The 57,671-nt window shown below is 32.4% G+C and carries 49 protein-coding genes and 5 tRNA genes (1 of these 54 running past the window's edge); 18 read left to right on the forward strand and 36 right to left on the reverse strand.

The window, feature by feature from the left end:
- The 4 genes from N5D90_RS08565 to dprA form a co-directional block, all read right to left on the reverse strand.
- Positions 1-230 (reverse strand): hypothetical protein (locus N5D90_RS08565; protein ID WP_280062178.1); only part of this gene is annotated, 230 nt, incomplete at its 3' end.
- Positions 230-949: a DNA repair protein RecO gene (recO, locus tag N5D90_RS08570; RefSeq protein ID WP_280062179.1), complete on the reverse strand. Its 720-nt coding sequence runs from the start codon at positions 947-949 to the stop codon at positions 230-232. The genes N5D90_RS08565 and recO, both read right to left, overlap by 1 nt.
- The gene (locus N5D90_RS08575) at positions 949-3,177 is read right to left on the reverse strand and encodes a two-component regulator propeller domain-containing protein (RefSeq protein ID WP_280062180.1); all 2,229 of its coding nucleotides are present in this window, start codon (positions 3,175-3,177) and stop codon (positions 949-951) included. The genes recO and N5D90_RS08575 overlap by 1 nt, the downstream gene beginning before the upstream one ends.
- A 58-nt stretch (positions 3,178-3,235) precedes the next feature.
- Positions 3,236-4,333 (reverse strand): DNA-processing protein DprA, encoded by a 1,098-nt coding sequence (gene dprA, locus N5D90_RS08580; RefSeq protein ID WP_280062181.1) that lies wholly within the window; start codon positions 4,331-4,333, stop codon positions 3,236-3,238.
- Between the two features lie 89 nt (positions 4,334-4,422).
- Here dprA and N5D90_RS08585 point away from each other — a divergent pair, with 89 nt between their 5' ends.
- Complete coding sequence (locus tag N5D90_RS08585) at positions 4,423-5,577, forward strand: SPOR domain-containing protein (protein WP_280062182.1); 1,155 nt, start codon at positions 4,423-4,425, stop codon at positions 5,575-5,577.
- 79 nt (positions 5,578-5,656) lie between these two features.
- On the opposite strand, the gene N5D90_RS08590 is transcribed toward N5D90_RS08585, so the two are convergent.
- The 4 genes from N5D90_RS08590 to N5D90_RS08605 all read right to left on the reverse strand — a co-directional run bounded on the left by N5D90_RS08590 (position 5,657) and on the right by N5D90_RS08605 (position 11,925).
- Positions 5,657-7,105, reverse strand: coding sequence for a TolC family protein (locus N5D90_RS08590; protein WP_280062183.1), 1,449 nt, complete (start codon positions 7,103-7,105; stop codon positions 5,657-5,659).
- On the reverse strand, positions 7,098-10,265 hold the full coding sequence (locus N5D90_RS08595) for an efflux RND transporter permease subunit (protein ID WP_280062184.1): 3,168 nt from the start codon (positions 10,263-10,265) through the stop codon (positions 7,098-7,100). The genes N5D90_RS08590 and N5D90_RS08595 overlap by 8 nt, the downstream gene beginning before the upstream one ends.
- An 18-nt stretch (positions 10,266-10,283) precedes the next feature.
- Entirely contained in the window at positions 10,284-11,366 is a 1,083-nt protein-coding gene (locus tag N5D90_RS08600) for an efflux RND transporter periplasmic adaptor subunit (protein ID WP_280062185.1), read from the reverse strand.
- A 157-nt stretch (positions 11,367-11,523) separates the two neighbouring features.
- On the reverse strand, positions 11,524-11,925 hold the full coding sequence (locus N5D90_RS08605; protein WP_280062186.1) for a hypothetical protein: 402 nt from the start codon (positions 11,923-11,925) through the stop codon (positions 11,524-11,526).
- 174 nt (positions 11,926-12,099) lie between these two features.
- On the opposite strand from N5D90_RS08605, the gene N5D90_RS08610 reads away from it, so the two are divergent.
- The 3 genes from N5D90_RS08610 to N5D90_RS08620 all read left to right on the forward strand — a co-directional run bounded on the left by N5D90_RS08610 (position 12,100) and on the right by N5D90_RS08620 (position 13,246).
- A complete protein-coding gene (locus N5D90_RS08610) occupies positions 12,100-12,621 on the forward strand; it encodes an acyl-CoA thioesterase (protein WP_280062187.1) in 522 nt (173 codons plus the stop codon).
- Positions 12,622-12,731: 110 nt separating this feature from the next.
- A complete protein-coding gene (locus tag N5D90_RS08615) occupies positions 12,732-12,965 on the forward strand; it encodes a hypothetical protein (RefSeq protein ID WP_280062188.1) in 234 nt (77 codons plus the stop codon).
- Complete coding sequence (locus N5D90_RS08620; RefSeq protein ID WP_038336753.1) at positions 12,950-13,246, forward strand: type II toxin-antitoxin system RelE/ParE family toxin; 297 nt, start codon at positions 12,950-12,952, stop codon at positions 13,244-13,246. Before N5D90_RS08615 ends, N5D90_RS08620 begins: the two co-directional genes overlap by 16 nt.
- A 43-nt stretch (positions 13,247-13,289) precedes the next feature.
- Here the strand turns inward: N5D90_RS08620 and N5D90_RS08625 are convergent, their stop codons facing one another.
- Genes N5D90_RS08625 through N5D90_RS08640 form a run of 4 tightly spaced genes read right to left on the reverse strand, consistent with a single transcriptional unit; the run spans position 13,290 to position 16,926 of the window.
- Positions 13,290-13,685, reverse strand: a complete 396-nt coding sequence (locus N5D90_RS08625) for an acyl-CoA thioesterase (RefSeq protein ID WP_038336752.1) — start codon at positions 13,683-13,685, stop codon at positions 13,290-13,292.
- Positions 13,666-14,670, reverse strand: coding sequence for a Gfo/Idh/MocA family oxidoreductase (locus tag N5D90_RS08630; RefSeq protein ID WP_280062189.1), 1,005 nt, complete (start codon positions 14,668-14,670; stop codon positions 13,666-13,668). The genes N5D90_RS08625 and N5D90_RS08630 overlap by 20 nt, the downstream gene beginning before the upstream one ends.
- 5 nt (positions 14,671-14,675) lie before the next feature.
- Positions 14,676-16,337: a DUF6909 family protein gene (locus tag N5D90_RS08635; protein ID WP_038336750.1), complete on the reverse strand. Its 1,662-nt coding sequence runs from the start codon at positions 16,335-16,337 to the stop codon at positions 14,676-14,678.
- Positions 16,338-16,347: 10 nt separating this feature from the next.
- Positions 16,348-16,926 (reverse strand): DUF3109 family protein, encoded by a 579-nt coding sequence (locus N5D90_RS08640; RefSeq protein ID WP_038336749.1) that lies wholly within the window; start codon positions 16,924-16,926, stop codon positions 16,348-16,350.
- A gap of 71 nt (positions 16,927-16,997) precedes the next feature.
- Between N5D90_RS08640 and N5D90_RS08645 the strand changes: the two genes are divergently transcribed.
- A complete protein-coding gene (locus tag N5D90_RS08645; protein ID WP_114998182.1) occupies positions 16,998-18,749 on the forward strand; it encodes a 1-deoxy-D-xylulose-5-phosphate synthase in 1,752 nt (583 codons plus the stop codon).
- Between the two features lie 63 nt (positions 18,750-18,812).
- Complete coding sequence (locus N5D90_RS08650; protein WP_114998185.1) at positions 18,813-19,307, forward strand: DUF4252 domain-containing protein; 495 nt, start codon at positions 18,813-18,815, stop codon at positions 19,305-19,307.
- A gap of 13 nt (positions 19,308-19,320) precedes the next feature.
- Here the strand turns inward: N5D90_RS08650 and N5D90_RS08655 are convergent, their stop codons facing one another.
- Positions 19,321-19,650, reverse strand: coding sequence for a hypothetical protein (locus tag N5D90_RS08655; RefSeq protein ID WP_125349981.1), 330 nt, complete (start codon positions 19,648-19,650; stop codon positions 19,321-19,323).
- A gap of 115 nt (positions 19,651-19,765) precedes the next feature.
- On the opposite strand from N5D90_RS08655, the gene rsmI reads away from it, so the two are divergent.
- Complete coding sequence (rsmI, locus tag N5D90_RS08660) at positions 19,766-20,440, forward strand: 16S rRNA (cytidine(1402)-2'-O)-methyltransferase (RefSeq protein ID WP_114998191.1); 675 nt, start codon at positions 19,766-19,768, stop codon at positions 20,438-20,440.
- Here rsmI and recJ read toward each other — a convergent pair.
- Genes recJ through N5D90_RS08675 form a run of 3 tightly spaced genes read right to left on the reverse strand, consistent with a single transcriptional unit; the run spans position 20,437 to position 23,617 of the window.
- Positions 20,437-22,137: a single-stranded-DNA-specific exonuclease RecJ gene (gene recJ / locus N5D90_RS08665; protein WP_280062190.1), complete on the reverse strand. Its 1,701-nt coding sequence runs from the start codon at positions 22,135-22,137 to the stop codon at positions 20,437-20,439. The two genes, rsmI and recJ, sit on opposite strands and share 4 nt — an antisense overlap.
- Positions 22,138-22,185: 48 nt before the next feature.
- Positions 22,186-22,935, reverse strand: coding sequence for a uroporphyrinogen-III synthase (locus N5D90_RS08670; RefSeq protein WP_019974792.1), 750 nt, complete (start codon positions 22,933-22,935; stop codon positions 22,186-22,188).
- Positions 22,936-22,942: 7 nt separating this feature from the next.
- The gene (locus tag N5D90_RS08675; RefSeq protein ID WP_038336743.1) at positions 22,943-23,617 is read right to left on the reverse strand and encodes a DUF4271 domain-containing protein; all 675 of its coding nucleotides are present in this window, start codon (positions 23,615-23,617) and stop codon (positions 22,943-22,945) included.
- Positions 23,618-23,683: 66 nt separating this feature from the next.
- On the opposite strand from N5D90_RS08675, the gene N5D90_RS08680 reads away from it, so the two are divergent.
- Positions 23,684-24,406, forward strand: coding sequence for a polyprenol monophosphomannose synthase (locus tag N5D90_RS08680; RefSeq protein WP_114998203.1), 723 nt, complete (start codon positions 23,684-23,686; stop codon positions 24,404-24,406).
- Positions 24,403-24,801, forward strand: coding sequence for a DUF4296 domain-containing protein (locus N5D90_RS08685; RefSeq protein ID WP_280062191.1), 399 nt, complete (start codon positions 24,403-24,405; stop codon positions 24,799-24,801). The genes N5D90_RS08680 and N5D90_RS08685 overlap by 4 nt, the downstream gene beginning before the upstream one ends.
- Before the next feature lie 151 nt (positions 24,802-24,952).
- Here the strand turns inward: N5D90_RS08685 and N5D90_RS08690 are convergent, their stop codons facing one another.
- From N5D90_RS08690 to N5D90_RS08705, 4 genes are all read right to left on the reverse strand, one after another.
- Positions 24,953-26,437, reverse strand: coding sequence for a RagB/SusD family nutrient uptake outer membrane protein (locus N5D90_RS08690; protein WP_280062192.1), 1,485 nt, complete (start codon positions 26,435-26,437; stop codon positions 24,953-24,955).
- Between the two features lie 13 nt (positions 26,438-26,450).
- Entirely contained in the window at positions 26,451-26,732 is a 282-nt protein-coding gene (locus N5D90_RS08695; RefSeq protein ID WP_280062193.1) for a hypothetical protein, read from the reverse strand.
- Entirely contained in the window at positions 26,677-29,577 is a 2,901-nt protein-coding gene (locus tag N5D90_RS08700) for a SusC/RagA family TonB-linked outer membrane protein (RefSeq protein WP_280062194.1), read from the reverse strand. Before N5D90_RS08700 ends, N5D90_RS08695 begins: the two co-directional genes overlap by 56 nt.
- 696 nt (positions 29,578-30,273) lie before the next feature.
- Entirely contained in the window at positions 30,274-31,284 is a 1,011-nt protein-coding gene (locus N5D90_RS08705) for a hypothetical protein (protein ID WP_280062195.1), read from the reverse strand.
- 970 nt (positions 31,285-32,254) lie between these two features.
- Here N5D90_RS08705 and N5D90_RS08710 point away from each other — a divergent pair.
- Both N5D90_RS08710 and N5D90_RS08715 read left to right on the forward strand, forming a co-directional pair.
- Positions 32,255-32,962, forward strand: a complete 708-nt coding sequence (locus tag N5D90_RS08710; protein WP_280062196.1) for a sensor histidine kinase — start codon at positions 32,255-32,257, stop codon at positions 32,960-32,962.
- On the forward strand, positions 32,959-33,684 hold the full coding sequence (locus N5D90_RS08715; protein ID WP_280062197.1) for a LytTR family DNA-binding domain-containing protein: 726 nt from the start codon (positions 32,959-32,961) through the stop codon (positions 33,682-33,684). The genes N5D90_RS08710 and N5D90_RS08715 overlap by 4 nt, the downstream gene beginning before the upstream one ends.
- A gap of 456 nt (positions 33,685-34,140) precedes the next feature.
- Here the strand turns inward: N5D90_RS08715 and N5D90_RS08725 are convergent.
- The 3 genes from N5D90_RS08725 to N5D90_RS08735 all read right to left on the reverse strand — a co-directional run bounded on the left by N5D90_RS08725 (position 34,141) and on the right by N5D90_RS08735 (position 35,293).
- Positions 34,141-34,211, reverse strand: a tRNA-Cys gene (locus tag N5D90_RS08725).
- Between the two features lie 52 nt (positions 34,212-34,263).
- Positions 34,264-34,620, reverse strand: a complete 357-nt coding sequence (gene folB, locus N5D90_RS08730; protein WP_038334989.1) for a dihydroneopterin aldolase — start codon at positions 34,618-34,620, stop codon at positions 34,264-34,266.
- Between the two features lie 70 nt (positions 34,621-34,690).
- A complete protein-coding gene (locus N5D90_RS08735) occupies positions 34,691-35,293 on the reverse strand; it encodes a superoxide dismutase (protein WP_038334988.1) in 603 nt (200 codons plus the stop codon).
- A 135-nt stretch (positions 35,294-35,428) separates the two neighbouring features.
- Between N5D90_RS08735 and N5D90_RS08740 the strand changes: the two genes are divergently transcribed.
- A complete protein-coding gene (locus N5D90_RS08740) occupies positions 35,429-36,634 on the forward strand; it encodes a serine hydrolase (protein WP_280062198.1) in 1,206 nt (401 codons plus the stop codon).
- Positions 36,609-37,316: a 3'-5' exonuclease gene (locus N5D90_RS08745; RefSeq protein WP_219034027.1), complete on the forward strand. Its 708-nt coding sequence runs from the start codon at positions 36,609-36,611 to the stop codon at positions 37,314-37,316. The genes N5D90_RS08740 and N5D90_RS08745 overlap by 26 nt, the downstream gene beginning before the upstream one ends.
- A gap of 53 nt (positions 37,317-37,369) precedes the next feature.
- Here the strand turns inward: N5D90_RS08745 and N5D90_RS08750 are convergent, their stop codons facing one another.
- Positions 37,370-38,791, reverse strand: a complete 1,422-nt coding sequence (locus N5D90_RS08750) for a hemolysin family protein (RefSeq protein ID WP_280062199.1) — start codon at positions 38,789-38,791, stop codon at positions 37,370-37,372.
- Positions 38,792-38,969: 178 nt separating this feature from the next.
- Between N5D90_RS08750 and N5D90_RS08755 the strand changes: the two genes are divergently transcribed.
- Complete coding sequence (locus N5D90_RS08755; RefSeq protein ID WP_262487867.1) at positions 38,970-40,706, forward strand: ABC transporter ATP-binding protein; 1,737 nt, start codon at positions 38,970-38,972, stop codon at positions 40,704-40,706.
- 130 nt (positions 40,707-40,836) lie between these two features.
- Here N5D90_RS08755 and N5D90_RS08760 read toward each other — a convergent pair.
- From N5D90_RS08760 to N5D90_RS08780, 5 genes are all read right to left on the reverse strand, one after another.
- Positions 40,837-40,908 (reverse strand) — tRNA-Glu (locus N5D90_RS08760).
- 97 nt (positions 40,909-41,005) lie between these two features.
- Positions 41,006-41,077, reverse strand: a tRNA-Glu gene (locus N5D90_RS08765).
- Positions 41,078-41,363: 286 nt separating this feature from the next.
- A tRNA-Glu gene (locus N5D90_RS08770) sits at positions 41,364-41,435 on the reverse strand.
- 11 nt (positions 41,436-41,446) lie between these two features.
- The gene (gene rpsT, locus N5D90_RS08775; protein ID WP_038334974.1) at positions 41,447-41,701 is read right to left on the reverse strand and encodes a 30S ribosomal protein S20; all 255 of its coding nucleotides are present in this window, start codon (positions 41,699-41,701) and stop codon (positions 41,447-41,449) included.
- Positions 41,702-41,795: 94 nt separating this feature from the next.
- Positions 41,796-41,867 (reverse strand) — tRNA-Glu (locus tag N5D90_RS08780).
- A 218-nt stretch (positions 41,868-42,085) separates the two neighbouring features.
- Here N5D90_RS08780 and N5D90_RS08785 point away from each other — a divergent pair.
- Complete coding sequence (locus tag N5D90_RS08785; protein ID WP_038334971.1) at positions 42,086-42,718, forward strand: C40 family peptidase; 633 nt, start codon at positions 42,086-42,088, stop codon at positions 42,716-42,718.
- A 70-nt stretch (positions 42,719-42,788) separates the two neighbouring features.
- Here N5D90_RS08785 and N5D90_RS08790 read toward each other — a convergent pair whose 3' ends face one another.
- Genes N5D90_RS08790 through N5D90_RS08805 form a run of 4 tightly spaced genes read right to left on the reverse strand, consistent with a single transcriptional unit; the run spans position 42,789 to position 48,467 of the window.
- On the reverse strand, positions 42,789-43,496 hold the full coding sequence (locus N5D90_RS08790; RefSeq protein WP_114998285.1) for a rhomboid family intramembrane serine protease: 708 nt from the start codon (positions 43,494-43,496) through the stop codon (positions 42,789-42,791).
- The gene (locus N5D90_RS08795; protein ID WP_038335009.1) at positions 43,496-46,063 is read right to left on the reverse strand and encodes a DNA gyrase/topoisomerase IV subunit A; all 2,568 of its coding nucleotides are present in this window, start codon (positions 46,061-46,063) and stop codon (positions 43,496-43,498) included. The genes N5D90_RS08790 and N5D90_RS08795 overlap by 1 nt, the downstream gene beginning before the upstream one ends.
- Positions 46,064-46,067: 4 nt before the next feature.
- Positions 46,068-46,574 carry a hypothetical protein gene (locus N5D90_RS08800; protein ID WP_147279950.1) on the reverse strand — a complete coding sequence of 169 codons (507 nt, stop codon included), beginning with the start codon at positions 46,572-46,574 and terminating at the stop codon, positions 46,068-46,070.
- Positions 46,575-46,616: 42 nt separating this feature from the next.
- Positions 46,617-48,467: a DNA topoisomerase IV subunit B gene (locus N5D90_RS08805; RefSeq protein WP_038334963.1), complete on the reverse strand. Its 1,851-nt coding sequence runs from the start codon at positions 48,465-48,467 to the stop codon at positions 46,617-46,619.
- A gap of 107 nt (positions 48,468-48,574) precedes the next feature.
- Here N5D90_RS08805 and N5D90_RS08810 point away from each other — a divergent pair, with 107 nt between their 5' ends.
- Positions 48,575-49,714, forward strand: coding sequence for a methionine aminotransferase (locus tag N5D90_RS08810; RefSeq protein WP_280062200.1), 1,140 nt, complete (start codon positions 48,575-48,577; stop codon positions 49,712-49,714).
- A 46-nt stretch (positions 49,715-49,760) separates the two neighbouring features.
- Here the strand turns inward: N5D90_RS08810 and N5D90_RS08815 are convergent, their stop codons facing one another.
- On the reverse strand, positions 49,761-50,555 hold the full coding sequence (locus N5D90_RS08815) for a T9SS-dependent choice-of-anchor J family protein (RefSeq protein WP_114998291.1): 795 nt from the start codon (positions 50,553-50,555) through the stop codon (positions 49,761-49,763).
- Between the two features lie 173 nt (positions 50,556-50,728).
- Positions 50,729-52,993, reverse strand: coding sequence for an aconitate hydratase (locus N5D90_RS08820; RefSeq protein ID WP_280062201.1), 2,265 nt, complete (start codon positions 52,991-52,993; stop codon positions 50,729-50,731).
- A gap of 325 nt (positions 52,994-53,318) precedes the next feature.
- On the opposite strand from N5D90_RS08820, the gene N5D90_RS08825 reads away from it, so the two are divergent.
- Complete coding sequence (locus N5D90_RS08825; protein ID WP_280062202.1) at positions 53,319-53,666, forward strand: hypothetical protein; 348 nt, start codon at positions 53,319-53,321, stop codon at positions 53,664-53,666.
- A gap of 85 nt (positions 53,667-53,751) precedes the next feature.
- On the opposite strand, the gene N5D90_RS08830 is transcribed toward N5D90_RS08825, so the two are convergent.
- Positions 53,752-56,514, reverse strand: a complete 2,763-nt coding sequence (locus tag N5D90_RS08830) for a bifunctional aconitate hydratase 2/2-methylisocitrate dehydratase (RefSeq protein ID WP_280062203.1) — start codon at positions 56,512-56,514, stop codon at positions 53,752-53,754.
- 718 nt (positions 56,515-57,232) lie between these two features.
- On the opposite strand from N5D90_RS08830, the gene argH reads away from it, so the two are divergent.
- Positions 57,233-57,671 carry the start of an argininosuccinate lyase gene (gene argH, locus N5D90_RS08835; RefSeq protein ID WP_280037676.1) on the forward strand. It continues 863 nt past the right edge of the window, so only the first 439 of its 1,302 coding nucleotides appear in the window; it begins with the start codon at positions 57,233-57,235; its stop codon lies off the right edge, out of view.

Below are 57,671 nucleotides of genomic sequence, written 5' to 3' on the forward strand. Positions count from 1 at the left end.
ATTGGTATATTTAATATTAAAAAAACGAAAATCAGTGAAAATATAAATAATACAATATAATACCACCATCCTACATTAAATAATATTAGTTCATCTTTCTTATAGAAGACAAATGCAATAACAAATAATACAATTGAAATGAAATTTGATGTCTTGGTAGAAACAAACTCTTTTCTTATAGTATTTTTTGCTATATCTTCCTTTTTTGATTTTTTACTCTTTCTTCCCATTAACTAAACATTTCATGTAAAACTTGAAGTGATTTTGGCTTTTTGAAATTATTGGTGTGAATTTGATAATACTTTACTAAAATTTCTAATAAGAGAGATCGTTGTGATTGATTGAATATATTTTTTGAATCTTCGGAAAAATGTAATTCTAACAATTTTTTGAACAAAAAAGTTTCATCTGCTTTCAACATATTGATGGATGAATTTGAATTGGTAAAAAATCCATTTTCTAAATCGAATAGATTTCCGTCAATTTCTAAATTTGGATAAAATCCAAGAAAATGAGATAATTGAATCAAGAATATCAAATGAAAATCTGCAAAATCGTCTTTCTTTTGATCAAATTCTTTTAGCGAATGTTCGATGTAAAAATATAATTCAGGATTTTCTGACTCTTCTTTCAGAACTAAATTTAAGATCTCAGCCAAGAAAAAAACAATCGCAGATTTTATAGGATGAAAATGCAACGATTCATAATAATGTGATGTTTGTGCTGATTTTAAGAAAACCAATTGTTGTTCATTTGATTTCGGTTGAAAGCTCAAATCTATTTCTGCTAGCGGAAAATACAACGAAGTATTTCGCTTTTTTTTGGAGAAAACTCCTTTTGCTATAAATGATTTTAAGCCAAAATCTTGTGTATAACAACGAATAATTAAACTCGTGTCACCATATTTTAAGCTCGAAAGTACAATGGCTTTGGTTTCTAAAATTTTCATTAACGGACAACTGCAATTTTCAATGTTTTGGTTTCTGTACCATCTGCATTTGTCATCAAAACTAAGTAAATTCCAGAAGCTACTGGCTTTCCTTTTGCATTATTTGTATTCCATTCAACAATTCCTCCTTCGGCTTTTTTCTCAAAAAGTAAATTTCCAACAATATCTGTAATCTTAACCAACGCACGATTTGGAAGATTTTTTATCGTAACATTCCCTTTATATTCTGGTCGATAAGGATTTGGATACGCAATTGCATTGTTAAAATTATTCGCTTCTGTCGACACATCTCCATTATACGAAACCACACCTTTTTCTGTTGCAAAAAATACTTTTCCTGTCGATTCGTCTATGGAAACATCGTACACAATATCCGAAGGTAAAGGTGAGTTCTTAGAAGTAAAATGCAATTTCGTCGACTCTCCACTATCCGAAACATAATAAACGCCCGCTCCATTAGTAGCAATCCATTTATTGTTTGCATTATCCACTTTTATCGCATAAATCCCAACATCTGTTAACAACGCCTCTGGAATTCCATCTTGAATAATCACAATTGGTTCTGCGACAATATTATTAGAACTTACAGCATTATCAGCTCCGTACAAAACGACTAAACCTTGTTCTGTCCCAATCCATAAATTATTTGATTTGTCATTTGCAACAGTCAGAACATTATTAATTGGTAGCTTATTTGAAGTTGTCATTGTTGTTACAATTTCATATTTTTTGTCTAAAACTGTAACCCCACCTCCTTGTCTACCGCTTGCATAATAGGTATAAACATCAGAAAAATCAGGAGAAAGTGCTACTATTGGAGAAGTTTTATCAACATCATAACTTTTCCAAGTACCATTTGCATTTCTCTCTACATAATACACAGACTGATAATCAGGCGATTTACCATCAGGATATGAAGCTCCAATATGTAAATTTCCTAACTTATCATAAGCCAAGCCCGAAATTCTAGAACTTGGAAACTGATCGTTAATAATTTTCTTAGGTATTAAATCTACATCAAATTCTAATAAATCAGTTCTTCCATTTTTATCACGTCCATATTTATTAAATGATGAAACTATAAATGTATTTTTATCTTTATCTGGATGAGGAGCGATTCTTAAAACATCTCGAATATCAAAAATATCTTTTGAAAGAAAGTTATTCCATTTTTTAGTGTCATAATAAAAGAATCCATCATTATTTTCTAATACGTTTGAATAACTTTCTGTTCCTCCAGGTGCAATCCATACTTTCCCACTTTTTGTCGTTACAGACCAAGCTTTATTGGTAAAAGGTCCATCAGGATAATATTCTTTATGATTAGATAAATTAATAATTCCATGATTTACAGATCCTCCAAAATAAATATTGTTAATAAAAATTCCAGAATTGAAATTTATTTCATTTCCATCTTCATCAATTATAGAATAATCTAGTCCATTCAAAATAGAAACTTGATTGTTTTGAGTAACAATTAATTGTCCATTAGATAATTTTAAATTAAGAATTGTATTATAAGAACCCACTGAAGAGCCATTTAAAGTTTTCAATTCATTGTTTATCGAATAATAAATCTGATTTTCAAACAATTCTATATTGGTAACATTTTGATTAAATGTTGGCTGTGTCCACGAATTAATATTTGGATTATTTAATTTCTTTGAAGTTAATTCGCTTGAATAAATTCCGTTTGAGGTTGCGATATATAGTTTGTTATCCAAAATTGCTGCATCATTTACTACAGCTGTATTTGTGCGCGTTGTTTCTTTAAATTCTTCCTCTTTTAGATCATAAGAAACAATTCCAAAAGCTCCAGAAATAAACGCAATTCCATCGTTTATAAAAATATGATTGACTTTTTTATCTCCCGAAAAACCATTCCATTTGATATCCAAAACCATTGTCGATTCTCCAGATTTCAGCAAATCTAAACCTCCATTTTCATAACCAACTAAAAACGAATCAGAATCTTTGTCATAAGCCATTGCAGAAACCCCAACATTGTTCAAGAAATTGGTTTTATTTAGCTTAATCCAATCACTTGTTGGATTTTGAGGATTGAACAAGAAAATTCCGTTTTCAGTTCCACAATAAATCACACCATTTACTTCTTCCAACAATTTCACATTATTGTAAGAAAAAAGATCAGTCCAACGCACTTTATCATTTTGAGCGTTTAAACTTGTGAAAATCATGGTGATGAAAATGAACAATTTTGTCTTCATAATGCACAAAAATACTGTAATTTATAACAAAATAACTTGCTAAAAATTGTATTGCTTGTTACAATAAATCATAAAATTTACCTGGAAGAGTCGAAATTATTTGCTTTAATTCCAAATCTAATAAGGTTGGCATCAATTCGTAGGATTTCAAATTTAAGTCAAAAGACATTTTATCAATATGTTGTTTTCCGTTGGTTTTGAGATAATTTACAATTAAATTTTCATCATCAGAAAACTCAATAAACAAATCTATTTGCTTTGGTTTCTTCTTCGAATTGAAGTTAAAATAATCAATAATATCTTCCGAGTTTTCGACCAAATAAGCCTGATGAGATTTTATCAAATAATTGCACCCAATACTCAACACATCTGTTGATTTTCCTGGTAAAGCAAATACTTCTCGATTATATTCATTTGCAAATTTTGCAGTCACCAAACTTCCACCTTTAAAAGCAGATTCTACCACAATTGTGATATCCGACAAGCCTGCAATAATCCGATTTCGTTGCAAAAAAGCTTCGGGAACGACCGCTTTAAAACTTGGTTGTTCTGTAATCCAACCGCCTTTTTGTAACATCTCAACCGCAACTTTTTTATGAGATGCAGGATAAATTCGTTCAAAATTTGTTCCCATTACCGACCATGTTGCAACATTATTTTTGAGCGCATTTGTATGCGCTTCGATATCGCAACCATACGCTAATCCACTTACAATTGTAACATCAAAATCTGCTAAACCTTCGATTAATTCAGTAATAAAATTCCGTCCATAATTGGTCATTTTTCGTGTACCAACAATCGAAATCTTTTTGTTATTGAATTGATTAAATTCTAAATTTCCTTTACAAAAAATCACCAAAGGTGCATCAATACATTCTTTTAACAATTGTGGATAAACCTCATCATAAAAAGTTAAAATATTGATTTGATTATTTTTACAATATTCTATTTCGTTAAAAGCTAAATCTAACCATTTTTTATTTCCAAAATCTTTGCTTATTTGCTGTCCAATTCCCGAAATTTGCATCAGATCTTTTGGTTTACAATTCCAAGCAGCCTCTGCCGAACCAAAAAATTGAATAATTTTTCGAGCTGTTATATCGCCAATTCCTTTCTGAAAAGAAAGTGCTAGAATATATGGTAAATCGGTTTGCATTTTGTTAAATTATTAATATTAAACCAACTAAGAATAATTTTAAGTATTTATTTTTTTGCTAAATCTAAAAAAAATGTTAATTTCGTAGTATGAGGTTAGAAGAGCATATTAGTCAATTATTATTTCAGCACGATTGTGTAATCGTTCCAAATTTTGGTGCGTTTATCTCAAACACTGCAAATGTGGCGTTTGACGAGCAAACAAACACATTTATTCCACCAAGAAAAGAGCTTTCTTTCAATACAACTTTAACAAAAAGTGATGGTGTTTTGGTGAATAAAATTGTAGAAGATGAGCCAATGTCTTTTGAAAATGCGCAAACATTTTTGAATGAACAAGTTTATTTTTGGCAAGAACATTTGAAAAATGGAAAAGTTTTAACCTTACAAAATATTGGATCATTACAATTTAATGACGCTGGAAAAATTGACTTCAAACCAGAAAATGCTCAAAATTATTTCATCGCCGCTTACGGTCTTTCAAATTTACAAGCCAATTACATTTTAGATTCGTCTAAAACTAAAACCTCTAACAAACACATGTCAAAATTTTTAGCCGCAGCCTCATTAATTCCCATTATTGTTGGTGGCTTCCTATATTTTAATACGCCGCAACCCGTACAAGAATTCGTAACGGAGCAATGGAGCGGTTTGGTTTTGCCAATGATTGGTAAAGATGACGCAACCAAAACTGAAAAACCTACAGTGCAATACGATGTGTATAATATGCCACAAACGATTGCTGAACCTTCTTTGGTTGAATATCAAATTGCCGAAACCGTAACGAAAACAGATACAATTGAAACGCCTAAAAAAGTTGAAATTACAGTTGTAAAGGAAACGAAACTGAATGAAACTGAAAAGGAAATTACGGCAATTGTAAAGGAAAAACCTTCGACAAAAGAAGTTGTAAAAACAGAAACGAAAAAATTAACGAAAGTTGAAGCTCCTAAAACAGCTGAAAAGAAAGTTGAGGACAAAAAAGAAATTGCAACTAAAACAACTGCAAAATCTAGCAATAAAAAATATCAAGTAATTGCGGCTTCGTTAAAACGTCAAGAAGATGCTGATCGTTTGGTTGGAGAATTGAAAAAACAAGGTTACAAAGATGCTGGAATTTCTTATGTAAAAGGTCGCTATTATTATGTTACATATAGCAGCTTCAATAACATAGAAGACGCGCAAAAATATATGAATGATGTAAATAAAAAGTCTCCTGGAACTTGGGTTAGAACTGAAAATTAATTCATCATTTTAATACAATATAAATCGAAATAAGCTGCCCAAAAGGCAGCTTATTTCTTTGTTAGAATGAATATGAAAACTACTTCCAGCCTCCGCCTAAACTTTTGTAAATAGCGACAACTGTACTTAATTGTTTTTCTTTTGTTTCGATTAATTCCATTTTTGCATCCAATAAATCACGTTGAGTTGTTAACACTTCTAAATAATCTGCACGATTATTTTTGAACAACTGATTCGCAATATCAATAGATTCTACAAGCGCTTTCGCCTGTTTGTCTTTGTACGAATAACTTTGTTCTAAGTTATTTATCTTCGACATTTGATTTGACACTTCTAAATAAGCATTCAAAATTGTTTTATCATATTCGTACAATGCTTGTATTTGATGAGCATTTGCGGTATTAAACTCCGCTTTTATCGCACTTTTATTAATTAAAGGCGCAGCTAATTCTCCTGCCAATGAGTATAGAATTGACTCTGGCATTTTTACCAAATAAGAAGGTTTGAAAGCATTTAGTCCTAAAGCCGCAGAAATATTAAGTGACGGATAAAATTCTGCACGAGCTACTTTTACATCCAATGCAGAAGCTTTCAATTCTAACTCTGCTTGTTTGATATCAGGACGATTTGATAATAATTCAGACGGAATTCCTGCATGCATTGTTTGCGGAATCAAATCCATAAAAGACGAACCATCACGTTTTATCGTCTGCGGATATCTTCCCAATAATGCATTAATTCTATTCTCAGTTTCTGTAATATCTTGTTTAATATTAAACTCTTCACTTTCAGATTTTAATAATTCTGCTTCAAATTTTTTCACCGCTAATTCAGTTTCACGAGCAGCTTCTTTCTGAATTTTCACCACACGTAGTGATTCTTTTTGCAACTCAATATTTCGATGAATTAAATCTAATTGACTATCTAAAGACAATAATTCATAATAAGACGAAGCGATTTCAGAAATTAAATTTGTCAAAACAAAATTCTTTCCTTCCACCGTTGATAAATAGCGCGCAATCGAAGCATCTTTCGAATTACGTAATTTTTTCCAAATATCAACTTCCCAATCAGCGCTCAACCCAATCGCATAATCCATCAAAGGATCAGGCATTTCTTTCCCAGGTTTTATCTCAGTCGAAGCGTCACCAGCACCTTGACTTGTGTAACGACCAACTTTCTCCACGCCAACTCCAGCAGTTGCAGCTACCGTAGGAGATAATTTTCCGTTTTTGTACAACACTTCATTTTTAGAAATCTCAATTTCTTGAAGTGTAATCATCAATTCTTGGTTATTTTTCAACGCTTCTTCTATCAAAACAACCAAATTTGGATCAGTAAAAAATTGTTTCCAAGGCGTTAATCCAGAACTTGGTGCATCATCATTTTGCACATTTTCATAAGCTTCTGGAATTTTTGGTGCTTGATGATTTTCGATTTCTTTGCTTACCGCAGGAGCTTTACAGCTCCAAATCATTGTTCCAAAAAGACTTATTGCAATTATATTTTTTAAACTATTTTTATTCATCTTCCGTGATTTCTTCTGTTAAAGGATTCTCATCTTCGTATTTCACCAATTGCATTTTATCCGCCAAGGCGCCAAACGCAACATATAAACCGGGCACAATAAACAACCCGAAAATAGTTCCGAACAACATTCCACCCGCAGCAGCAGTACCAATTGTTCTATTTCCTACTGCTCCCGGACCAGAAGCAATAACCAACGGAATAAGACCTGCAATAAACGCAAATGATGTCATCAAAATTGGACGGAAACGAACTCCTGCACCTTCAATCGCTGATTTTACAATTGATAAACCTTCGTTATGTTTCTGCACAGCAAACTCAATAATCAACACCGCATTTTTACCGAGAAGTCCAATCAACATCACCATTGCAACTTGTGCATAAATGTTGTTTTCTAATCCTAATAATTTCAAGAAGAAAAATGCTCCGAAAATTCCTGTTGGTAATGAAATGATAACTGGTAAAGGCAAAATGAAACTTTCGTATTGTGCTGATAAAATCATGTAAACGAAAATTAAACAAATGGCAAAAATAATCACCGCTTCATTTCCACGAGAAACCTCATCCTTAGAAATTCCAGCCCAATCAATTCCAAAACCACGAGGCAATGTATTTTTAGCAACTTCATTAATCGCTGCAATCGCTTGTCCACTACTATAACCAGGAGCTGGCGTACCACTAATTTCTGCTGCATTATACATATTGTGACGCGTAATTTCTGATAATCCATACACTTTTTCAATTTTCATGAAAGCTGAATACGGAACCATTTCACCTTGATCATTTTTTACATATAATTTCAATAAATCCTCTGGTAATGCACGATATTCTGGAGAAGCTTGTACCATCACTTTATAAGGTCGGTCAAATTTGATGAAACTTGTTTCATAATTAGAACCAACTAATGTTGATAAATTATCCATCGCATTTTCGATCGAAACTCCTTTTTGTTCGGCAATATCATTGTCAATTTTCAAGACATATTGAGGAAACGAAGCACTATAAAATGTAAATACAGAACTCAATTCTGGACGACGAGTTAATTCTTTTACAAAATCACGACTCACTTCTTCCATTTTATGATAATCTCCACTACCCGCTTTATCTAACAATCTCAACTCGAAACCTCCTGCAGCACCATATCCAGGAACAGATGGTGGTTGAAAATATTCGATATTCGCACCATTTATATTCCCAGCTTTTTCTTCTAATTCTTTGATGATTTCTTCCGCAGATTTAGAACGTTCGTCCCAACTTTTCAAGTTAATCAAACAAGTTCCAGAGTTTGCTCCGGTTCCTTCTGTCAAAATCTCATAACCTGCCAATGACGAAACTGATGAAACGCCATCAATTCCTTCCGCAATTTTTTGTAATTTTTGAGAAACTTCATTCGTTCTTTCTAACGTAGAACCTGGAGGTGTTTGAATAATCGCATAAAACATTCCTTGATCTTCGTTTGGAATAAATCCAGAAGGCAAACTATTATTCAAAAAGAAAACTCCAGCACAAAATGCTAATAAAATTCCGAATGTAACAGTGCGTTTGTTAACTGTTTTGGTTAAAACTTTTTCATATTTAAAAGAACCTTTGTTGAACAAATTATTAAACTTCAACAAAAATTTATTTAACATCGTTTTCTTTCTTGGTTGATCATGATTATTTTTCAAAATCATTGCACACAAAGCTGGTGTAAGCGTTAATGCAACAATTCCTGATAAAATAATTGATGTCGCCATCGTAATCGAAAATTGACGATAAAAAATACCGACTGGACCAGACATAAATGCAACTGGAATAAACACGGCTGCCATTACAAATGTGATTGCGATAATTGCTCCACTGATTTCGCGCATCGCTTCTTCCGTCGCTCGTAAAGGCGAGAGATTTTTCTCTTCCATCTTCGCGTGAACAGCCTCTATCACCACAATCGCATCATCGACGACGACTCCAATCGCCATAACTAAGGCAAAAAGGGAAATCAAGTTTAATGTAATTCCAAAGAAACTCATCAACGCAAAAGTTCCGACCAAAGAAACAGGAACCGCCAACGCAGGAATCAATGTAGAACGCCAATCTCCTAAGAATAAAAACACCACAATACCAACTAAAACGAAAGCTTCAAAAAGTGTGTGTACCACTTTTTCCATCGAAGCATCTAAGAATTTCGAAACGTCATATGAAATCTCGTAATCCATTCCTTTTGGCAAATTATTTTCTTTCAAATCTGCCATCAATTCTTTGATGTTTTTGATGACTTCACTCGCATTACTTCCGTACGATTGTTTTATCACAATTGCGGCAGAAGGTTTTCCGTTCAATGTTGAATAAATATCATACATCGAACTTCCAAATTCTATATTAGCAACATCTTTTAAACGTAAGATTTCTCCATCAGGATTTGCTCTTAAAATGATATTTCCATATTGCTCTTTTGTGTTATATCGACCTGAATATTTTAACACATACTCGAATGTTTCTGAACGTTTTCCAGAACTTTCTCCAGTTTTCCCAGGCGAAGCTTCAATACTTTGTTCATCCAATGCTTTCATCACATCATCAGCAGAAATATTATACGCTTGCATACGATCTGGTTTCAACCATACACGCATCGCATATTCTCTGTTTCCTAAAATATCTGCATCTCCAACTCCATTAATACGTTTTAACTCAGATAAAATATTGATATCCGCATAATTATATAAAAATTGCTGATCAGCTTTTGGATCATTACTATACAAGTTAATGTACATCAACATATTTGATTCTTCGCGTGTAATTTTCACACCTTCGCGCACAACCAAAGGCGGAAGTTTATTGACAACCGAAGAAACGCGGTTTTGCACATTTACAGCTGCAATATTGGGATCAGTTCCTAAATCAAAAATCACTTGAATAGACGCTTCACCATCATTCCCAGCATCAGATGTAATATATTTCATTCCTGGAACACCATTTAGCGCACGTTCTAATGGAATTACAACCGACTTGATCAATAATTCATTATTCGCACCGGGATATTCCGCTGTAATATTCACCTTTGGAGGTGAAATTGATGGGAATTGCGTTACAGGTAATTTGACTAATGATAGAATTCCTAAGAAAACTATAATCAACGAAATGACAATCGAAAGAACGGGTCTTCGAATAAATTTATCAAACATAACTTTGAATTTTTTAGATTAGTTTGATTTTAATTTTAACGATGATAGGACTTTTCTTGGTGCAATAAATTTCGTTTTGATTTTATCATCATCTTTCACTTTCTGAACACCCTCTAACAAAATATTATCTTTCTCCGAAAGTCCGCTTTCTACCACATAAACATCAGGCATTTCTAAACCAATCGTGATATTTCTTGATTTCACAACACCATTTTTATCTACTACAAAAACATAGGTTTTATCTTGAATTTCGTAAGTTGCTTTTTGTGGAATTAATAAAGCATCATGTAACGGAACTGTCATTTTTACTTTTCCTGTTTCACCATTTCTCAACAAATGATTTGGATTTGCAAAACGCGCACGAAACGCAATATTTCCTGTTTCGTTGTTAAATTCTCCTTCTATCGTTTCTACCAAACCTTTTTCTGGTAAAGGTTTATTATTTGCCATAATCAACGAAACTTGTTTACTCGCTCTATCTTGAATATTTGTTTGATAATCTAAATATTCTGGCTCAGAAACGTTGAAATAAGCAAACATTGATGAGTTATCAGACAAATTTGTTAATAACATTCCTTCATCAATCAAGCTTCCCAATTTCATAGGAATTCTATCAATAACTCCAGAAAATGGCGCACGAATATCTGTAAATGATAAATGTAATTGAGCCAATTGCATTTCTGCTTTCGATTTTTCTAATCGTGCTTGCGCAATGGCTTTTTCGTTCTTAGAAACGACATTGTTATCAGCCAAAGTTGCTGAATTTTGCAACTCAATTTGCGCCTCTTTTACCTCCGCTTTCGATTTTAAATATTCGGCTTGATACATCGAAGGCATAATGCGAAACAACAATTGACCAGCTTGTACATGTTGACCTTCATCCACAAAAACTTTTTGCAAATATCCTTTTTCTTGCGCACGAATTTCGATGTTTCGTACCGACTGAATTTGGGCAACATAATCCTTATCTACAATCGTATCCATTTTGATTGGCGTTGTGATTGGATAATCTTTCACTTCTTCTTTTTCCTGTTTTTTTGACGAACAACTTGTTGCCAACAATACAGTACTCAGAGCAACAAATAATGCAACTCTTTTCATAATTCTTCTAACTATTAAATGTAAAATTTGATTAAATGGATTTCTTGGCAGAAGTAGTTTTACCAAAAAATATTACATACAAAAATTGGCTAACATTCAGCTATTCATGGACTGAACACTAATTTTTGGTGTAATTTTTAAAAATTTAAGAAATCAATCAAATTCTGATTGTACGCAACAAAATGTACTTACAACTCGAAAATTTGATGGTTTTATTGTAGAAGATGTGTTTCTTTCTTAAACCTTGAATAATAAAGTTTAAAACCAGAACAACACTTAATAGTTTGATACAAGTTTCTAAATCGATTTTGTTTGATGTCTGAAAATCGTCATCAATCGACTCGATACTTGGATTAAATTCTTGAAATTGATTTGAATTTGAAGTTTTAGAAAATTTAGTTTCAACAATTTTACTTGCGTGATAAATATGCGTATTATCGTTGACAACTGTCTGTGAAGTTAAATTTCCTTGAAAATGTTGTGTACCTGCAAGCACTTTAGTTTCCGCAAAAAATAGCAGAAATAAAGCAGATAGCAAGTATGTGATAAACATTTTCATAATTCTGTTCAAATGTAAGACTTGAAATAATACAATAATCTATATTAACATTTTTTAACTATAAAATTTTATTGATTTAATAAAAAACTCAATTACAAATACTTAACACAACGATAATAACTGTTTCAAAACTCAAATATTTTGTTGAAATTTGCACCCAACAAACAAAAGTTTATGGCGAAAGCAAAAACAGCAAAAGAGTCGTTAGCAGTAATGACAAACTTGGTTTTACCGAATGAAACCAACAATTTAGGAAACATGTTCGGAGGCGAATTATTGGCTTCTATGGACAGAATTTCTTCTATTTCTGCGAAAATGCATGGTGGAAGTTTTTTGGTTGTAACAGCAAGTGTTAATCACGTTGCGTTTAACATTCCGATTCCAATGGGAAGTACGATAAAGTTAGAATCTAAGGTGACTCGCGCATTCAAATCATCGATGGAAGTTTATGTTGATGTTTACGTTTACGATTACGAAAATTGTGTTTATAACCAAACAAACAGTGGTATTTACACATTTGTAGCCGTTGATAATGATAATAAACCTGTTCAAGTTCCTGAATTAATTCCAGAATCTGAACAAGAAATCGAACGTTATGAAGCTGCTTTGCGTCGTAAACAATTAAGTTTGATTTTAGCCGGAAGAATGAATCCTGCTGATGCACACGAATTGAAATCGTTATTTATAGCAGAATAAATTCTTTTTTATAATATCATCTAAATCGTTGAATTTATTTAATTAAAATTCTGCGATTTTTTATGTTTTAAATTTTTCATTAACTTTATCTTATTCTAAAACAAAACAATATGAGTATTTCTGATTTAAAATTGGAACTAATTTTACAAATTTCAAATCTGAATGATAAAATGAAATTAGAAGAAATTTTAGAATTATTGAAATTTCAAACCGAAAGTTCTATTTATGAAGTTTCTGAAGAAGAAGAACTTGCTATAAAAGAAGCTAAAAATCAGATTTCGAGTAACAATGTTTTGTCAAATTCTGTTGTTAACGAAGAAATGAATGAATGGTTGAAAAAATAATTTGGACAACTCAAGCAAAAAATGAATTATTCGACATTCTTGATTATTGGAAAAATCGAAATAAATCAACTATTTATAGTCAAAAACTTTTTCAATTAATTCAAAATCAAATCAATCTAATTATCTTATTTCCTGAAATTGGAAGAAAAACAAATTTTGAAGATGTTAGAGTCAAAATTATTAAAGAATATCTTCTATTTTATGAAGTAAAAGATTCAAATCTCTATATTTTAACGATAAAAAGTTCAAAACAAAATCCGAATAAATTCAGAATAAAATAAAAAAGTCGAAACAATGTTTCGACTTTTTTATTGATATATTTTTTTAACCTTTTCCAGCTAAACGATCCACCACATATTCTATTTGTGTTTTCCCGTGCGGTTTAGGTTTTCCTTCTGCATCTAAATTTACCATTGTAATTCGATCGACTGTAATAATGGTTTCATGCGTCATTTTGTTACGTACTTCACATTGTAAAACCAATGAAGTTGTTCCAAATTTCACCACCTCAATTCCAATTTCTACAATATCACCTTCACGAGCTGAAGCCATAAAGTTGATTTCAGACATATATTTAGTTACAACATGAGAATTTTCTAATTGCACAATACTATACAACGCCGCTTCTTCATCAATCCAAGCCAAAAGTTTTCCTCCAAAAAGTGTTTTATTTGGGTTAAGATCTTCCGGTTTTACCCATTTACGAGTGTGAAATTTCATAGTTTTCTGTTTTAAGTTCTTGCTTATTTTCTGTTGCCAAATGATTCGCATCCGAAATAAACTTGACTAAATTTACAGCATATTTTCCATCTAACAAAGATTCATTGTGACGGATTAACGCATCAGAAATCTCGGCAATAGCGTTAGGATGAAAATTCTTTTGTTCAGTAGAAATTTTGTTTGAACAACACACATTTTTTAAATCAGAATAAATCATTTGATTAAGATATTGATCTCCAACCTTAATTGTTCCTTTTTCAGCAATAAGCGTGATATTACTTTCGAAATTTTTATTGAAAACTGATGTTGTATAAATCATATGTCCGATTGCTCCATCAGCCGTAAAATCAACACAACCCGAATCATCAAATTCTGTCACTTCTTGATGTGTAAAATTGAAACTTTTTGAATTTGTACAAATTACCTCATCAAACCAAAAATTCATGATATCAACAAAATGTGAAAATTGAGTAAATAAAACACCTCCGTCCATTTCTTGGTTTCCGTGCCATTCGCGCAACTTGTAATAATTCTTATTACGATTCCAATAGCAATTAATATTCACCATGAAAACTTTTCCTAACGAATTATTGTCAATCAAATTCTTTACATATTGCACAACTGGAGAAAAACGAAGTTGCATTGACGTAAAAACTCTAAGATTTTTCTCTTCCGCAACTTTCAATATTTCCTTTGCATCTTCTACTGTTAATGCAATTGGTTTTTCAATCAAAACATTTTTCCCAGCTTTTAAGCAACGAATCGCATGTTCGCGGTGTAAACCATTTGGCGTAGCAATCACAACAACATCCGTTTCTTGATCTTCGTTCAGAAAACTTTCAAGTGTTGAATAACCTTTGAAAGGTAAATCTTCTGGTAAATTGAAATCAATCACCGAAATTAATTGTGCGTTTTCCGTTTCCTCTATCGCTTGTTGATGTACACGTCCAATATGACCGTAGCCTAAAATGGAAAAATTCTTCATTGAATTTATTTAATAATTTTTTCTAATATCTTTTGTGTGATTAGATATGTTGGTTTTACACCTGTTAATCCTAAACCTCCAGAAGCCAATGTACTTCCTGTTTCTAATGGATTATCTGAAGCGTAATATGCATACATTACTTTGACATCTCTATCAATATGATGTCTAATTTTTGATGCAACCTGAATCGCTTTTTGGTAATGCGCACCTTCCATTTCTAATCCAATCGCTTGGAAAGACGAATTTTTGAAATATTCTAAAACGTCTTTATTTTGTAACGATGTTCCTAAAACCGAAATCATTGGTCCTTCGTAAACACCTAAACCTTGACCTTCGAAATCAGCAGCAGTTAATTCGTTATCAAAAACATAATTATCTGTAGTTCCTTCGAAAACATGCGCCGTCGCAATCATAATATCACCTTTATTTCCTTCCAAAATTCCGGCTTTACCCATAATTGCAACAGATTTTACATTCATTTTGAATTTTACATCTCCAACTTTGTATGGTTTTAACAACTCATCCATCGCTTCAAATGCTTGCTCACCAAAAGCATAATCCATCACAATAATCACCTCATTGTTCTTATCTTTTGCATAAGAAAACGCAGAATTGGCAATGTTTACTTTAGATAAATCAATAATTTGAACATCGATATTTGTTCCTGATTGATCTTTGATGTAAACTAAACCGTTTTGTTGAGTGTATTCATTTAACGAATCGCGCAACATTTTGTTGTTTGCCGCACTCAAATCTTCGTAAATTTCTACTCCATCATTTTTATATTTTCTTTTCAATCCATCATACGCATACAACATGTTAGACACACTGTGCATATTAGCAGAAATGATGTGAATGTTTTTATCTTGAAGATTATTTTCGAATAATACACGTTTGATTTCATTCGCCCATTTTTCTCCAATCATATGATGACCAATCGATTCACGTAAAGTTGATGTAAATGTAATTTCACGTTTCTTAGTTCCGATACGATCTTGTTGACTTGTATATCCCATCCAATAAACTACACGGAAAAAATAATCTTTATCGTCTGCTTTACTGAAATAATGATGAATTTCTTGTGTTTCTTCAAACGTTCTTCCTAAAATAGTCGATAAATGCATCAAAGCAACTTCGCGTTCTTTTCGAGAAATTTCAACTTCATTGAATACAACATTTTCGATAAATTCCCACGCTCTACTTTTAGAAAGTGTTTCGTTACTGAATGCTCTATTTCTGATTTTATCTGCCTCGTTATATAAAAACGTTAAGTGCGTCAACACATCATAGATATCAGAACGACCGCGAGAAATTTCGATATTCATTTGATCATCATCAATTCTATAGCAAAAACGACGACGTTTTGCAGGAATAATTGGTGTGAAAATAGAACGATCATAGCCTTCGTCAGATGTAAAAGACACATAAGGTGTTTCTACAATTCCTTCTGGTAAACGATCTAAAACGTACATTAATCCGCTTAATTCTACTTTGTTTGGATCTGTCATTGATCCGTAGATTTCAGGATTGATTTCGAATAATAAATTTCTTAATATTTTTCCAGGCGCACCAGATGGACGGTACACTCCTCTATGAAATAAATGACGCATAGAGATATATAATCTTTCAATAGCGTCAGTAGATCTTCTTGCTCTTGTTATTGACATAATAATTTTTTTACTTTTTTTGGTTGTTTAATTCTTGTTGAATGGCCATTAATTCATCGTACCATTCTTGTCCAAATTTTCGGACCAACGAATCTTTTGCAAATGTTGCAACATTCACTTTCAATTCTTTTCCTAAGGTACAAGCATCCGAGCAGATATCCCATACATCATAGTTAACAGAAGTGAAATTTGAATATTCCTTAACACGAACTGGATACAAATGACAAGAAATTGGTTTTTTGTAATCGACCTTTCCATCTTCGTATGCTTTTTCAATACCGCATTTTGAAAAACCATTTTCTTCGAAAACTAAATAGGCACATTCGCGATTATTGACTAATGGAGTTACCCAATCGCCGTCAGTATCCATTGTGTACTTACCTTCTTGCTCAATCACCGCAATTCCTTCGGGACGCAAATAAGGTTTTACATCTTCATAAATATCGTCTAATACAGTTAGTTCGTCATCATTCAAAGGCGCTCCTGCGTCACCTTCTACACAACAAATCCCTTTACATTTGTTCAGATTACAAACAAAATCTTCATTTAGTAGTTCTTCAGATACAAGGGTTTTTCCTATTTGGAACATGTTACATTAAATTTTGTAACATGCAAAGGTACGGAAAATTCCTCAGAAAAATGTAATTTTGTAAAAGAATAATGGATAATCTACTTTCAAAAATCAATCATCCTAAGGAACTTAGGACTTTTGAAGCGTCTCAATTAACTGCTTTAGCTCACGAGATGCGCGAGTTTATTTTGGATACTTTGAGTGTAAAACCAGGACATTTAGGTGCTAGTTTGGGTGTGATTGAATTAACGATTGCATTACATTATCACTACAATACACCAAAAGATTTGTTGATTTGGGATGTTGGCCATCAATGTTATCCGCATAAAATTTTAACTGGTCGTCAACAAATTTTTGATTCATTACGTCAAAAAGACGGTATTTCTGGTTTCCCAACGCGTATAGAAAGTGAGTTTGATACATTTGGAACGGGACATTCTTCTACTTCTATTTCAGCAATTGTTGGAATGGCAACTGCAGATAAAATCAATCAAATCAATAGAAAACACATTGCAATTATTGGTGATGCATCGATTACTTCTGGAATGAGTTTAGAAGCATTGAATCATCTTGGATCTACAGATTTGGATGTTTTAGTGATTTTGAATGATAATGATATCGGAATTGATCCTTCGGTTGGAGGATTGAAAAAACATTTTAAATCATTAGAAAATCAATCCGAAAATATTTTCTCCAATTTCGGTTTAAATTTTATTGGAACAATTGATGGACACAATTTTGATGATTTACTAAATGCTTTCAATAAAGCTGATTATATAAAAGGTCCGAAAGTTTTACACATCAAAACAATAAAAGGAAAAGGTTACGAACAAGCCGAAATCGATCAAGTAAAATGGCATGCTCCAGGTTTGTTTGATAAAGAAACGGGCGAAATAAAATCAAAGAAAAAAGAAAAATCGTATCAAGATGTTTTTGGTAAAACCATGCATCAATTACTTAAAAATAACTCACAAATCGTTGCGATAACGCCTGCAATGTTAACAGGAAGTAATTTGGTGAAATGTCATCAAGATTTTCCTGAACGTGTTTTTGATGTCGGGATTGCAGAACAACATGCGGTGACGTTTGCAGCTGGTCTGGCGACGCAAAATACCATTCCGTATTGTGTGATTTATTCGACATTTTTACAACGTGCGTACGACCAAGTCATTCACGATGTAGCGTTACAGAATCTACCTGTTGTATTTTGTATTGATCGTGCAGGATTCGTTGGTACAGATGGCGCGACGCATCATGGTTATTTTGATATTGCATATTTGCGCGAAATTCCGAATATGATTGTTTCTTCGCCTCGAAACGAAAAAGATTTCAAAAATCTATTGTACACAGCGCAGTTTACAACTCAACCATTTGCTATTCGTTATCCAAAAAATAATATCCAAACAAGCAATTCTAAAGTCAAAAAAATAGAAATCGGTCAATCTGAAATTATTTTTGAAGGAAATCAATTAGCGATTATTTCGACTGGATTAATTAGTTCTCGAATCGAAGAAATTATCATCCAAAATCATCTTCAAGATAAAGTTGCTTTGATTGATTTTCCATTTATCAAACCTTTGGATGAATCTCGCTTAAAAGCTATTTCATTAAAATATTCTACCATTCTAACTTTTGAAGATGGAATAAAAAAAGGTGGTTTCGGAAGTGGAATTTTAGAGTTTTTAAACTCTATTCATTACAAAGGAAATATCACAATTAATGGATATCCGGACGAATTTATCGAACATGCTTCGATTTCTGAATTAGAAAAAATGGTTGGTTTAGATGATTCATCAATATTAGAAATGCTTTTTTCTTACCTAAAAATTCAACAATCCTAAAAATTAATAATTTTCGGTACGAGAGTTGTTATAGCTTTCTCTAATTTATAAAACACAACAACAATGAAAAAAATAATCGGTTTATCTTTTATAGCAGTATTGTTAACGTTGCAATCTTGCGGAACAACAAGCAACATGCAAGAATTCTACACAAAATATGATAATCAATCTACTGTAATTCCTTTACCTTCTTTTGCGTTGAAATTAGCTGGAAAAGCTGGTGGTACAGATTTATTTAATTATTTAAAATCGGCTAAAGTTTTTGTTGTTTCAGATGCAGGGCAAGGAAAACAAAAAAGAATTATGAATGATTTGCAATCTTCTATGCGTGGTGAAAAATATGAGAACTTGGTAAAATTCAAAGCGAAAGATAGCCGTTTGAACATTTCATTACAAGAAGATGGCGGACGAGTTAAGAAAATGATTTTTGGAATTAACGGTTTGCGAAATGTATTGGTTATCGATTCTAAATTAGATATTCCAAGAACAGATTTAGACAAAATTTTGGACAAAGTTTCGGCTGAAGATATTGCAGATTTAGCAGATATTTTGAAATAATATAAGAAGCCAGCTAAATAGCTGGCTTTATTTTATACACGACTTTTATCGGTTTTCCTTTAAAATTATATTCTCTAAAGTAAACTATTGCTTGATGATTTATAAATAATTTTTGATTATCATAAAACGATCTAAAATCAAATTTACTATCATCTAAAACGTATAAATCTTTACAGCCTTTTTCTGTATAAAGAGAAGTCGTGAAATTCTTTTTTGACTTTCGAGTTTTTTCAGCTAAATAATCTTCTTCATCATAATTTAAACAAGATTTACCAAAGTCTTTCACAACTATTATTTCTGTCTTAGTTTCAGGCAATTTCACCATCAAACAGCTATTTAACATAAAAAGGAGAATTATAAATCCAAGAAATCGGTAGTTTTTCATCATAATGAAATTAGAGTTATACATTAAAGATAGATAAATTTTATCTCAAAACAATTCTTCTTAACTTTGTCGCATGAGTGGAAAATTATATTTGGTTCCGACGCCAATCGGAAATTTGGGAGATATGACATTTAGAGCGGTTGATGTGCTAAAAGAATCAGATGTGATTTTGGCAGAAGACACGCGAAATAGTGGTATTTTACTGAAACATTTCGAAATTTCTACTCCAATGCGTAGCTATCATATGCACAATGAGCATCAAGCAACTGAGGATATCATTCGTCAGTTAAAAGATGGTCAAATCATTTCAATTATTACAGATGCTGGAACTCCAGGTATTTCTGACCCAGGTTATTTGTTAGCAAAAGAATGTGTGGTAAATAATATTGTAATAGAATGTTTACCAGGTGCAACAGCTTTTGTTCCTGCATTAGTTGTTTCTGGATTACCAAATAACGAATTTACTTTTGTTGGATTTTTACCTGTAAAAAAAGGTCGAAAATCGAAATTAGATTCATTATTAGAAGAAAAGAAAACGATGATTTTCTACGAATCTCCACATAAAATTGGACGCACTTTAAAAGATTTAGCCGAAGCTTTTGGAGCTGAACGCAAAGCAAGTTTATCTCGTGAAATCTCGAAAAAATTTGAGGAAACTTTACGCGGAACATTAACTGAATTAGCCGAAATAGCCGAAAAAAGAAATTTGAAAGGTGAAATGGTTTTAGTTGTAGAAGGAAATCATTAATCGTTGAAACGAATATCTTTGATATTCAATTGCCAAGTTCCTTTTCCTTGCCAATAATTCATTCCGATTGTGTATACCATATCAAACGATTGTCCTTTCTCTAATTTTGGTCCAAATTTCCCTAATTTGAAACCAATTGCAGGAAACGTAATACGTGTATCTCGCTGATGTACGTACAAACGCGCGTGTTCTTTACCAACTAATCGGAAATCGGTTGCTAATAAATCCTTCGAAATAAAAACTGGATTCATATTATCTGGTCCAAAAGGCGCCATTCGCATCACCGATTCCAAGAAAGAACGCGTCATATCATTAAAAGAAATTTCTTTATCGATCAAAATTGATGGCGTAAAATGTTTTCCATTCGACATTTCTTTCACTGTTTGATCAAATCTAATCTTGAATTCTTCGAAATTTTCTTCTTTCATTGCTAAACCAGCAGCAGCCATATGTCCACCAAACTGTGTTAACAAATCTTTGTTTTTCTCGATTGCCGAATGTATGTCAAACTCTTGAATAGAACGGGCTGAACCTACAATTTCACCTTCATTATTCTTCGTGCAAACAATGGTTGGTTTATAATACAAATCGACCAAACGAGAAGCTACAATTCCGATTACACCTTTATTCCAAGACGCATCGTAAACAATGGTCGAATATTTTTCTTTGGTATTGATTTGATCCAATTGAAAGAGTGCATCATGCGTCATATCAAGATCCAAGGTTTTGCGTTCGTTATTTAATGAATTAATATCATTCAAATATTTACGGCAATCCTCTTCATCTGTACTCAACATAAAACGAACCGCTTCCGAACCATGTTTTATACGACCTGCAGCATTAATTTTTGGTGCAATAGAAAAAACAACATTAGAAATATTGACATTATTTTTAATATTAGTCGGAATTAATTGCTGAAAAGCCAAACGAGGTTCTGAATTTAATCGTTTCAAGCCGGCATAAGCCAGCACACGATTTTCTCCTGTAATCGGAACAATATCAGCCGCAATACTTACAGCAACTAAGTCTAAAAGTGGTAAAAGATTTTCTTTCGGAAGATTGAATTTCTCTGTATAAGCTTGCACCAATTTAAACCCAACACCACAACCGCTCAAATCTTTGTAAGGATAACGACAACCTTTTTGTTTCGGATCTAAAACCGCGTACGCTTTTGGCACAGAACGATCTGGTAAATGGTGATCACAAATAATATAATCGATGCCTTTTGATTGGGCATATTTTATTTCTTCGTGCGCTTTTATTCCACAATCTAAAGCAATTACAAGTGAAATATTGTTTTGTACAGCGAATTCTATACTTTGTTGAGAGATTCCATAACCTTCGTTATTTCGGTCTGGAATATAAAAAAAGACTTTCGAGTAGATAGAAGTCAGAAATTCGTAAAACAAAGTTACGGCTGTCGTTCCATCTACATCGTAGTCTCCAAATATTAAGATATTTTCTTCGTCATCAATTGCATTTTTGATACGTGAAACCGCATCAGACATTCCTTTCATCAAAAAAGGATCATGCAATTCGTCTAAGGATGGATTAAAATACGATTTGGCTTGCGCAAAATTCGTAATTCCACGTTGGACTAATAAAATAGCAAGCACCTCAGAAATGTTAAGCGATTCTCTTAAATCCTTAACTACTTCAGTATTGGGTTGTTCTTTTATTTCCCATCTTTTTTCCATCTCTTTAATTTACATATTTTTTAATTAGAGAGAAGGGTAAAGCGAATATTATTTTGATTTATTTGCTTCTTTCACGTATTTATCTAACGCCATTGTCATTGAAGGCGTTTGTGGTGTTGGCACCTCAATGTCTACACGTAATCCCATCTCTTTTGCTTGATCTACTGTCGATTTTCCGAAAACGGCAATTCTTGTATTTTCTTGCACGAAATCTGGGAAATTTTCGAATAATGATTTGATTCCTGAAGGAGTAAAAAATACTAAAATATCGTATTTTACATCAGACAAATCAGATAAATCACTCGAAACAGTTCTAAACAAAGTTGCTTTTTGCCAAGTTAATCCTAAACTATCTAGTAAAGTAGGAACATTTGGTTTTAAAACATCAGATGCTGGTAATAAAAAGTTTTCGTCTTTGTGCTTTTTAAATAAAGGCACCATATCCGCAAAAACTTTTTCTCCAATATAAATTTTACGTTTTCTGTAAACAATGTATTTCTGTAAATAGAATGCTATTGCTTCTGATTCGCAAAAATATTTCATAGAGTCAGGAACAGTAAAACGCATTTCTTCTGCTAAACGGAAAAAATGATCAATAGCGTTTCTACTTGTAAAAATTACAGCAGTCACTTTGCTAAAGTCAATTTTTTGTTGTCTTACTTCTTTAGCGTCTATTCCGACAACTTGGATAAATGGTCTAAAATCAATTTTGATTTTATTTCTTTTTTCAATCTCGTAGTATGGCGAGTTTTCTGCCTGAGGCTTAGGTTGAGATACTAATATTGATTTAACTTTCATAGTAATTTTAGATTACTTTACCTACAATTAGTAGTTTTGCTAATACCATTATAGGTAAAATTTCTAGGGTGCAAAGGTACAAAATATTATAATACCAAACTGATTTATTGTCACTTATTTGTTTTGCGTATATATGATAAATTTCGAATATTCTATTCAAAAACAACAAAATAAAGCCAATCACCATCAAGTAATCTTTGTTAATTTGTGTGTAAAAAAACAAAAAACAAATAATAAGTAAGAGTAAAACATTTTTTGCATTGACAAAACTCGAACTTTTCATAAAATATGAAACAGAACTAGATTCGTAGAAAACACGATAAAAAACGACCTCAATCATCAACCTAAAAAGCATAATCAAACTGATTACACCAAAGGTAATTCCGACACGAGAAAGATAATAAAACTTAAAATTTGGAATATGATTATACGTGATATCAAAATAAGAAACCAACAACAAACTTATCAACAAAACCGTCACACCATTGACAATAAAACTAAATAATGTCGTATTATCATCCGTAAAACTCATGTATTCGGTTTTATTATCAAGCGTTTTGAAATTTTTCGCAAACAAGTATTTTGCTGCACAAACCAATAACAAACACACCGTCAAAGCAATAAGAACAGTATCATTGCCAAGTGTATTTTTTCCTATCGAGATTAAATCGTTTGTTTTCATAATTTTTTCAAAAATACAAAAGACTAACAATCTTATAACTATCTTTATGCCCACAAAATAATATTTATGTCGGACAAATTAGTTATTATCCCGACCTACAACGAAAAAGAAAACATAGAAGCCATTATTCGTGCAGCTTTGGCTGTTGACGGAGCATTTGATGTGCTTATTGTTGACGACAGTTCTCCAGACGGAACAAATGATATTGTAAAACGCTTGATTCCTGAATTTAATGGACGTTTGCATTTAGAAATTCGTACCACAAAAGATGGTTTAGGACGCGCTTATGTACATGGATTTAAGTGGGCTTTGGCAAATAATTACGAATATATTTTCGAAATGGATGCCGATTTTTCACACAATCCAAATGATTTACCTCGCTTATACCAAGCCTTAGCAGATGGTGCCGATTTAGCAATTGGCTCACGCTATTCTAACGGTGTAAATGTTGTGAATTGGCCAATGAACAGAGTTTTATTGTCATATTTTGCGTCGAAATATGTGAGCATCATCACGCGACTACCTGTTCATGATGCTACAGCAGGGTTTGTTGGTTATAGAGCAAACGTGTTGAAATCTTTGGATTTGGATAAAATACAATTCAAAGGTTATGGTTTTCAGATTGAAATGAAGTATAAAACGTGGATTAAGAAATTTAAGCTAAAAGAAGTTCCTATTATTTTTACAGACAGAACTTTAGGCGAATCAAAAATTAGTTCTGATATTATTGGAGAAGCCGTTTTTGGTGTAATTTCGTTACGATTAAGAAAAATATTTGGCAAATTATGAAAAACTTGATCTTCTTATCACTGATTTTTTTGAGTATTTTTAGTTGTGCACCAAAAAATTACGACAAACCAAAAGATCTTATCAGTAAATCTGAAATGATTGATATTCTTACTGATTTATATATTAGTCAGCAAGGAATACAAATGTTTCCTACTCAACACCAAGATCAAAGTATAGATTTAGCAAAAGATGCGGTAGATATTATGAAAAGTTATGATATCACATTTCATCAGTTTTCGGAGAGCTACAAATATTATATGATGCAGCCCGAAAAATTCAAAGAAATGCTGAATGATGTGAAAAAAAATCTTGAAGATAAATTATCGGACGAAGAAAAAGAGCGTCAAAAAAATCAAAAGAATAGCTTAAATAATACTATAGAAGCAGAAAAATAAACAAAAAACCTCAAGTGAATCGCTTGAGGTTTTTTGTTTATTATATTTTAGTATACATATTTTAAAAAAATAAAATCGAGGTTTTCCGTTTGGAAAACCTCTAAAAATGTTATACTTCTCTATGAGGAGAAGATATATAAAAAAAATGTTATCACGATGGATTCTGCTCACACAATGGATTCGAATTGATTTCAGCGACTGGAATTATCCATTGCCATTTTAAATCTGTTGGCTCTATTGTATAAACATTATTAATAACAGTTGCGTTGTGATTTGCTCCTGTACGATCTAATTTTTGACCTAATCGTTTTAAATCGAAGAATCTAAATCCTTCTCCCCATAATTCGATTCGTCTATTCAATAAAATCTGTTGATAGTATGCATCTCCAGAAGTTGTAAATCCTGTGAAAGCTGTATCCCTTGCTTTTTCTAAAGTTGTTAAAACTGCTTTGGATTCGGTTTCTTTTCCTAATTTATATAACGCTTCTGCTTCGATCAAATACATCTCAGCGACACGCATAAACGGAACGTCTCCTAAAGAACTTGATGTACTTTGTGCTAGGAATTTTTGAGAGGTATATGCAAATAGCGAATAATTAGACGGTAAACCTAAACTTGTATGTTTTCCAGTCGGATCCACAACTTGCGTACGAACATCTGTCGTTGGAAAAGCATTGTACAAATTGGTATTCATTACTTTAGGAGCAGTACGAATTTGTGACGAATTATAATTTCGTGACATATAAGCATGGAAATTTCCGAAATAGTCGGATTGATCTTCTTGAATTGTTACACCCCACATCCATTCTGGATTTGAATAATCGTTAAACCCAGCTTTATATTGCGTTTGTGACATTAACGAAAATTCTGATTTTACTTCATTTGCATATTGAGCTGCTTTTGTATAATCTTGCTGAACCAAAGCAACTCTTGCCATAATACCTTTTACATTTTCGAGAGAAAAATGCGAAGCATTAGAAGCTGTTTTTCCTGTTAAATAAGTTTCTGCTTTGGCTAAATCATTCCAAATTTCAGTATAAACTTCTTGTACAGTTGCACGTGCTTTTGGATCAACATCTTTTGGATCATCTCTCAAAACAACTCCTAAATCAGAATTCGCTGCACCTGCAACGTATCTTTTACCATATAACTGAACTAATTGAAAATATCCAAATGCACGATAAGCATAAGCTTCTCCAATTGCTTGATCTTTTAAATTCTGATCTCCAGAAGCTTCTTCTCCATAAGTAATAATATTATTGGCATTTTTGATCATTTCGTACCAAAACGTCCAAGGATAGGATGAAGTTGTTGAAGAATTGTTGCTTTGAGAAATCCATCTTAATTCACTTACAAACCATCCATTTCCGGTAGAAGGAAACACAACATCTTCTCCCATTACATCTGTAATAATCAATTGTGCTGTATATCCATTATTTCCTTGAGATTCATTTTGTCTAACATACATATTTCTATGCATCCCATTTATTGCAGCCATTAAGTTATCTGCTGTTGAATAAATAGTTTGGTCACTTACTGAGGATGTCGGAACAACATCTAAATAATCATCATTACACGATGATAGCGAAAGCGACGATATTGCAATAACTGCTAGTAATAATTTTATCTTTTTCATTATAAATTCAATTTTAGAAAGAAACATTTAGTCCTAAACTTACTGTTCGAGACGGTGTGTAACGATAAGTTGTTGTACCATTGAATGATTGAGCTGGCTCTAAACCTTGTCTTGCAGTCCAAGAATATAAATTCTCACCAGAAACATACACTCTCAAATTGCTTAAACCAATTCCTTCAATTGCTCTTTTATCGAAATTGTAACCTAATTGCACTGTTTTGATTGTTAAATAATCTGAACTAACCAACCATCTCGTAGAAGCAGCAGAAGCATTTGTTGTATTTGCCGTACTCATAATTGGCACATTTGTAACATCTCCTGGATTTTTCCAAGCTGATAACATATCTACTAATTGCTTGCCCTTGCGGATAAGAACTCATCAATAAAGCGTAATTACTATCGTATGTTTTTCCTCCTAATTGATAATTCAACATGATTGAAGCATCAAAATTCCCTACTTTGAAATTATTTGTAATGCTACCATAAACATCTGGTAATGATGACCCTGAATAATCGTACAATGCATTTGCATAATTAGTCGTTACTTTAGTTCCGTTAACTGTACGCGTGTTAGAATCGTCTGCTTTTGTTGGATCTTGAACATACAATGCAGCTCCATCCGAAGAATCTACTCCATACCATTGACGTAACCAGAAATCATACAAAGAATGACCTTCTGCAATACGTTTTGTTCCATTAATAATTGCATCATCCGCTCCATTTGCCATTTTCAACATTTCGTTTTCATTATGAGCAGCAATCAGGCCTAAATCCCATGAGAATTTTTCGTTTCTGACAATCCCAAAATTTAATGAAAGCTCGACTCCTTGATTCCTCATTTTACCAATATTTTGATAAATAGAGTTTCCTGGAACTCCAGCAGAATTTGGCACAGGAACAGCGAAAATCATATCTTTTACATCTTGTAAATAATATTCTAACGATCCTGAAATTCTATTTCTGAACAAAGCAAAATCTAACCCTACATCAAACGAATTTTTAGACTCCCATGTTAAGTTAGAATTACCAACTTGACCAAGTAAAACTCCTGATTCCGTTCCATTGTTATATCCCAAAGAATATAAATCTAAATCGACTTGATAACCTGGTTCTTCATCAATTCCACCATCATTCCCTACTTGTCCATAAGAAGCACGTAATTTTAATTCATTAATCACTGATGAATCTTTTAAGAAATCCTCTTTATGAATATTCCATCCTGCACCTACAGACCAGAAAATACCTTGATTATTTTCGTCCGAAAAACGAGAAGATTTGTCTAAACGAGCAGAAGCAGACAACAAATATTTACTTGCATAATCATAGTTAACACGTGCAAAATATCCTTCTTTTCTAATGATATAATTGTAACCCGTTGCACTTGTTGTATTCAAAAAATTGATTAATTCATAAATACCAGAAACCGTTTCACCTGTTTTACGCACATTAGAATAATCAGTTTTTCTTTCAAAACTTTCGTGACCTAATATTGCATCAAAATTGTGTAAACCAAATGATTTTCTATAATTTAAGATTTGATTGAATGTTGTTCCTGTATACTTATAATCCGTAATTTCTAAAGCAGCAGTACCAGACGCATCTCCAATTTCTTTATTTCCGTATTCTTTGTATTTGTAATTTCTTACATCATACGATAAGTTTGTCGTAAATGTTAAACCTTTTGCAAGTTTAATTTCAGCATTGAATCTCGAATTAATCGAATTTGTATCTTGATACTGATTGTTCAACAAGGTTTCTTGCAACACATTTCGTCCAGAACTCGCGCTAGAACCTCTACCACGAGATTCGTTTCCATCATAAACAGGATTTCCTTCGGTATCATAAACGCGTTGTCCATTTGCATCATACAAATAAGGCGAATAAATTGGCCCCATTGCTCGTGTAAAATAAAATGGATTGATGTAAGAAGATCCTCCACTCGAATCTGCTTGATTCGATTTTATTAAACTTCCCGTTAAATTAGTTCCTAATTTTAACCAATCTGTAACTTGAGAATCCACATTTACACGTGCATTATAACGCTCAAAATCAGACTTGATCACATAACCAGTTTCTTTATTATAACCAAACCCTGCAAAATAGGTCGTCTTCTCATCACCACCCGAATAATCTATATCATACTTTTGAAAAGATCCAGTTCGAGAAATATAATCTTGCCAATCAAAATCATTGTACAAAGCATCTGACGAAGTTAAAACTCCATCAACCACAACCTGATCATTGGCAACTCCGTAAATATTATTTTTAAGATTATTTGTAATTAAATTAGTTGAAGCATAAGCATTCGCTTGTGCCAATGTTGCAGAAGAATTCGAAGCTAAATAGCCATTTCGCATAGATTCCCAAGTTGCAACATAATAATCTCCAGCTCCCACTCTCGAATATTCTGGCGTAGCTCTTGTTACAACTCCTGTATTAGAAGATAATCTAAACGATCCTTTACCTTTTTTACCCTTTTTTGTTGTAATCATCACCACTCCATTTGCTGCAGATGCACCATATAAAGAAGTTGAAGCAGCATCTTTCAAGACTGTTAAAGATTGAATATCATTCGGATTCAAATCTTGCAAACTTCCTGTGTAAATTACACCATCTACAACATACAAAGGCGAACTCGATAAATTGTAAGAACCTACTCCACGAACTTGCACCGATAATCCAGAACCTGGTTGTCCAGAACCAGTAGAAACTTGCACACCAGCTACAGCGCCATCTAATGCTTTTGCCACATTAGACAAAGGTCTATTTTCTATATCTTCTGCACTAATAGTTCCAACAGAACCAACCACAGTTTCCTTTTTTTGTACACCAAATGCGGTCACAACCGTTTCAGCAAGATCTACAGTTGAGTTAGACTGTAATTTTATAACACCCAAATGATTGCTCGAAACCACATACTCTTTTCCATTAATGATTAAAATATCACCAATTTTAGCATCAATATCAAATTCTCCATTTTCATCTGTGTAAGCTACCTTGTCAGATCCTTTGATCGTAATTTGCACATCTGCTTCTGGAAAACCATTGCCATCATTTATAATTCCTTTCGTTTGCCCATACGAAAATGCAGCAAAACCAAGAAAAGCGAATAAGCTTAATGAAGTTAATTTTTTTCTCATGTTTAATATAAATTGATGCTACAATGATATTTGACATCTTTAACTTCGAGATTATTTTAACTTTCATTCAATTTTAATTAAAATTACCTTAACATAAATAATCAATGATTTTGTTTATTATTTAATGGAATATTTAGGAGAAATTTCAAATATGGTGTTTTAACTGTTTTTAACATAATAATTGTACTAAACCGTACAAATTGATTTTTGAGAAAAATGAAAAAGTATTGTGAGAAAACATAATTTTTCACGTTTCACACAAAAATGATTTTGTATAAAAATCAAATAGATTTCAAAACAATAAAAATCATCCTTATATATTATATTGATATTTTTACAATTATTTAATTACAAATAAGTTATTCAATTAAATTTATAATCTATATTTGTATTAACTAAAAAATCCTTCTGATGCAATCTAAAAAGATAAGTAAATCAAAGAAAGTTGGATTTGGTTCGAAAACAATCAATTATAAAGACATCGTTATTGTTTCTATTTTAATTATAGTAGTCGCTTTAACCATCTTAAAATTTTTGAATTCTTGACGAACAAATCCCTGTATTTATCTTAAAGGAAATCGTCTTATTTCACAATATTGCAAAAGGTAATAACTACCCAAGTAGTTAATAGTTGATAGATTTAAAAAGCCTTTCGATACTTATTGTAAGGCTTTTTTTGGGGAGACAATAACTGATTTATTTTCGCTTTTTTACAAAAGGATTATAAGAAAGTCCTAGATTAAAATAAAACGAAGGATCTTGTGTCGAAGAGAAAATCTTGTCATCAAACGTGTCTTTTTTATTAAATAAACCATTTGTAATTAGCGTTTTTACTCCTGTTTTAGCGGTGATAATAAAATTGTGTTTTAACAAATATTCATACTTCAATCCATTGTTTAAGTCAACTTGTCTATATTCGTATTTTTCAGATAAATTATTAGGATTCAAAAGATATAAATAAAACGTGTTTGCTTCCAATTCAGTTCCTATTGATAATCGAGAATTTTTGAAAGGATGCATTCTGAAAAGAATTTGTTTTGGTAAAATAATATCTGCAAAAAAGTCATTATTAAATCTATGTTGTAAGGTAAACATTGGAATTACAGGTGTTTTAGTACCTTCATCAATGTTCAATCCTAATCCTACTAATATTTTAGTTCGATCTGTAGATTTTAATAAAATATTTCCTGTTACAAGTCCTTTTACTCGACCAAAATATTTGTCGCTACCATCAAAAATAAGACTAGAACTTAGAAAAGTAGGCTTGTTAAAAAGTTTTGTACTATAAGCCAAATTCAAGGATTCATAGAGATAATGTGCATTAATATCTACATTTTTTGTTTCTTGAAACGTTGGTTCAGCAAATTCTATATCCATATTGGTATTCTTATAACCAAGAGTCGTACTAAGAATCCAATTCTTTTTTTTCAAAATATTGATATTTGTACTGATATTCAGTTGTGAATAATGATTAATTCGATTACCATCAGTTTTGTTCCCATCCGTTTTCGAAGTAAATTTTGTTGGCGTGGCATAAGTGTATTCTACATTCAATGGACTTGCAACAGAAAATTGTTGCGTCAAATATATATAGGATTTTTTGGAAATACTATCTTGTTCTTTTATTTCCTTATTGTCTTGCCCATATACATTGGTAACATTTGTTAGAAGACAAAATAATATTGTTGACGTTTTAATTAATTTCATGGCTATTATCTGGCTTGTAAAATTGTTTGTTTATAAAAATTGAAATTAAAAATCTTGTCAAAAAGATTGAGTTTACGATTATTGCTAATACTTTCAATATTAATTGATTGTTGATAATCTTTAACAAAAACAATCCATAATTCATTTAGAAATTCTTTTTCCTTTATCATCAAAAGTTTTTGTGTGGCGAGAAGCGATTCAATTTCTTCGAGTTGCTCACAAAATACAATTCCGATTGATTTATTTTCATGGGAAATAATGCTACAATTGTATTTCAAAAAATCTTTGATCAAAATTGAATCATTGTAAATTTCTATAAATCGAATAAGATCAACTAATTTGAATAATTTTACACTCAAGTTGTTCTTCAGATAACGAAGTTTCGTCTATAAGATTATATAATTCTAACACTTTTGCTTGCGACATATTACTAATTTTTCGACGTAAATAAAAAGCAAAAAATTAGTCCCAAATTCAAATTTATACGAACCAATGCATATTTTATACAAAACCGAAGGATTGCGGGTTTTTGTATAAAAACAGAATCATTTTGTATAAAAAAATATAATGTCTTTTATAAAGAAGTAATTTAGTAATCTAAATATTTTGAGTAATTACTATCTCTAAATAAATCGAAATGGAGGAGAAAATTATAGCTTTTTTATTGAACAAGAAATTGAAATTGGTTAGGCAAATCATTTTTCTACTATTTTTCTTCATTTTCTTGTATTGCTCAGGATTTTACATCAGATTTCCCAAAGAAGACCGTATTTATTGGTTTGTTAGCGTGTACACTTTTTTTGTCATCATGTTTTACATCAACACCTATTATTTGGTTCCTAAATTTTTGGACAGAAAATACCTGACCAATTTCTCGCTTTTAATCTGTTTAGTTATTGTAACCCTAAGTATTGTACTTTTAACCAATCGATATATCCTACATTTAAATACTCCAAAAGGTGAATTCTTTATGCTACAGCCAATCTATGGAATTTTTACTTCGATTAGTTTTATCATGATTACAACAACAACAAGATTAGCGCAGAATTGGATTATTGATAAAGAGAAGATTATCGAACTAGAAAAACTAACGCATAAAATGGAATTAGCGGAATTAAAAAACCAAATTAATCCTCATTTTTTATTTAATAATTTGAATAGTGTAAAAGCTCTAATCAGAAAAAATCCCGAAGAAGCTGTGAATACAGTTGTGAAGTTGTCAGAATTTCTGCGTTTTCAATTGTATGAAAATCGAAACAATAAAAACAATTTGTGTCAAGAGATTTTATTTCTTACCAATTATTTGGAATTAGAGCAAAAAAGACGGGACGATTTCACAGTAAAAATCAACAATACAATTAATTCGGAATCACTTAACCGACGTTTAATTCCTTCAAACTTATTTACCGTTTTTATCGAAAATGCAGTTAAACATAGTGTCGATGTTAATGATAATGCGTCTTATATCAATATTAATTTTAGCATAACAAATCTTATGTTGCATTTTGAATGTAGCAATTCTATCTGTCCAGATTTTAAAATTTCTGATACAAAAAATAAAGGAATCGGGCTTACGAATATCAAAAGAAGATTAGAACTTTTATATGGTGATAACTACGAATTGAAGCTAAATAAGAAAGAAAAAGAATTTGTTGTCACTTTAAATCTGCCTTTATGAAATGTATTATAATTGATGATGAACCTCTTGCTCGCGAGCAATTATCGGAGGAACTAAATGGTTTTGAATCTATTGAGATCATTGGGAGTTTTGGTAACGCAACCAAAGCACTTGATTTCACTAAAAACAATCACGTCGATTTAGTTTTTTTGGATATTGAAATGCCAAGCATAAATGGTCTCGAACTCGCAAAACAATTGCCTGCGAATACATTATTTATTTTTACGACAGCTTATCCTCAGTTTGCGATTGATGGCTACGAGCTGGATGCGATAGATTATTTATTGAAACCTATTTCGCAAGAACGACTAAAAAAAGCAATTAATAAGGCAGAATTATTGCATCAATTATTATCAGAAAACACCATAAAATCAACAATTGAATCTAATTCAGAACAGTTTATGTTTATCAAGGCAGATCGAAGATTTCATAAACTAAACTTTGAGGATATTACACATATCGAGGCTTTGAAAGATTATGTCATCATTTATACGGACAAGCAAAAGTTGATAACCGCGATGAATCTAAAAACAATGCATACAAAGCTTCCAAACACAAGCTTTTACAGAGTGAGCAAATCCTATATTGTCAACAAAAATCATATCACTTCTTTTGATTATAACACTTTGTACATCGATGATGTTGCCATTGCAATAGGTTCTACTTATCGTAAATTATTTTTTGATAATTATGGCGAAGGTTATATAAAAATGGAGGATTAAAAAATGTCTTTCTTTATTCAATATGAGTTTTGAATATTCTGTATTTTAATTATTAAATCATTGTTGTTAGATATACTCCCCTATATCAAAATCATCAAGACTTTTCTTTAAAATAAAAGAATTGCATTCTGATTTATCAGAAGCCATGCTGCAAGGCTAACTTCAAGTACATTTAGGTTATTCCAAAAAATGAGAAAAGTGATAATCCAAATGCACGTAATGGTACAACTTCAAAACGTTTAAAAGCTAATATGGAGAATCTACGATAGATGTTCCACGAGATCATAAAAAGAGCTATGAGCCAATTATTGTTCCTAAACATCAATCCAAATATGATTCATATTACTATTCATCAAATATAATAAATTATGAAAATAAAACTGAAGCATAAAAAAAGACGTTATGCAAAAAATATGCATAAACGTCTTTTAACTTGTTGATCATCAATTAATCTTGAGGTTCCTAGCGGATTCGAACCGCTGTGGACGGTTTTGCAGACCGCTACCTAGCCTCTCGGTCAAGGAACCATTCCCGTTGTTTTGGATTGCAAATATAGCAATAATTTCAGAAAAAAAAAGTTTAATACGATTTTTCTAAAATAACACTCACTTTTTCTACATGCCCACCAATAGGAGGATTCAGCTTAGATAATTTTACTTTTGCATATGTGACATTCGTAAGTTCCTGACCTATACGATCTAACACTCTTTTGCAAACATGTTCCAAAAGTTTTGAACGAATACCTACTTCTTCCTTCACAATTTTATTTAACGAAACATAATCCAAAGCATCAACCAATTCATCCGATTCTGTTGCTTTCGTAAAGTCTGCATGCGCTTCCAAATCAACCAAATAATCAGAACCAATGCGCGCTTCTTCATCTAAACATCCATGATTCGAATATATTTTTATATTTTCTAAAATAATTACTCCCATAGTCCAAAGATAAAAAAAGACTTGCGTATTTCTACACAAGTCTTGTATTGTTTAATTTTTTTAAACCTTATTATTTTGCAGATGCAAATCTTTCCGCAACTTTATCCCAGTTAATTACAGAGAAGAAAGCCTCGATATAATCAGGACGACGGTTTTGGTAATTTAAGTAATAAGCATGTTCCCAAACATCTAATCCTAAAACTGGAAATCCTTGTACATCAGCAACAGGCATCAAAGTAGAATCTTGATTTGGAGTTGATGTTACAACTAATTTTCCATCTTTTACGATTAACCAAGCCCATCCAGATCCAAAGCGTGTTGCAGCAGCTTTAGAAAACTCATCTTTGAAAGCTTCAAAAGATCCAAAAGCAGCGTTAATTGCATCAGCAACTTCTGCAGTTGGTTGATTAGCACCACCTGGAGTTAAAATTTCCCAGAATAAATTGTGATTGTAGAAACCACCACCATTGTTACGAACAGCTGGTTTGTCAGTTCCTTTTGCTAAAATTTCTTCGATTGTAGCATTTGCTAAATCAGTTCCTTCAATAGCAGCATTCAAGTTATTTGTGTACGCAGCATGGTGTTTGTCATGGTGAATTTCCATTGTTTTTGCGTCAATATGAGGTTCTAATGCATCAAATGCATAAGGTAATTTTGCTAATTCAAAAGCCATAATATTTATTTTTTAGATTTAATTTTCTTGTATAAAGATACACAATAACTCAACAAATATGATTCCGAAATGATAGAATTTTAACATTATTTAATAGTAAAAGCTTATTTTAGTAAAAGATTCTAAATTTTTGAAATGAAAATACTTTGGAAAATAATAAAATGGTTCATCATAATCATTTGTGTATTAATCCTAATTCTTTATGCAACAGGGAATGACTACATTTTTCGTGGCGTAAAATTAACCTATATGAAAGGTGAAAGCACTGCAAATATCAACGATTACAAAGATTTTGATAACAATGTAATTTTGGCAGGTGCACCGCGAGTTTGGCATCAACATTTAGATTATAATCAATTTCCGTTGTCAGCTAACTTCGAAAAGGAGATGAACGATTTCGGAACTGCTGGATTGGTTATTATAAAAGATAATCAAATTTTGAGCGAATATTATTTTAATGGATATGCGCAAAATGATATTACCAATTCTTTTTCGATGGCGAAAACATTCACAACAATGATGTTGGGAAAAGCGATTGAACAAGGTTATATCAAAGGTTTAGATCAAAAAATAACAGATTTCATTCCTGAATTTAAAGATGATAAATTTGGAGCTGAATGTACCGTTGGCGATTTATCTGCGATGACATCTGGTTATGATTGGGACGAAGATTATTATTTCCCACTCAATCCTACTGCTAAAGCGTATTATGGTGATGATATCGTTAAACAAATGTTAGATCGAAAATTTGTTTCTCAACCTGGCGGACATTTCAAATATCAATCGAGTGACACGCAATTATTAGGAATTGTGATTGAACGCGCAGTGAAAAATAAATCGTTATCGCAATATTTTCAAGAAGAATTTTGGCAACCAATGGGTATGGAATTAGATGCTCAATGGTCGAAAGATAATCCGAAAGGAATGGAGAAAACCTATTGTTGCTTCAATGCGACAGCGCGAGATTTTGCCAAACTTGGGCAATTATTATTGAATGATGGAAATTGGTACGGAAAACAAATTTTGGATTCAGCATTTGTTCAGAAAATGGTTTTACCAAACAAAAAAGCATTCGGACCAAATGAGCCACAAATTTATGGTTATTCAGTTTGGATGGATTACAATTACAAAACGCCTTTTTATGCAATGTTAGGACATTTGGGACAACGTATCATTGTAATTCCTTCAGAAAAATTAGTTATTGTTCGAACTGGAAAAACGCATAATGATCAACCAAACAATCATCCAATTGCAGATGGCGATGTTTACCGATTGGTAGACGAAGCAATGCGAATTAATCAAAAAGTGAAAGAAAATGATCCAACGAATTCCTTACAGTAAAATATTATTTTTAGATATCGAAACGGTTCCACAAACCGATGATTGGAATCTTTTGTCTGAAAGAACACAAGCTCTTTGGGAAAAGAAAACAGCTTATCAACGCAATAATAATGAAATTTCTCCTGAAGAATTTTACCACGAACGTGCTGGAATTATGGCTGAATTTGGAAAAATTGTATGCATTTCAGTCGGAATTGTAGTTAAAGATTCTTTTATTCATATCAAAAGTTTTTATGGTCACGACGAAAAGAAATTGTTAGAAGATTTTAATTCAATGTTGATTGAAAATTTTTTCAAGCCTGATCATATTTTATGTGCACACAACGGAAAAGAGTTTGATTTTCCGTACATCGCTCGCCGAATGATGATTAATCAAATTGAAATTCCAGCTATTTTGCAATTATTTGGTAAAAAGCCATGGGAAGTTCAGCATTTGGATACAATGGAATTATGGAAATTTGGCGATTACAAGAACTTTACATCGTTAGATTTATTGGCAAATGTTTTCGAAATTCCAACACCAAAAGATGATATCGATGGTTCACAAGTTGCACGAGTTTATTACGATGAAAACAATGTAGAACGCATCAAAGATTATTGTGAAAAAGATGTTGTAACCTTGATTAATGTTTTCCGAAAAATGCGTTACGATCAACCTTTACAACGAAAAGAAGATATATAAAAACGAAAAAAATCCGCTCATTAGCGGATTTTTTATTCTATATTTTCTAATGATTAATTTTCATCATCTTCGGCTGAATCTGGTTCATCGCGAAAGTTTTCAATCAATTCATCTTTCACTTTCAATTGAACTTGCTCAACAGAATTTCGGTACATTTTGATAATTGTTCCTGTATATTCTTCCAAATCAATCAAATCTCCTTCCGTTAATTCTTTATCAGGATAACATTCAGAAATCAATCCAGCCAACGTATCATAATGTTCACTTTCTTCGAATCTAAACGGTACTAAACGATTAATATCGCTTATCGCGTTGTGTGCATTTATATTATAAACACCTTCAGAAACACGAGAAACTATCGGATCTTCGTTATCATATTCGTCTTGAATTTCTCCAACCAACTCCTCCAAAATATCTTCCATCGAAACAATTCCTGCAACTTCACCAACTTCATTTGTTACAATTGCAATTTGCATATGTTTTTTCTGAAATTGTTTCATTACATTCTTAATCAATGCATTTTCTGAGATAAAAATTGGCTCTCGCAACAATCCTTCAATTTCAGTTTGATTTGGATTTTCCAATAATTGCTTGATTAAATCCTTAGCGTAAATGATACCTTTTATATTATCAAATTCTTCTTCGTAAACAGGATAACGCGAATAACCTTCATTAATCGCATAATCTAATGCATCTTTTACAGAAGTATTAATATTAATTGCAGAAACATTTTTTCGTAAAGTTTGAATATTCATCACACGACGATCATCAAACTCAAACACATTTTGAATTAAATTACGTTCAGATTCCTCAATTGCTCCACCTTCAGAACTTTCTGTAATAATCATTTTCAACTCTTCTTCTGTGTGAATTTCACCTCCATGAATAGGATGAATTCCAACCGCACGCAAAATAACAGTTGCAAAACCATTCATTAACACAATAAGCGGTTTGAAAACAAAATAAAATGCACGAAGTGGCCAAGCTACTGTAAAAGTAGTTTTTGTTGGATACTGAATTGCGATAGATTTCGGTGCTAATTCACCAAAAACAATGTGCAAAATGGTAATGATAACGAAAGCTGCTGGAAACGCAACATTATGCGCAATCGCTGTCCAAGAAGGAGAAGTTAAACCAACTACTTCAAAAAGTTTTACGATTACAGGCGTTAAAGAGCTTTCTCCAACCCAACCAAGACCAAGCGAAGCTAATGTAATACCTAACTGTGTTGCGGCAAGATAAGAATCTAAATGATTAACGATTCGTTTTGCAGCATTTGAAGTTCTTTCGTTAATATCTTGATTAACTTCAATTTGTGACGAACGTACTTTTACAATTGCAAACTCGGCTGCAACGAAAAAACCATTTAATAAAACAAGGAAAATTGTAAGCAAAAGTTTTGCTACAGAAATTTCATCGGCGACATTGTGATTAGCGACTAAAAACAATGTCGAAATCTGGGAGTATGTATCCATTCTTCGAATTTAAAAGACTGACTTGTTATAAGTTTTTATAAGTCAGTAAATCAATACATCTAAATTAATAAAAAAAAATTAAAAATCACAACGTTTTGATTCGTAGCAAAATTACAAAATTTATAAATACAAAATCTTAGAAATTATTGATTCGAGAAAATGATTAAAAAATCACTAAATTTCCACTTCATTTACCAAGCAACAATTTGCCATGCAAAAGCAAGATTTACATTATATTATCGAGGTCAAAAATTTATCAATTTCTTTTGGAGATAAACAAGTTCTGAATAACATCAATTTCAAAGTAGAACAAGGTGATACATTAGGAATTGTTGGAGAATCTGGATCTGGAAAGTCGTTAACTTCATTAGCTATTATGGGTTTATTGTCTCCTAATGCGATAATTCATCCCGAAAGTGAAATTCTTTTTCGTCAAGATGATAAAATGATAGATTTGCTTAAACTTTCACCTAAAGAACTGGAAGAAATAAGAGGAAATGAAATCGGAATGATTTTTCAAGAACCGATGACTTCTCTAAATCCAAGTTTGCGTTGCGGAGAACAAGTGGAGGAAGCGATTCGTTTGCATCAAAATTTATCGAAAGAAGAAGCTAAAAAGAAAGTTCTTCATCTTTTTGAACAAGTGAAATTACCAAATCCCGAACGTATTTATAAAGCTTATCCACACGAATTATCTGGTGGTCAAAAGCAACGTGTAATGATTGCAATGGCGATTTCTTGCGAACCAAAATTATTGATTGCAGATGAACCAACAACTGCTTTGGACGTTACGGTACAAAAAGCGACGTTAGATTTGTTGAAAGAATTACAAGAAAAAAATAACATGAGCATGTTGTTTATTTCTCACGATTTGGGCGTGATTGCGAATGTTTGTGAAGAAGTTTTGGTGATGTTTCGTGGTGATGTTGTGGAACAAGGAAATGTAGAAACAATTTTTAATCATCCGAAAGAAAATTATACAAAAGGATTAATTGCTTGTCGACCTCGACTGGATGAACGCGCGAAACGTTTACCTACGGTAAAAGACTTCTTAGAAAATCCAAATTTCGAAACTGAGATCTATACAGAAGAAGAACGCGAAGCTTTTCACGAAAAAATTTATGCAAATCCTCCAATTTTAGAGGTTAAGAATTTGAAGAAATATTTCTATCCATCAACTTTATTTGGAAATGCAACCATCCCGAATGTAAAAGCTGTCGATGATATTTCGTTCAAAGTTTATCCAGGCGAAACAATGGGCTTGGTTGGCGAATCGGGTTCTGGAAAAACAACCTTGAGTAGAACGGTTTTGTTATTAGAAAAGCCAACTGCTGGCGAAATTTATTATAATGGTATAGATATTACGAAACTGAAAAAAGAGGAAATTCGTAAATTAAGAAGAGAAATTCAGATTATTTTTCAAGATCCATATTCAAGTTTGAATCCCCGACAAACCGTTGCGCAAATTATTACGGAGCCAATGCAAGTGCATAAAATTGGTCAGAATAAATCGGAACGATTACAAACGGCTTCATCTCTTTTGCAAAAAGTAGGTTTATCAGATCAAGATTTGAACAAATATCCGCACGAATTTTCTGGTGGACAACGTCAACGTATCGGGATTGCTCGTGCTTTGGCTTTAAATCCTAAATTTATCATTTGTGATGAATCTGTTTCTGCGTTGGATGTTTCTGTTCAGGCGCAAGTTTTGAATTTATTAAATGATTTGAAAACCGAATTTGGTTTTACCTATATATTTATCTCGCACGATTTGGCGGTTGTAAAATATATGAGTGATCAATTATTGGTGATGCAACACGGAGAAATGAAAGAATTGGACGATGCAGACAAGGTTTATGCGCATCCGACAACAAACTATACCAAAGAATTGATAGAAGCGATTCCAAAGCTATAAAAGGAATCTGTATAAAAGCAAAAAGCGTTTGAAGTTTATTTCCTCAAACGCTTTTTTATTGATCGCAATAAATCAATATAAACTAAACTATTTCAAAATAAAAAAGCATTCAAATCTGAATGCTTTTTTGTAGTCCCTAGGGGAATCGAACCCCTCTTTCTAGAATGAAAATCTAGTGTCCTAACCGATAGACGAAGGGACCTCCTTTCGTATTATTGTGGTGCAAAAATAAACGTTTATTTTTTATTACCAAACAATTTTCGAAAATTTTATACTATTTTTTTAATCAAGTCAAATTGTAGTCCCTAGGGGAATCGAACCCCTCTTTCTAGAATGAAAATCTAGTGTCCTAACCGATAGACGAAGGGACCACTTAATATGAATTAATTAATTCGAATATTCTTTATTTTGAATGAACGTCATTTTGTGTTGGGAGTTGTAGAAAAGTCGATGTATAATTCTAATAATTTGAACCAAGTTGAATTATACAGCGACATTTTCATTCCCGATTAATCATCTAAACATTATGATTAACCTTTACAAACAAAACACAAAAAACAATTTCCTTTACACAGTATTCTACTGGTTGTTTAAAAAATCAACAACTATGAACAAGGAAAAAAAAGATTGCAATAATGCAATCCATCTATTAATTTGTAGTCCCTAGGGGAATCGAACCCCTCTTTCTAGAATGAAAATCTAGTGTCCTAACCGATAGACGAAGGGACCACTTTATTTTATTAAGCTAATCCCGCAATATGTTTCGCTAACTTTGATTTTAAGTTTGAAGCTTTATTCTTGTGAATAATGTTTCTTTTTGCTAACTTATCAATCATTGAAGAAACTTTTGGAAAAACTGTTTCTGCTTCATTTTTATCAGATTCAGATCTTAAAGCTTTAATAGCTGTACGAGCTGATTTGTGATAATATTTATTACGATCGCGTCTTACCGCTGATTGTCTAATTCTTTTTAATGCTGACTTATGATTTGCCATAACTTAAATCTCTTTCTATTTTAGTTCGGCAAAGATATAAACAAATATTTTATCTCGCCAAATTAATTTAATAATTTTCTAAAACACTTTTATGTAGCCCATAGGAGAATCGAACTCCTGTTTCCAGGATGAAAACCTGATGTCCTAACCACTAGACGAATGGGCCGCATGACGGCTTAACCACTTGTTGTGAAAAGCGAGTGCAAATGTAGAACTATTTTTTGAACTTCCAAATTTATTTAAAAGTTTTTTTGAATAGATTTTTGTTAAAAAATGTTAAGGAAGTTAATATTTTGTCAAAACATCTCTTATATATAATGAGTTATATTTTTAACAATTACTTTAGCGGTGCTATTAAAATTTATACAAACGAATACTCAATATATGAAAGCATCGATATTAGGTGTAGCTGCAGTGGTTTGCACGATGTTTATAACATCATGTTCTTCTTTAACCCCAGTTAGTGAAGCTACAGAATATTCTTCGAGAAGTTTCGTACCGAAACCAAGAGCTATTGAAGCTCAAGCTAAAATAATCAATAAACATGCCAATTTAGATGTTACACCAATAGAAATTAACGATGAAGCGAAATCTATGGTTGTGTTAAACAGCGTTTTAGAAGAAACGAATGAATTGTTTGCAGGATTTTTATTAAAAGAAGCAGAAACGTATATTGGTACACCTTACCGATACGGAGGCACAACAAGAAGTGGTATTGATTGTTCTGCCTTTGTTAGAAACGTTTTCGAGACTTTCAATAAAAATTTACCTCGTGTATCTGCAGATCAGGCAAGAGAAGGTTTTACAGTTAGTACAGACGAAGCAAAAGAAGGAGATTTAGTTTTCTTTGCAACAAGAGGTCGCGGTAGAGTTTCGCACGTAGGAATTGTTCATGGAAGAAATAAAGATGGAGTTTTAGAATTTATTCATTCATCTACTTCTCAAGGCGTTATGGTATCTTCTTTAAATGATAGATATTGGGGACCAAAATTCTTATACGTAAAAAGAATATTATAATAATAGTATAATTTCATTATCATATAAAAAAAGCATCAAGTAATCTTGATGCTTTTTTTTGTCTTATTTTTTATTTTCGATGTTCTCTCAAAATCATCACAAACAATACAATTAATGGAACAATCATTCCTAAAATATAATACATATTAATTTGTAAAATTGTTGGATAAAATAATATTGCAGATAATAATCCCACAATCGCGCCACCTAAATGCGCTGAATGCCCGATGTTCCCTAAATTAGTTTTCATTCCATAAACTGAATATCCTAAATATAATATTCCGAAAATCCAAGCTGGAATTGGTAAAGCAAAAAATAATCTTAACTCCATTTCAGGAAAAGCTGCAATTGCAGCAAACAAAATTCCTGTTACTCCGCCTGAAGCTCCTACTGCCGAATAAAAAGTTTCTTTCTTGTGAATCAACAATGACAATAGATTTCCGCCAATAACCGCCGCTAAAAAAACTAAAAGAAACATTCCGTAACCTACATTTAGTTTAGCATTCGAAAAGTCGCCTAATAAAAATCCTTCTGGACTCGCAAAAAATCCGATAACAGGATTTGCAAAAAAGTAAAGAGTTAACATATTGAATAACAAATGAGTGAAATCAACATGTAAAAATCCTGAACTTAAAATTCTATAGTATTCCTTATTATATAATATCGACCCAACTTGGAATTTATATTTTTCAAAAAAAGCTAAATCGTTAAAACCTTTCCAACTTACCAAAACATTTAGTCCAATAACGACTAATGCCACAATAGAGATGTCTCCCATTATTCTTCTATATTTTCTTCTTCATTATTATTCTCCTCGATTGCATCAAATAGCGTCGGCTGCGGCTCTTCTTCTGGTTCTTCCTCTTCTTCTGGCTCTTCGAAAGGAAGCGGTTCCAACACATTAATTTGTTTTAATTTATACGTTGTCAACTGATTTCCTTGCGCTTTAATTCCTTTAACAGTAATAAATTCTTCTAAATTTATCACTTCTGGTTCTTTTTCTAAACCTTTTACTTTCGGGAAAATCAACTCAATAACTGGTAAGTAATCGGTCGAAACAACTTTGATTGATGATTTACCATCTTCTAACGTATAAAAAGCTTGTGGAGAAAACGTATCTTCTAAAAGGAAACGTTTCACAAAATAACGATCTTTTTCTGCATCATAATACACGCAAGAAATCGGTTTTGCAGGTTTCCATTTCTCGATAATCTCTAAATCTTCGTCAAAACGATTACTCAAATCAAACGAAACCAATTTCGCTTCACCTTTTTTATTAATCGTTAAAATTTTATCATCACCTTTGAAAGAACCTAATAAAAGTCCCAATCCATCAGCATTTAGACGTTTTGTATCCGTATCAAACCAAATTTGACGAGGAGCTAAAGTCGAAACTCCTTCCTCTTTCAATTCTACTTTTTTGATTGGATATTTTGTTACTAAATTACCTTTTGATGCACGACCTTTAATCGCTAAATCAGCAAAATTAATATCGAATTTTAACTTTTTGATTCGTTGATGAGTTTTCAGAATAATTGATACAACTTCGGCTTCACCATTTGGATTCGCTGAAAAATACAACACTTCCGAACCTTTGTTACCAGCCGTTAAATCGTATTCTTTGTCTCGCGTAATTCCTGTTACAGCAAAACGTTTTTGATAAGCCGGACCATTTTTACCATCGCGATAAATCAAGTTATAGATAGTACGTTTATCATTTTTGTGCCAAATTCCGACATGAATAATTCCTTTTCCAACAAACGTTTTTGCATCAACTTTTGTCACAATCATCGAACCATCATGTTTGAAAACCACAATATCATCAATATCAGAACATTCGAATAAATATTCATCTTTTTTCAATGAAGTTCCGATAAAACCTTCGTTTCTATCCACATAAAAACGTGTATTTGCAACGGCAACTTTAGTCGCATCAATCGTATCAAATGTTCTAATTTCTGTTTTACGTTCTTTTCCTTTTCCGTATTTTGTCTTTAGATTTTTGAAATAATCAATCGCGTAGTCAATCAAATTTGCTAAATGATGTTTTACATTTTCGATTTTATCTTCTAACGATTCTATGAATTGTTGCGCTTTATCTAAATCAAATTTAGAAATACGTTTGATTCGAATTTCTGTTAAACGTGTAATATCTTCTTCCGTAACTGGACGAACTAAATGCGCAATATGCGGTTTTAATCCTTTATCAATTGCAGAAATTACACCTTCCCATGTTTCTTCTTCTTCGATATCGTGATAAATTCTATTCTCGATAAAAATTCTTTCCAACGAAGAAAAATGCCATTGTTCCTGCAATTCATCTAACTCAATTTCTAATTCTTTTTTCAACAATTCAACTGTATTGTTTGTATTGTGAATTAAAATTTCAGAAACTGTTAAAAATTCAGGTGTTTGCTCATTAATCACACAAGCATTTGGCGAAACAGATATCTCACAATCCGTGAATGCATACAATGCGTCAATCGTTTTATCTGGACTACTTCCCGGAACAAGATGAATTAAAATCTCCACCTCAGCCGCTGTATTATCTTCAATCTTTTTGATCTTGATTTTACCTTTATCATTGGCTTTCAAAACCGAATCAATCAAAGATCCTGTCGTTGTTCCGTAAGGAATTTCCGTAATTTTTAGCGTCGTTTTATCTTCTTGCAAAATCTTTGCACGAATGCGCACTTTACCTCCACGCAATCCATCATTATAGTCAGAAACATCAACCAAACCAGAAGTTAAAAAATCTGGGAAAATTTGAAATTTCTTTCCTTTCAGATGTAAAATTGACGCATCAATTAACTCATTGAAATTATGCGGTAAAATCTTTGTTGACAAACCAACTGCAATTCCTTCAACTCCTTGTGCCAAAAGCAAAGGAAATTTGATTGGAAGATCGATTGGTTCTTTATTTCGACCATCATAAGAAGGTTGCCATTTTGTAGTTTTTGGATTATAGACAACTTCTAACGCAAATTTAGTCAATCGAGCTTCGATATAACGCGACGCAGCCGCTCGGTCACCAGTATAGATATTTCCCCAGTTTCCTTGCATATCGATCAACAATTCTTTTTGACCAATTTGAACCATTGCATCAGAAATCGCCATATCACCATGCGGGTGATATTTCATCGTATTTCCTACAATGTTCGCAACTTTGTTATATCGTCCGTCTTCCAACTCGCGCATTGAATGTAAAATTCTACGCTGAACTGGTTTCAAACCATCATAAATAGATGGAATTGCTCGTTCTAAAATTACATAAGAGGCATAGTCAAGAAACCATTCTTGGTACATACCAGAAACCTTCTTGATGCTCTCTTGATTGTCTTGCATCATGTTAAATAGCTACTTCTACATTGTCTTTGACTACATAATTAGACTCCACAATTTTGTCTAATTCAGTCAAAATAATATTAATATTTCGATTAGAAATAAATGCTAAACGAAATTTGACTTTTATTAAATTAGTTGGATTCTTTTTACTGTCAATATAAAAGACAATACTTTTTGAAAGAATTCCTTTCTGAAATTCGTATTTAATCAATTTATATTTCGGTAAATCGATTTTGTTTGTTTTTGAATCTAAGAAGGATAAAAATCCAACATTCTTCGTTTCAAAAGTTATGGTTTCACCTTTTGTGTCCATCGCAAAAAATTGATTTCCGCTTTTATAGCTTACATATATTAGCAACGCTATAAAAATCGTAACAACATAAGGTGGTATTATGTGATATTTGTGCGGTAAAACACCTGTATACATAATAAGGTTTAGAATGATTAAAATAACGATGGCGAGATTCAGCATTTTGAATAACTGAATCACCTTTTTATTATTTTTCTTCATAATTTAAAATAGGTTTTAGGTTAAGATTGGTTTGGTTTTTATTTAATTTTTAATAGATTCTATGGCTAAATTGTTAATAATAAATTCTTGTCTTGTTGGTGTATTTTTTCCCATGTAAAATTCTAAAAGACTTTCGATGGTTTGATCTTTTCCGATCATTACAGGCTCTAAACGAATATCTTTTCCGATAAAATGCTTGAACTCGTCTGGCGAAATTTCACCTAATCCTTTGAATCGTGTAATTTCAGGATTTTTAACTTCTTCCAACGCTTTTATACGTTCAGGCTCAGAATAACAATAACGTGTTTCCTTTTTATTTCTCACACGAAAAAGTGGCGTTTGCAAAATATACAAATGACCTTCTTTGATCAGTTCTGGGAAAAATTGCAAGAAAAATGTAATAATCAACAAGCGAATATGCATTCCATCAACGTCAGCATCAGTTGCAATTACAACGTTATTATAACGTAAATCTTCTAATCCTTCTTCGATATTTAGCGCCGCTTGCAAAAGATTGAATTCTTCGTTTTCGTAAACGATTTTCTTTGTCAAACCGTACGAATTCAACGGCTTTCCTCTCAAACTAAACACCGCTTGCGTCTCTACACTTCTACTTTTGGTAATCGATCCACTTGCCGAATCTCCCTCGGTAATAAAAATAGTCGTATCTAAACGTAATTCAGCTTTCGGATCGTTATAATGTTGACGACAATCGCGCAATTTCTTGTTATGTAAACTAACTTTTTTCGCTCGATCACGCGCTAATTTTCGAATTCCAGAAAGTTCTTTTCGTTCCGTTTCCGATTGTTTAATCTTACGTTCTAATGCTTGCGCAACTTCTGTATTTTTGTGTAAAAAGTTATCAAGATTTGTTTTGATAAAATCATTAACAAACGTACGAACCGTTGTCATTCCTGGTCCAATTTCATTCGAACCAAGTTTAGTTTTCGTTTGCGATTCAAAAACGGGTTCAATTACTTTGATCGAAATTGCTCCAATAATTGATTTCCTAATATCCGCAGGATCGTAATTTTTGTTATAAAATTCGCGAACCGTTTTCACAACCGCTTCTTTAAAAGCTGTTAAATGCGTTCCTCCTTGCGTTGTATTTTGACCATTCACAAAAGAATAATACGTTTCCGAATATGATTTCGAGCTGTGCGTCATCGCAATTTCGATATCTTCACCTTTCAAATGGATGATATCATAAATCGTTTCTTCCTCGATATTATCTTTCAATAAATCTTTCAAACCATCTTTAGAAAAGAATTCTTCTCCATTAAAAATAATTTTCAATCCTGGATTTAAGTAAACATAGTTTTTCAACATTTTGTCTACATATTCTTTTCTGAATTTAAAATTCAAGAAAATCGATTTGTCTGGAACAAATGTAATTTTAGTTCCTTTTCGCAAAGATGTTTCTTTTTCATCTTCTTGACTGGCTAAAATCCCTTGCTCAAACTCTGCAATACGCGTTTTTCCATCTCGAATAGATTGCACTCGAAACGATGTTGACAACGCATTTACCGCCTTTGTTCCAACACCATTCAAACCAACCGATTTTTTGAAGGCTTGTGAATCATATTTACCACCCGTATTCATCTTAGAAACAGCATCAACCATTTTTCCAAGCGGAATTCCACGACCATAATCACGAACCGTTACCTCATCTTCGCGCAGATTAATTTCGATTGTTTTCCCTGCACCCATCACAAATTCATCGATACAGTTATCTACAATCTCCTTCAACAAAATATAAATTCCATCATCTTGAGACGAACCATCTCCCAGCTTCCCAATATACATCCCAGGTCGCATACGAATATGTTCGCGCCAATCAAGGGTTTTGATATTGTCTTCCGTATAATTTACTTGTTGATCTAATTCTGACATTTGAGTTGTTGAGTGTTAAACGAGTTTTACAAAAATAAGAAAAAAATTCCTAAAAATATTAAGGTTTATTGTTTTGATTTTGAGCAAAAACGACCTAATTTACCAATATGATAAAATCTAAACTACCCAATGTTTCAACAACCATTTTTTCGGTAATGAGTCAATTGGCAAATGAACATCAAGCGATTAATTTGGCGCAAGGTTTTCCAGACTTTAACGCAGATTCTGAATTAATTAGTCGTTTAAATTATTATTCAACACAAAATTACAATCAGTACGCGCCAATGACTGGCGTCGAAAAATTGCGTATGTTACTTTCAGAAAAATATTCTAATCTTTATCAATCTGATTACGATTTTCAGAATGAAATTAACATTACGAGTGGCGCAAGTCAAGCAATTTTTAATGTTATTTCTACATTAATTCATCCAAATGATGAAGTGATTATTTTTGAACCTGCTTACGATTTATATCAACCAACTATCGAATTATTTGGAGGAAAAATTGTTCCAATTCAGCTAAAATATCCTGAATATTCAATCGATTTTGAAGAATTGAAGCAAAAAATCAATGATAAAACGAAATTAATTATCGTTAATAATCCGAACAATCCAACAGGAAAAATTTTATCCGAAAATGATTTGAAACAATTTGAACAAATCCTAAAAGATTCAAATTGTTATTTACTTGCAGATGAAGTTTATGAGCATATTACATTTGATGGAAAATCGCATCAAAGTTTCGCAAAATTGAAATCGGTAAAAGACAAAGTGTTTATTGTTGGTTCTTTCGGAAAATTATTTCACATTACAGGCTGGAAAATCGGTTACATTTTAGCCGAAAAAGAATTAATGAAAGAGTTTAGAAAATGTCATCAATTTAATACGTTTTCTACCCATACACCATCACAATATGCAATTGCAGATTATTTAGAAAACCCAGATCATTACTTGTATTTGAATGATTTTTTTCAACAAAAAAGAGATTTATTTGTTAAAGGTTTAACTTCAACAAATTTTGAAGTTTTGCCTTGTGAAGGAACTTATTTTGTAAGTGCAAATTATGCTAAAATAAGTGATTTACCTGATGATGAATTTGCAAAACAGTTAACCATCAAAAATAAAGTTGCAACGATACCAATTTCGGCATTTTACCATGATAAAACAGATAACAAAGTCATTCGATTTTGTTTTGCTAAAAAGGATGAAACACTTTTAATGGCTTTAGAAAATTTGAAGAATTTGTAGAAAAATAAAACGAGCCCTATTTCTAAAGCTCGTTTTTACAATTTTATTATTTTACAATTTTTCTTGAAATAACATTATCTCCAGAATAGAAATTAACGATATAAATTCCTTTTGGTAAAGCGGAAATATTCGCCTCTGATTGATTTACCTCTCTAACAAGATTACCTGACATATCAAATATTTTAATTTTTTTGACATCGTTTATTCCTGAAACTTTAACCAATCCATTATCTTGATAAACAGAAATAGTTGATTTATTAAGATCAGAAGTTGCTAATTTTTCTTGCGTGACTTTTACATCATCTAAACCAATGTATAAAATATCTGTACATTTATAATGTCTGAATACCAATTGAACATCTTGTCCAGCATATTTTGAAATATCTACATTAACTGTCTTAGCAACATCAAAATATCCAGCATCTAATGTTTCTTCAAAAGCTGCTGTTTCTGTACCAGTAAAAGTTGAATTTGCAGAAATTACATAAACCGCGTAATGTTCTTCAAAAAAACCTTCTTCATTATCTGCTGCAGAAACCTTAAAAGTCAATTCTGTTTTGTTTCCTTCAGGAATTTTAAAAACTGGACTTGTTAATGTATTATCAGGTGTTAAAGCCTCAAAAAACCATGACCAAGACCAAGCAAAAGAACCACTAAAAGAAGGAGTTTCAGCTTCTGCAGCATCTACAAACTCCCAAGTATCTTCGTCTCCATCTAATTCTCCAATCGTCCACAATGCTTGTCTTTCTGGGGTATCAAAGTTTTCTTCAAAAACGATTGTTTGTGCAAAAAGTTGAGGAGTCAAAAATAGACATCCTATAAAAAATAAATTTTTAATCATATTATTATGTGTTTAACTGTAAACTTAATAATTCAACAACAACAAACATAAAAAATTAAGAAAAAAGTAACTATTTTTAAATATTATTCAATTTTAAATAGGAAAAAATATTTTTAATAAAAAAAGCCGATGTATTTCTAGATCGGCTTTTACTTTTATAATTGAATTAATTATTACGCTTGTTGCGCTTTAATTAAATTTAATGCTGATCCAGCTTTGAACCATTCAATTTGTTGTGCATTGTATGTATGATTTGCAACAACTAAATCTTTCGATCCATCTGCATGAACAAACTCGATTGTCAAAGGTTTTCCAGGCGCAAATTCTGTTAAGTCTATAAAGTTGATTGTATCATCTTCTTGTACTTTATCATAATCTGCTTTGTCCGCAAATGTCAACGCTAACATTCCTTGCTTTTTAAGATTTGTTTCATGGATACGTGCAAAAGAACGTACCAATACTGCTACAGCACCTAAATGACGCGGTTGCATTGCAGCATGCTCACGAGAAGAACCTTCTCCGTAGTTTTCGTCACCAACAATTACAGAAGGCACACCTGCCGCTTTATATGCACGTGCAGTGTCTGGAACTGGTCCGTATTCTCCTGTTAATTGATTTTTAACTGAATTAGTTTCTTGGTTGAATGCATTTACAGCACCAATCAACGTGTTATTCGAAATATTATCTAAGTGTCCACGGAAACGTAACCAAGGTCCAGCCATAGAAATATGGTCAGTTGTACATTTACCAAATGCTTTTATTAATAATTTAGCTCCAATAATATTTTCACCATTCCAAGGTTTGAAACCTTCTAATAATTGTAAACGCTCAGAATTTGGATTTACGATCACTTCTACACGAGAACCGTCTTCAACTGGTGCTTGATATCCATTATCTTCGTAAGCATAACCTTTTGTTGGTAATTCCTCTCCTTTTGGAGCATCTAACATTACTTCTTCACCAAATTTATTGATTAATTTATCTGTTAATGGATTAAAATCTAAACGTCCAGAAATTGCAATAGCCGCAACCATTTCAGGTGATGTTACGAAAGCATATGTATTTGGATTTCCGTCCGCACGTTTTTTGAAGTTACGGTTGAATGAGTGAACGATTGTATTTTTTTCTTCTTTATCCGCTCCTTCACGATCCCATTGACCAATACAAGGTCCACAAGCATTTGTAAAGATAACTGCATCTAAATCCTCGAAAGTTTTTAATAAACCATCACGATCAGCAGTATAACGAACGACCTCTGAACCTGGATTAATTCCGAAAGATGATTTTGCTTCTAAACCTTTGTCTAAAGCTTGTTGCGCAATCGAAGCAGCACGCGTCAAATCTTCGTAAGAAGAGTTTGTACAAGAACCGATTAATCCCCATTCAACATCTAAAGGCCAACCATTTGCTGCTGCAGTTTCTTTCATTTTAGAAACCGGTGTCATTAAATCTGGCGTAAAAGGACCATTCAAACGAGGCTCTAATTCAGATAAGTTGATTTCAATTAATTGATCATAGAAGTTTTCTGGATTTGCATAAACTTCATCATCCGAACGTAAATAAGATTTGTGAGCATTTGCAGCATCTGCTACATCATTACGATCAGTTGCTCTTAAATATCTTTCTGAAGCATCATCATAAGCGAAGATTGAAGTTGTTGCTCCAATTTCTGCACCCATGTTACAAATTGTTCCTTTACCTGTTGCAGATAAAGACTCAGCTCCTTCTCCAAAATACTCTACAATTGCTCCTGTTCCACCTTTTACAGTTAAACGTCCAGCAACTTCTAAGATAACGTCTTTTGGAGCAGCCCAACCAGATAATTTACCTGTTAATTTAACTCCGATTAATTTTGGCATTTTTAATTCCCAAGCCATTCCAGACATTACATCAACAGCATCGGCACCACCAACACCAATTGCTACCATTCCTAATCCACCTGCATTTGGCGTGTGAGAATCGGTACCAATCATCATTCCTCCTGGAAATGCATAGTTTTCTAATACTACTTGGTGAATAATTCCTGCACCTGGTTTCCAGAATCCAATTCCATATTTATTCGAAACTGATTCTAAGAAATTAAATACTTCTGATGATTTATTGATTGCTTCTTGCAAATCGGTTTTTGCCCCAACTTTAGCCTGAATCAAGTGATCACAGTGAACCGTAGAAGGAACAGCCGTTTTGGTTTTTCCAGCTTGCATAAATTGCAACAAAGCCATTTGAGCAGTTGCATCTTGCATTGCTACACGATCTGGCGCAAAATCTACATAAGATTCTCCTCTAGTATACGCTTGCGTTGGTTTTCCGTCAAACAAGTGAGCATATAAAATTTTCTCTGAGTACGTTAAAGGTCGACCTACGATAGTTTTCGCAGCATCTACTCGTTCTTGCATTTTGGCATAAACGCCTTTAATCATATTTATATCAAATGCCATAATAATTGATTTATTTAATTGGTTTTAATTTATCAAAAAACATACCCCAATATACTGAATTATTTAATATTTAACGTGTATAAATGGTTAATAACCTTATTTAAATCAATTCTAACTTATTTAGTTGCAACATCATAATTTGATTTAAGGAAATACAAGCTATTTTGCTTAAGACAGAATTGATGACTCCAAAAAACATTAAAATCTGTAGTCATTCTGTAGATATTTCTTCAAAAGGACGTAGTGAATTTGTAGTTGATTAATGTTTTGAAAAGATAATATTTTCGAAGAAATTTGACTTATCAACCTAAAAAATTAATTCAACATGATAATATTTGGAACACGTTCTGGAAAGCTCAAATCCCCACAAACAAAAGCCGATAATTGCAATTATTGTCAAACAAATGAAAGCGTTTGGTATTATTTCTTTCAACGATATATTCATATTTTCTGGATTCCGGTAATTCCGATTGGTAAAACTGGTTCAAGCGTTTGCGGACATTGTAAGCAAGTTCTATCAGTGAATGAAATGTCTGAAAATCAAAAACAAGAATTTTTAAAAATTAAGAAAGATTTAAAAACGCCTTTCGGATACAAAATAGTTCTAATCCTACTCGCTGGATTGATTGTCTTACCATTTTTGATAGGATTATTTCAAAACATTTTCAAATAGAACCATTTTATCAACCATAAATTTATGTCACGAAAAAGGCTAACACCGAAATGTTAGCCTTTAATATATCATTTTCTACGAACAATTAGTTCATTGAAATTGGTTTAAATTTTGTTAAGTTGATACCTTCTACAGCAGCTTTATATTCTTCAATATTAGGAATGCGTCCTAAAATCGCTGATAAAACAACTACCGGAGTTGATGCTAATAAAGATTCTCCTTTTTTACCATCGCGGTCTTCAACCACACGACCTTGGAATAAACGTGTAGATGTTGCCATTACTGTATCTCCTTTTTCTGCTTTTTCTTGGTTACCCATACATAAGTTACAACCAGGACGTTCTAAGTACATAATGTTTTCGTATTCTGTACGAGCAGTAGATTTTGGTAATAAGTCGCTAAACTCAAATCCTGAGTATTTTTGCAACATTTCCCAATCACCTTCCGCTTTCAATTCGTCGATAATGTTGTAAGTAGGCGCCGCAACAACTAAAGGAGCCTTGAATTCCACTTTACCATTCGCTTTTTCTACATTACGTAACATTTGAGAAACGATTTTTAAATCGTCTTTGTGAACCATACAAGATCCTACGAAACCTAAATCTACGTGTTTATCACCACCGTAGTAAGTTAAATCGCGGATTGTATCGTGTGTATAACGTTTAGAAACATCAGCATTGTTTACGTCTGGATCGGCAATCATTGGCTCTTCGATAATATCTAAGTCGATTACAACTTCTGCGTAATATTTTGCATTTGCATCTGGCGTTAAAGCAGGTTTAGCACCCGATTTAATTTCTTCGATACGTTTGTTTGCTTTATCGATTAATCCTTGTAATACTTGGTTTTTATTGTCCATTCCTTTCTCGATCATGATTTGGATACGAGATTTAGCAATTTCTAACGATTGGATTAATGTATCATCTTGAGAAATACAGATAGATGCTTTCGCTTTCATTTCTGCAGTCCAGTCTGTAAATGTAAACGCTTGATCCGCTAATAATGTACCGATGTGTACCTCGATGATACGACCTTGGAATACATTCTCACCATCAAATTGTTTCAACATTTGCGCTTGAGTAGCGTGTACTACATCACGGAAATCCATGTGTTGTTTCATCTCTCCTTTGAATGTTACTTTTACAGATTCTGGAATTGGCATAGACGCTTCACCAGTTGCTAAAGCTAAAGCTACTGTACCTGAATCGGCACCGAAAGCAACACCTTTAGACATACGTGTATGTGAGTCACCACCAATGATAATCGCCCATTCGTCGATTGTAATATCATTTAAAACTTTGTGGATAACGTCCGTCATTGCATGATATTCACCTTTAGGGTCACGCGCTGTAATTACACCGAAATCATTCATAAATTTCATCAATTTAGGAATATTAGCTTGCGCTTTTTTATCCCAAACTGAAGCTGTGTGACATCCTGATTGATAAGCACCATCTACTGTTGGAGCGATCACTGTAGCAGCCATTGCTTCTAACTCTTGCGATGTCATCAAACCAGTTGTATCCTGAGAACCTACGATGTTTACTTTAACACGAACGTCAGAACCAGCATGTAAAACTTTTCCTGGAGTAGATCCTACTGCATTATTATTGAAGATTTTTTCAACTGCAGTTAAACCTTGACCATCATTTGAAATCTCTTTTGAAGGAGCGAAAACTGTTGGAGCTTCGATACCTAAAGTTTGAGCAGCAAATGTTTGGATTTTTTTACCAAAAACGATTGCGTAAGAACCACCAGCTTTGATAAATTCCATTTTTTGAGGAGTCAATGATCTTGAAATATCAATTAACTCTCGGTCTCCATTGTATAATTTTTGAGTTTTTGTATTAATTGTTAAAACAGTACCTGTCGCAACTGAATAAACTTCTTCCAAAACAGGATCGCCCGCTTCGTTACGAACTACATCACCGTTTGCATCAACTTGTTTTTTCCAGTTTTTCAAATCGATTCCTATACCTCCTGTTACATCAACAGTAGTTAAGAAAATTGGAGAAATTCCGTTTGTACCTGCAACAATTGGCGCAATATTTACAAAAGGAACATAAGGCGATGCTTGTTTTCCTGTCCATAAAGCCACATTATTCACACCTGACATACGAGAAGAACCAACTCCCATTGTACCTTTTTCAGCGATTAACATCACAGAAGCATCAGGATGTTGCGCTTGTAACTCTTTAATCTCTGCTTGAGCAGCTGGCGTAATCATACATTGACCGTGCAATTCTCTATCAGAACGAGAGTGCGCTTGGTTACCTGGAGATAATAAATCCGTAGAAATATCACCTTCAGCAGCAATGTAAGTCACTACTTTAATTTCTTCTGCAACCGCTGGTAATTCTGTAAAGAATTCCGCTTTTGCATAACTTTCTAAAATATCTTTTGCGATTGCATTTCCTGCTTTAAAAGCATCAGCCAAACGAGCTGTATCTGCATCGTATAAGAAAACTTGTGTTTTAAGAACTTCAGCAGCTTGTTTTGCAATTGCTTCGTCGTTTCCTAAAGCTAAGTCTAAAAGAACCTCGATAGAAGGTCCACCTTTCATGTGAGATAACAATTCGAAAGCATAAGTTGGTGTAATTTCAGCAACTGTAGCTTCTCCTAAAATAATCTCTTTTAAAAATTTTGCTTTTACACCTGCAGCAGAAGTTGTTCCTGGCAATGTGTTATAGATAAAGAATTTAACAGAATCCTCGCGGTATTCGTTGTTAACATCTTTAATTTGATTAATGATTTCACTTAGTAATTCTGCACCATCAATTGGTTTTGGATGTAAACCTTGACCTTTTCTTTCTTCAATCTCGTTAAGATACTCTTGGTAAAGACTCATAATTATCTATCTTTTCTTTTTAATATTAAAGATTGTTTAAAACCAAGCTACTTACACCTGATTTCATCCAATCAAAATGAATTATATAATAACACTTCGCTGTATCGTCACATCTTATGCAAAAATTATTTTCAAAAAAAATCATTTTTGGCATAGGCAACCACTGTTATCAGAATACAAACTAAGTATGTAATTTTTTCGAAGGGTAATTTTTAATCATTTAACTCACACAAACTCAACATACATAAGCATTTGAGTCAGAGTTTTATTCTAAAATTTACATTAACAATCATCTAAACAAATACGCGTTTAGCTATAAATTGGTACACAAAATTACGTTTATAGTAAAGATTTTTCATCAAAGAATGATATATTTTAGTTATATTTCAATAATTTAGAATTATTATAAAAAAGGTCTAAATTTCACTTTAACAATGTTTTAAACGTAAATAAATAGAAGTTAAAAATTAAAAGGTTCTTAAAATATCAACTCCATAATTTTTGGGTCATTTTTTTACGAAATTGAATTATTTCGAAATATTAATAAACATTCAATAATCAATCTTTCGAAATGCTATCAATCGTCTAAACATTCTCAAAAAACAATCAAAAATATTCAATATGAATAAATATTTATGATTATTAATAATTATACAACTTTAATGAGATATTATACAACTTTTTACTAACTTTGCGCCCTTAATTCATTATTATAGATATGAAACTTTGGGACAAAGGTTTTACCATTAATGATAAAATCGAAAAATTTACTGTTGGAAAAGACAGAGAATTAGATGCTCATCTTGCAAAATACGATGCTTTAGCGTCGAAAGCGCAGGCAAATATGCTGGCAAAAACAGGTTTGATTACCAATGAAGAAAATGATGCGTTGCAAATTGCTTTGGATGAAGTTTTGGTTCTGATTGCGGAAAATAATTTCGAAGTCGACGAAAATTACGAAGATATACATTCAAAAATTGAGGCTTTTTTAATTGAGAAAACTGGCGACGCTGGGAAAAAAATTCACGTTGCGCGTTCTCGAAATGATCAAGTTTTGGTTGCAATTCAACTTTTTGAGAAAGAGTACTTAAAACATACAACAGAGAAAATTGTCAATTTAATTGAGATTTTCTTACAAAAAGCAGATGAATTTAAGA

This window comes from Empedobacter sp. GD03797 (assembly GCF_029842105.1).
Taxonomy (GTDB): Bacteria; Bacteroidota; Bacteroidia; order Flavobacteriales; family Weeksellaceae; genus Empedobacter; species Empedobacter falsenii_C.

What these genes read in the sequence shown, in the direction of transcription:
- recO (WP_280062179.1), bottom strand. Translation starts at nt 949, where the DNA reads ATGAAAATTTTAGAAACCAAAGCCATTGTACTTTCGAGCTTAAAATAT.
- N5D90_RS08680 (WP_114998203.1), top strand. Translation starts at nt 23,684, where the DNA reads ATGTCGGACAAATTAGTTATTATCCCGACCTACAACGAAAAAGAAAAC.
- N5D90_RS08805 (WP_038334963.1), bottom strand. Translation starts at nt 48,467, where the DNA reads ATGTCAGAATTAGATCAACAAGTAAATTATACGGAAGACAATATCAAA.
- N5D90_RS08825 (WP_280062202.1), top strand. Translation starts at nt 53,319, where the DNA reads ATGATAATATTTGGAACACGTTCTGGAAAGCTCAAATCCCCACAAACA.
- N5D90_RS08645 (WP_114998182.1), top strand. Translation starts at nt 16,998, where the DNA reads ATGGATAATCTACTTTCAAAAATCAATCATCCTAAGGAACTTAGGACT.
- N5D90_RS08710 (WP_280062196.1), top strand. Translation starts at nt 32,255, where the DNA reads ATGCTACAGCCAATCTATGGAATTTTTACTTCGATTAGTTTTATCATG.
- N5D90_RS08740 (WP_280062198.1), top strand. Translation starts at nt 35,429, where the DNA reads ATGAAAATACTTTGGAAAATAATAAAATGGTTCATCATAATCATTTGT.
- N5D90_RS08675 (WP_038336743.1), bottom strand. Translation starts at nt 23,617, where the DNA reads ATGAAAACAAACGATTTAATCTCGATAGGAAAAAATACACTTGGCAAT.
- N5D90_RS08810 (WP_280062200.1), top strand. Translation starts at nt 48,575, where the DNA reads ATGATAAAATCTAAACTACCCAATGTTTCAACAACCATTTTTTCGGTA.
- N5D90_RS08595 (WP_280062184.1), bottom strand. Translation starts at nt 10,265, where the DNA reads ATGTTTGATAAATTTATTCGAAGACCCGTTCTTTCGATTGTCATTTCG.
- N5D90_RS08830 (WP_280062203.1), bottom strand. Translation starts at nt 56,514, where the DNA reads ATGAGTCTTTACCAAGAGTATCTTAACGAGATTGAAGAAAGAAAAGGT.
- N5D90_RS08735 (WP_038334988.1), bottom strand. Translation starts at nt 35,293, where the DNA reads ATGGCTTTTGAATTAGCAAAATTACCTTATGCATTTGATGCATTAGAA.
- N5D90_RS08635 (WP_038336750.1), bottom strand. Translation starts at nt 16,337, where the DNA reads ATGTCAATAACAAGAGCAAGAAGATCTACTGACGCTATTGAAAGATTA.
- N5D90_RS08795 (WP_038335009.1), bottom strand. Translation starts at nt 46,063, where the DNA reads ATGCAAGACAATCAAGAGAGCATCAAGAAGGTTTCTGGTATGTACCAA.
- N5D90_RS08575 (WP_280062180.1), bottom strand. Translation starts at nt 3,177, where the DNA reads ATGAAGACAAAATTGTTCATTTTCATCACCATGATTTTCACAAGTTTA.
- recJ (WP_280062190.1), bottom strand. Translation starts at nt 22,137, where the DNA reads ATGGAAAAAAGATGGGAAATAAAAGAACAACCCAATACTGAAGTAGTT.
- N5D90_RS08610 (WP_280062187.1), top strand. Translation starts at nt 12,100, where the DNA reads ATGGCGAAAGCAAAAACAGCAAAAGAGTCGTTAGCAGTAATGACAAAC.
- N5D90_RS08750 (WP_280062199.1), bottom strand. Translation starts at nt 38,791, where the DNA reads ATGGATACATACTCCCAGATTTCGACATTGTTTTTAGTCGCTAATCAC.
- N5D90_RS08620 (WP_038336753.1), top strand. Translation starts at nt 12,950, where the DNA reads ATGGTTGAAAAAATAATTTGGACAACTCAAGCAAAAAATGAATTATTC.
- N5D90_RS08700 (WP_280062194.1), bottom strand. Translation starts at nt 29,577, where the DNA reads ATGAGAAAAAAATTAACTTCATTAAGCTTATTCGCTTTTCTTGGTTTT.
- N5D90_RS08685 (WP_280062191.1), top strand. Translation starts at nt 24,403, where the DNA reads ATGAAAAACTTGATCTTCTTATCACTGATTTTTTTGAGTATTTTTAGT.
- N5D90_RS08605 (WP_280062186.1), bottom strand. Translation starts at nt 11,925, where the DNA reads ATGAAAATGTTTATCACATACTTGCTATCTGCTTTATTTCTGCTATTT.
- N5D90_RS08625 (WP_038336752.1), bottom strand. Translation starts at nt 13,685, where the DNA reads ATGAAATTTCACACTCGTAAATGGGTAAAACCGGAAGATCTTAACCCA.
- rpsT (WP_038334974.1), bottom strand. Translation starts at nt 41,701, where the DNA reads ATGGCAAATCATAAGTCAGCATTAAAAAGAATTAGACAATCAGCGGTA.
- N5D90_RS08655 (WP_125349981.1), bottom strand. Translation starts at nt 19,650, where the DNA reads ATGTTAAATAGCTGTTTGATGGTGAAATTGCCTGAAACTAAGACAGAA.
- N5D90_RS08800 (WP_147279950.1), bottom strand. Translation starts at nt 46,574, where the DNA reads ATGAAGAAAAATAATAAAAAGGTGATTCAGTTATTCAAAATGCTGAAT.
- N5D90_RS08650 (WP_114998185.1), top strand. Translation starts at nt 18,813, where the DNA reads ATGAAAAAAATAATCGGTTTATCTTTTATAGCAGTATTGTTAACGTTG.
- N5D90_RS08585 (WP_280062182.1), top strand. Translation starts at nt 4,423, where the DNA reads ATGAGGTTAGAAGAGCATATTAGTCAATTATTATTTCAGCACGATTGT.
- dprA (WP_280062181.1), bottom strand. Translation starts at nt 4,333, where the DNA reads ATGCAAACCGATTTACCATATATTCTAGCACTTTCTTTTCAGAAAGGA.
- N5D90_RS08820 (WP_280062201.1), bottom strand. Translation starts at nt 52,993, where the DNA reads ATGGCATTTGATATAAATATGATTAAAGGCGTTTATGCCAAAATGCAA.
- folB (WP_038334989.1), bottom strand. Translation starts at nt 34,620, where the DNA reads ATGGGAGTAATTATTTTAGAAAATATAAAAATATATTCGAATCATGGA.
- N5D90_RS08600 (WP_280062185.1), bottom strand. Translation starts at nt 11,366, where the DNA reads ATGAAAAGAGTTGCATTATTTGTTGCTCTGAGTACTGTATTGTTGGCA.
- N5D90_RS08705 (WP_280062195.1), bottom strand. Translation starts at nt 31,284, where the DNA reads ATGAAATTAATTAAAACGTCAACAATATTATTTTGTCTTCTAACAAAT.
- N5D90_RS08815 (WP_114998291.1), bottom strand. Translation starts at nt 50,555, where the DNA reads ATGATTAAAAATTTATTTTTTATAGGATGTCTATTTTTGACTCCTCAA.
- N5D90_RS08630 (WP_280062189.1), bottom strand. Translation starts at nt 14,670, where the DNA reads ATGAAGAATTTTTCCATTTTAGGCTACGGTCATATTGGACGTGTACAT.
- N5D90_RS08690 (WP_280062192.1), bottom strand. Translation starts at nt 26,437, where the DNA reads ATGAAAAAGATAAAATTATTACTAGCAGTTATTGCAATATCGTCGCTT.
- N5D90_RS08790 (WP_114998285.1), bottom strand. Translation starts at nt 43,496, where the DNA reads ATGGGAGACATCTCTATTGTGGCATTAGTCGTTATTGGACTAAATGTT.
- N5D90_RS08590 (WP_280062183.1), bottom strand. Translation starts at nt 7,105, where the DNA reads ATGAATAAAAATAGTTTAAAAAATATAATTGCAATAAGTCTTTTTGGA.
- N5D90_RS08615 (WP_280062188.1), top strand. Translation starts at nt 12,732, where the DNA reads ATGAGTATTTCTGATTTAAAATTGGAACTAATTTTACAAATTTCAAAT.
- rsmI (WP_114998191.1), top strand. Translation starts at nt 19,766, where the DNA reads ATGAGTGGAAAATTATATTTGGTTCCGACGCCAATCGGAAATTTGGGA.
- N5D90_RS08695 (WP_280062193.1), bottom strand. Translation starts at nt 26,732, where the DNA reads ATGAGTACGGCAAATACAACAAATGCTTCTGCTGCTTCTACGAGATGG.
- N5D90_RS08715 (WP_280062197.1), top strand. Translation starts at nt 32,959, where the DNA reads ATGAAATGTATTATAATTGATGATGAACCTCTTGCTCGCGAGCAATTA.
- N5D90_RS08785 (WP_038334971.1), top strand. Translation starts at nt 42,086, where the DNA reads ATGAAAGCATCGATATTAGGTGTAGCTGCAGTGGTTTGCACGATGTTT.
- N5D90_RS08745 (WP_219034027.1), top strand. Translation starts at nt 36,609, where the DNA reads ATGATCCAACGAATTCCTTACAGTAAAATATTATTTTTAGATATCGAA.
- N5D90_RS08640 (WP_038336749.1), bottom strand. Translation starts at nt 16,926, where the DNA reads ATGTTCCAAATAGGAAAAACCCTTGTATCTGAAGAACTACTAAATGAA.
- N5D90_RS08670 (WP_019974792.1), bottom strand. Translation starts at nt 22,935, where the DNA reads ATGAAAGTTAAATCAATATTAGTATCTCAACCTAAGCCTCAGGCAGAA.